Source organism: Dorea ammoniilytica, assembly GCF_025567415.1.
In the GTDB taxonomy this organism is placed as follows: Bacteria; Bacillota; Clostridia; order Lachnospirales; family Lachnospiraceae; genus Claveliimonas; species Claveliimonas ammoniilytica.
Window position 1 is genome coordinate 1 of sequence record NZ_JAOQJV010000014.1, and the last position, 57,671, is coordinate 57,671.

Sequence of the window (57,671 nt, forward strand, 5' to 3'; positions counted from 1 at the left end):
GGATATCCTGATGACGAATATTTCTTTCTGAAGCTATTCGATATGAGCCGACAGAGCTACGAGAGGAATCGGAAATCCCACAAAATTTGTGATTGAGCCAAGAATTTTTTCGCATTTTCCAAATCTTTTACATAAAGTGCAAAGGTTGAGAAAGTAGTTAAGAAACCCGTTGAGAAATAGTTAAGATTCTATTTTACTATTCCACAAGCTGAAATTTATCTTTTCTTATACGTGATTGCGATTCCAATGACAGAAGCAATGAAAACAAGTGGTGCTAATCTCACAAAGACAAATTCAAATCCATGTAATATTGTTCCTGCAACTGCCAACTCTGGATTATTATAATTCCACCTAAGATAAGAACTTTGCATAATCGTAAGAGCAATAAAAACAAGCACTATAAACGCACATAACGCAATAAGTATCAAACGAATAGTTTTTATTTTGACCATGTTTCTCTTTGCCAACTGTAAATTAATTACCTCTAACTTTTTGGAGATTACTTTTAGGTCATCTGTCATCGACTCCGTTACAGTTTCTCCAAGCAATACATTTACAGAAGTATCCAACTCATCTGCCAATGTAATTAGCATATCTGAATCCGGAACGGATAAACCATTCTCCCACTTTGATACGGTCTGTCTTACTACGTTCAGTTTAATTGCAAGTTCTTCTTGTGATAGCCCTTTTGACTTTCTAATTCTTTTGATATTATCACTTAGCATAATCTCTGCCTCCTTGTTTTTGATAGCTCAATTCTATATTCAAAAAAGCCATTGCCACAAGCAACGCATATTAACATCCGCTTATTTACGGGCTTTTCACAGGCAAATCTCGATTTTCTTAATTCTACAAACTTGAATTGAGATTTCATATATTCAAAGGGATTTAATAACTGTTATATTTTATTATCAAATATCTCTCAAGCCCTTGAAAACACTAAGTTTGTCGCAGGTGAGCTTTCCCTTATTGTTTCCCTTGTATTATATTGTCCCATGAGTGTTTACGAACTCTGATAAGGGAAAAAACAAGGGAAAGAAAATCTTATAAAACAGTATAACACAAAATAAAAGTGACATGGTGAACTGATTGAAATGCTTCTGATTTTTGCAACAAATGATTGATTGAACGATAAGGAGATTTGATACGATGAGAACGATATTTGCAGAATACAATCCACAACGCAACAGCATTGATGTTTATACTTCTGCTGGCTATATGCTCCGCATTGACTGCTGGGAAGCGGAGAAGAATTTAACAACTACTCCCGGATCTGACTGTGCATTAAACGCACTTGCCATTGATGAACCACTTGAGTATGCAAGATTGTATCTTGATGGAACGATGCAAATGTGGATAGATGCGGAAGATTCCTTTTAGGTATACGCAAGAAACGGCGGCTCTGATTTCTCAAAACCGCCGTTAGGATAATAACTTAAAATAGGCGCGCAAAATCACCTGCCCCAGCCAGCGTTTTTTTCTTTCCCCGTAGTCGGGGCAGGTTCATGCGCTATGCAATTATTCTTCTTTAGCTTCTATCAAGCCGATATTTTTTGCTCTGCGTTCCACATAGCAGCATATTTTCCGCCTTTCGCAAGCAATTCCTCATGGGTTCCAGATTCAGCAATCCTGCCATCACCCATTACAAGGATTTGATCTGCATTTTTGACGATGGAAAGGGTATGAGCAATCATTACCACAGTCTTTTTCTCTTTTAATAGATTAGCGATGGCCTGCTTTACGGCAAGCTCATTTTCAATGTCAAGAGATGCTGTTGCTTCATCCAAGAGCAGGATGGGGCTATTTTTCAGTATAGCGCGGGCTATTGAAATTCGCTGACGCTCACCGCCAGAGAGAAGATTTCCATTCTCGCCAGTCGGCGTATCGTATCCCTTTTCCATCTTACGGATGAAGCTGTCACAGTTAGCCTCCCGGCAGGCAGCCTCGATTTCCGTGTCCGTAGCATTAGGGCGAGCGTGTCGGATATTATCCCGGATGGTATCGTCAAAAAGAAATATGTCCTGGTCTACCATAGAAACTTGCTCCAGTACACGCTCTGCGGCAACATGGTTAATGGGTTTACCGCCAATAGAAATCGTCCCGCCCGTTGCTTCATAATATTTTGCAATCAGGTTCAAAATAGTAGATTTGCCGGAGCCAGAGTCTCCGATAATGGCCGTGAGCTTTTGATCTGGCACCGTAAAGGTGGCGTGTTTTAGTACCGGTTCACCGGGAACATATGCAAAATCTACATTGTCAAATGTGATTTCATGGGTAGCTGTGTGAAGCGGCTCCATGCTGCCAGTTTCCTCCGGCTCATTCATTACACTCAAGATTTTGTTTTTCGAGATCATCAGGTTCTTATAACTGGTGAGGTCTACAAAAATCGAGTTAGCCAGCTTTGCACAGAACAGGGGCAGCATACAAATCAAAAGGTAGTCCACCGTGTTCAGTGTCCCTGCGACCCAGGGTGCATAGGCCAGCAAGATAACCAGCGGGCAGGACAGCCAACTCAAAATACCAAAGACCGCACCAATAGGAAGCACTTTTGATTCGTACACAAAGCTGATCCGACAGAACTCCCGCATAGCGTTGATAACGGTTTTATTCTTCAAACCACCTACGCCATAGGCCCGGAAAGTTTGAATACCAGACACATACTCCACAATGCTGCTGACATTCTCTGCACAAATATCATTCTTTTCTTTACCATACTTCCGAACCATACGGAAGGAAAGCCACAGTCCAGGGATCAAAAGCAAGTCGGCAATCAGCAGGATAATTCCGGCAGGCACATAAATGGTCATCACAAAAATAATCAGCATGAGCGAAAGTGCAAAACTCTTTGCCATATCACCGATCTTATGGGTCAGGATTTTTTCATAGTTGTTTACATCGCTTGTGATGGTATTGATATAATCGCCGGTCTGTCCCTGGGTAAACCGGGAAAGCGGGATACGCTTCAAATGGTCGCCCATAAAGAGGCGGGTATTCTTGCTGACCTCTGCACCGCCGATCTGCGCTTTGGTATAGCCATAGCTGTAAATCAGGATACGAAGAAGAAAAACCACCGCGATCACACAGGTCAGAACCAGGACACGGTTCATGTCAAATTGTCCCGACCACAAAAACTGCATGACAGAGTAAAGCAGCATAAACAGGCTGCCGGAGAGAAGCCCTTCCAGAACAGTCCCGCCAACGCCAATATAAAAATTACGGTTCTTTTTCAATACATCATGCTCACTCATGCTGCTCGCCTCCCTCCAACTGATAAGTAATATTCCGGGCTGTTTCGTAGTCCTCCCACGCCTTCCGATAGTAAGCATTGTTCTTTCGGACTTCCTCATGGGTTCCGACACAGGTAATTGTGTGATTTTCAACCACTGCTACACGCTCGCACATCTTCAACGCGCTCAAACGATGGGCTACCACAATGACAGTCTTTCCCTTACAGAGATTTTGAATGGCTTTGTCAATCTCCATCTGATTTTCCGGGTCAGAGGCGCTTGTGGCCTCGTCTAAGATCAAAATGGGGGCATTCTTCAGGATAGCGCGGGCAATGGCAATCCGCTGTTTTTCACCGCCGGAGAAGCGAGAGCCGAAGCTGCCCACCTTCGTGTCATATCCATCCGGCAAAGACATGATGAAATCATCAATCTGCGCCTCTTTTGCGGCGGTCCGTACTTTTTCCAGAGTGGCGTTACTGCCCATGCGGATATTTTCTAAAACGCTGTCACGGGTCAGGAAGGTCTTTTGGAACACAATGGCGACATTTTTTAGGATAGTATCATAATTGAGTTCCTTTACATTTTTCCCGCCAATCAGCACTTCGCCCTCCTGCACATCATAGAACCGGGAGATCAGCTCAATCACGGTACTTTTACCGGCACCAGACTGTCCCACAAGGGCCATGCGTTCACCATCTTTAATTTTGAGATTAACGCCTTGCAGTACATCGGTCTTGCCATCATAGGAAAACCGAACATTCCGAAGTTCAATATCGTGATTTTGGGGAAAGTCCGCTCCACCCTCATAAATTGGAATATCCAGTATCTCTTTGGTCTTAGTAACAGCGTTCAGCACATTGGCAAAATTAGTCCCCAGTTCCTGTAGGGGGCGTATTTCCGTCAGATACATGGAACCTACATAGACGAACAGCAAAAATGCGCTGGCAGCCAGTGAGCCTTTCAGGAAAAACATTCCGCCGATTGGAACCATCATCAACATCCCACATTCGATGATAACAACAAAGGCCGCATAAGGTGGCCCCATGCGCCGGGAAGTTTCATTCCACATGGCGTTTTCTTCCTGGATAGCGTCTGAAAACTTTTGAAACGATTTGCTCCCCATGTTATAGGCTTTAATCAATTTCATGCCGCTGATGTACTCAATCATAACCGAGTTCAGTGTGGTAATGGAGTGATTGGCCCGTTCCATCAGGTCATCCGTATTGCGGAACATCATCCCCATTACAACAACAGCAAGGATCAGCGGAACCAGGGAAATCAATGCCAGAGGAATATTGACGGTCATCAGATAAATAAAGATGACTACCGGCCCCACCAGATAGCACACAAGGTCAGGAAGGTTATGGGCCAGAAACAGCTCCAACTTTTCAATATCTTCATTCAGAACCGTTTTTATGTCCCCGGTGCGCCGTTCATTCAAGGCCCCTAAAGGCGCTCTGGCCATGTGTTCTGCAACCATGCAGCGCACTTTGAAAAGAGCGCCATAGGCCCCTTTGTGGGCTGCTACGCCGGAACAGCCAAACAGGGCAAACCGCAAAGTTACCGCCACTGCAATCATTACCACGGTATGTACAACAAGTTCCTGCGTGCAGGTATGATTGAAGGTGGCGTCCATCAGCCGGTAAATTCCAATGTAAGGGACGATAATGCAAAGACCGCTGACCGCCGATAGAAAAATTGCCAGGAACAGCCAGATTTTTTGCTCACCGGCCCAGTGGAGCAGCAAAGCTACTCTGTTTTCTTTTTTCTGTTTCATAGATCACCTCTCCTTTCCATCTGAAACAGAGAACAGCTCTCTCAATTTCGGGAGGGCATCCATTGTAACTGGTACATCATCGGGCATTTCGCCCTCGTCAAAATGCAGGACACGGGAGCAGGTACGGCAGACAAATTCAAAATCGTGGGTGACAATGAAAATAACCTTTCCCATATTGGACAACCGGCGGATCATTCCCGCCACCTGCGTCATACTGTCAAAATCAAGGCCGCTGGTCGGTTCATCGAATACCAGCAGATCTTTCCCACAAATCATGCTAACAGCTACAGCTACTCGTTGCTTTTGACCGCCAGAAAGCGTGTTTGGATGGCGCTCCCGATATTGGGTAAGGCCTAATTCCTCCAAAGTTGCATTTACCAGTGTTTGATCTGAATTGCGTATACCAAAGGAGCACTCTGCCTCCACGCTGTCAGCGAAAAGTTCATAATTCACATCCTGCATAACCATGTAAGAGCGTTTCAGCCTTTCCTTACGCTCAATCGGCTCGCTTTCCCACAAAAATTGTCCATCGCAGTCTTTGTGAAGCCCACAGAGAGCGCGGGAAAATGTAGTCTTTCCAGCTCCGTTGTGGCCGACAACACCAATCACTTCGCCCTTTCCGGCGGATAGCTCAATGTCATGCAAAATTGTTTGCTTCTTGTAACGGAGCGTCACATTCCGCAGCTCCAATACAGGGGTAGGCGCAGGCAAGTGGGCTTTTTGCGGGAATACCGCCTGTAGATCAACAGCTCGCAGCCCCATGTGTTCACGATCAGGTTCAGATAGCTGCCAAAATTCTTCCGGGGTGTATATTCCTTTGATTTCTCCTTTTTCCAGATAAACAATTCGGTCAGCCAACTCCATCAGGTAGTACAGACGATGTTCCGCTATCAAAACTGTTTTGCCCTGTTTTTTTATCAGCCGCAAATGTTCCTTTAGTTCCTGGATCGAAGTCATATCCAGATTAGAGGATGGTTCATCCAATAGATAAATCTGTGGGTTCATGGCATAAACAGAAGCAAAGGCGATTTTCTGCTTTTCTCCGCCGGACAACTCAAAAATATTTCTGTTTCGCAGCTTTTGAATATGCAAATCTTCAGTTGTCTGCTCTACTCGCTCAGCCAATTTCTCAGGAGGGCGAGCTTCATTTTCAATTCCAAAGGCAATCTCACTGTCTGTATCAACATTGAAAAACTGCGTCCGTGGATTTTGGAAAACGGAGCCAACCTTAGCGGCAATCTGATACATGGGGATATTGCTGATTTCCTGACCATCTACCAGCACACGGCCATGAAGCTCCCCCTGATAAAACTGAGGGATCAGTCCATTCACCAGCCTTGTAATCGTTGTTTTTCCGCACCCGCTGCGGCCACAGAACAGGACGAATTCTCCGTCCGAAATTTTCAAATTGATGTCGCGCAGCCCACCATGTTCCTGCCCCGTATAGGAAAACGATACATTTTCAAACTCAATCAACCGATCACACCTCCTCGCACACATAATTCAAAAATCAGATAAGCTACAGCAACGGCCATGACGCCCCAATCGAAAATTCCGCATTTTATCTGGACAAGACAGGTGCGTGGATTGGGATTTTCAATTCCACGAGTGACAGAAGCAACAGAAAGATCATCCGCCGCTTTTGAAGCTGCCATCAATAAAGGCACATAAATACACTCAACCGTCATGCCCGGATGTGTTAAAAAGCCCGCCAGAGATGGTGAAACATCTCTCATTCGCATAGCGTCTGTGATATAGCGCCAGTCCTCTTGAATAGTTGGAATGTACCGCAGCATAACTGCCATAGGAATTACTAACTTTTTGGGTGCGCGGACACGGTTCATAGCAGACAGGAACTCATTGACTTTTGTAGTAGTCAGAACAATCCCAGCCAAGGTTCCGCACGCATAGACCTTATGAAACAAGCCTAAAAAGGCAATAAACATTGTCCGCAGCGTGCCTGTCATTTCTGCCATGATCCAAACTGTCAGGGCACAGATGACCGCATAAAAGCATACAGCCTTAATGACATATTTCCACTTTCCAAAGAAAGCCCCCAATATTGCAATCAGCATAACAAGGATAAATTGATATGCAAGTGAGGGCGCAAACATGGACGATAAAACACACATAAGAATAAGAAAGAGCTTGGCCCGTGGGTCGAGCCAAAGCTCTTTCTTGTGGCGTTTACCGCTCATGCTGTAATACCTGCTTTTTCAAACTGCTTTTTCAGCATTTTGCAGCCTACAAAAGCGCTGATTGCAGATGTAATGATAACAGCAACAAACATGGCAATCAGGATGCCGGTATTTGCAGTTGCCTGCATGGTGTCGATGTAACTCTGTTCAGTTCCATTCCCCAGCATGGTCTGCGCCCAGCCGTTGGGATCAACAAAGAACACGATATATGAACCAGTGCCACCGAGAGAGAACAGGATATAAGACAGGCTGTTGAGTTTTTTGCTTTTGTACTGCCCTGCACCAGCAACAAAGTCCGCGACAATCGCCATGATCAGGTAGCCCAATGCAAAAGCCCAGTGCATACCAGTCACGAACCAAATAATACCCATGATAACGCCCATTATAGAAAGGCTCCAACGCTTATGTACTTTTGCAATCAGCAAAAGATAAATGGGGCCAGCAAGCAGCCCACCTCCTGCTGGCATGAAAAAAGTAAGTACAGGATTCGTTGCAAAAAAGACACCGCCCACCAATACAAAAACAAATAACAGTGCAGTAAAAATACCTGTTGTTACAAGGTCTTTCACTGTCAGACCTTTGTTCATAGAATTTACTTGATTACTCATTTTGACCTCCTACCTTTCATTGTCTTGACTCGACAAGTGGTTTGTGATATTCTTCGGTTAGATACCTCTAATCTTCGTCTAATACAATACGCATTTATCGAACAACATTCAATAGGTTCCGGCAATGTTCGTCTGTTCCTTTCAAAAGTTCGTCTAATCGTTGCAAAAAGGAGGCGGTCTGTTTTCATGTCTGAAATTATTGACCAGTTTTATACACCGCTACTAATTGAACACGGTTTTATCCGTGACCCAGACAACCAGCAATATGGGGCATTAGGTGACTGCTGGAAACTTTCTCCCGAAGTTGGAGAAGGCACCTACTGGACTTATGGACAGAAAGACTTATATGATATTAAAATCCATAACTTTTCCTTCCACGAAGATTTCATGTTGGAATGCTCCATGCCGGAATGTCTGAGTATCACTCGGTATGACTCTATTTCCGGGGAGGAATTATCTCCATACCGTAGACTGTCTGCCGGTTGTATCAAAACATTTATTGGAGGCTACACTCCATACAAGGCTTTGATACATAAAAATATTCCAATCCGTTCGGTTGGGATTGAGATTGCACCGGCATATTATGAGGACTACCTGAAAAAACTGTACCCGGAGGCACAGATCAATCCTGTGGATGCATTTCGGAAGATCGACCAAACATCCGACTTTCCAGAAATGTCACGGTTACTCACTGAAATCAAAGACTATCGCGGGGAAGGGATTGCAGCAAAACTTTTTTATGAGGGTAAAGTCGCAGAATCTGTTTCAATGGTGGTGGAATATCAGAAGAAACATCCTGATAAACCAGCCCATAAGCTCTCTCAACAGGATATTGAAAATCTCCAAATAGTTGCCGCTTATCTTAGCGATCACTATGCTTTTGATATTCCTCTGGAACGGCTAACACAGATTGCCTGCATGGGAACAACAAAGCTCAAAAGCTGTTTTAAGAAATACTACGACTGCACCATCACGGAATATGTTCAACAGCGGCGCATGAGTCAAGCAGAATATCTGCTGGCATATACAGAGCTGACAGTCGGGCAAGTTGCCCAAACAGTAGGCTATTCCACTTCAAGCCGATTTGCAGAATTATTCCGTAAAAGCACTGGATTGTTGCCACTGGAGTACAGAAAAAACGCACAGCGAAAATAAAATGAGTGCCAGAGGAAACTCTGGCACTCGTGAAATTTTTCACCCACATTCTAGTCGGGCTTAGCCATGTGTGGAATATATACGGAATGCATCGTCAATATTCCACTGCTGCTTGCGGTTGTTACCAAGATAGTGAGAGCTCATCTGAACACAAAGTTTCCATTGCCCTTTTTCGTACCTAAACGAAGTAAGATTTCATGTGCATGCTCATCACTGAATTTTTAGAATAATCTGTCCTAGCACGAAAGTAAATATGAATAGTTTCTAATAGTTTTTTAATAATATCCTCTGGCTTCTTGCCATCCTTTTACATACCACCTAATTCCAACATATACCAGTTGCACCAATAATAAGAGAAATAGCATATTGATCGGCAAGACTGTCTTTATCCAATCTCCAAAGTAGATTGCTATTTCCAGGCTTATAAGTGTTACCAGTATGGTAATCATATCCCAACAGTATTTCTTATATAGCCCTGCAATCTTTATCCCTATAAACGCTACAAGTATTCCCGCACCCACCAGACATCCACCGCAAATCAATATTCTTATCAGCCAGTATATAATTCTGTCAATGACAGGATTGGATATTCCATTACTAATCTGTGCCACATTCTTTCCTATCAGTGCAATCCAGCCAGCAATAGTCTGTGTGAAAGTTCCGATTGCACCAAAGAATATTCTGCAATCAGAAATAAATACCTTTGACTGTATCATCTGAAAAAGAGTAGTTGATGCGGAATACCATATCAGCAGAAACATCAATGCTTCATACATAGCTGTTTTTGCTTTATATCTGCCTGCCATTTTTTCTCTCTGCGTATCATACCTTTCCTTCGCTTTCAGATAAGCTGTCTGGTTACAATTCCTGCACTTTTGATAGAGCACCGACTTTTCAACCGGTATCTCTACTTTTTTCTGATGGGAGAGTGCATAATCCCGTTCCTGTTCTGCCTGTCTTAGCTTATCGCGACATTCCTCTATCATGTCCTTTGCGGTGAGCGTTTTCTCTTTCTCGCTCTGCAATAATTCTTTTGTTTTCCTCAAGTCGTTCTTTAAGGCTTGAATGTTCCCTGCTCTGTTCTCGCTGTTTAACCTCTCGTTCAAGGTCAGCGATTCGTCGAGCTGCACTTTCAGTTTCCTGATAGTCCGGTCTTTCTGGTCGAGTTCTTCCTGCATCTGCTCCGTCAGCATTAGCAGTTCTTCCAGTTGATCGTCGTTCTTTGAGTTTCTTAATTCGTTCATCAATCAACCTTCCTTTCTCTAATTGCTGTTCAAGTTCAGTAATTCGCTGTTCTGTTTCTGCAATAGCCGGTTCTCGCTGTTCAATTTCTGTGCCAATTCCTGCCATTGCTGATTTTCGTCTGTGAGTTTCTGTATCTGGTCTGTCTTTTCTTCCAGAAGCATCAACAGTTCTTCTGTATCCGGTAAGATTTGTAGCAGCTCTGACAATTCTTTCTCTAATTGCTGCAATCGTTCTTCCTGCTCCTGAAAGCACATCAGCTTCTCGTCCTTTTCCTGTATCTCCTGAAGCATCTCTGCCATGATATTCTGCTGTTCCTCTATCTGTGTAATCATTGCTTCCATCATGGGAATTACTTCTTTGCTTTCTTCTAATGTCATTCAACCACTCCTTCCATATTGACAATGCACCGGATACCTTACCAAAGGTTGTGATTACCTTTTGCAGTAGTGCATTTTGTTTTTTAATCATCTGGTTTTCCTCTACCTTCCATGAACCATTCCATATCTGTCCGGTGAGATATTTTTCCTCAATCTTTCTTGCATCCGCACCCTCATGAATCGTAGGGATTTTTAATTTGCCCTGTCTTTCATAAGAGCGGTGGTCAATCTGATTGTCTATGGATAAATGCCGGTTACACATCCCAGCCCATTCGCTTCGCCATAACTCACAATTCTTTGGATTATTCCAGCCGGTAGCATCGGTCAGAACCCGTTTCCATTGTTTTCGGTTTCTTGCCCCGACTTTCTGTACTCCGTTTTCATCAAGTACCGGAATGCGGATTCCATGCCGATCAGGATTTTTCTTATCCTGCCACCAGTCCGGGTGGGATTCATCAACCACGATATTTCCGTCAGTATCTCTGACAAAATCCCAGTCCTTGACTTCTTTGCTGCCCCATGAATGATCCAGATTGAATGGTCGCATGGTTACAAGTAAATGCACATGTGGGTTTCCATCGCCCTTATCGTGTATGCTCCAATCGGCACACATTCCCTTATCCACGAAAGTCTTTTGAATATATTCGGTTGTATAATCAATCTGTTCCTGTCTGCTCCATTCTTTCGGCAGGGAAAATTCAAATGAGCGTCCAAGCTGTGCATCTGCATTTTTTTCTATCTTCAATACCTCATTCCATAGACGCTGTTTCTGAAATGTGATTTTAAACTTTTCCAGTGCGGCATCTTTATCATCCGCTCTTTTATAACGGATAGACTGTTGAAACCTTTTTATATTTTCTTCCGGTACATGCAGCCATTCAGGAGGTGCATTTTCGCACATCATCAGACTGGTGTAGACGACTTCCTTTTTGGAAGTATAGTAACTGATTCTGCCTGTTTCCTCATTCTTCATCACATCTCCATTAAGATATGCCGATGCGGATATGACAGATTTTCCTTTACTGCGCCCGACAATCTTTACTGTAAAGTGAAATATCGCCATGATACGATTCCCCCTTTCTGCCGTATCCGGCATTGATTTCCGACAGCATCTTCTTCTGGTTTGGCAGAAGTGAAGCTGTCGGAACGCCCTCTGCGCAAGAGTGCCCCCTGCGGCATGAGCAGGTCTGGCTGAAAGCCCCGCCGACGGAACGAGCCCGGCAAGCGTAAGCGCAGACCGGTTGCCACTTGTGGCAAACTTATAAGGACGACCTCTGGTTGTCCATAAGTGCGCCCTTCATTCAAAGGCAATGAAGGGAATGGAAAAACCACTCCCTCCGCCATTACACTTCCTCCATATCTGTAAGTGGCTCTTTCTGCATCGCCTTTGAGAAAAACTTTCCGTTTGTTTCCTGCCTTTTTAAGAAGCCTATCAACTTTGGTAAATCTTCCTCCTCAATCGGACAGCCAAGAACCGATTCCACTGCGCCACCAATCTGACAGAGCCTGTGGGTTCGTTTTTTACTTTCCTCTGCTTTCTTTCGCTTTTCCAGTTCCTTCCGCTGTGCAATGAGCTTTTTTGTAGCTTCAATGCTTTCCTGTTCCTTTTTCTCTAATGCACGTATTCTTTCTTCATAAGTCTTTGTTGATTTCGCCATATCGTCTTCATCCTTTCTTTTTCCGATAAACAACAGTTCCCGGTTGCATATCAGGAGAAGCACATGGTATAATCCTCTTGCGTGTAGGTATATCATGGCTTCGGTCTGATAGAACCTTTGGCGGTTTCTTAGGAAGCCGCCTTTTTAAGTTGCCACATTTCTTGTGACAGCTTTTACATTTCCTTTATCCCTCAGATCACGCCCCTCGTTGGCTTCCATGAACTTTTCCAGAATGTCAGTTTTAATAAGGACTTTTCTTCCGACCTTTAATACCGGAAGCTTCTTCCATTCAACCAGCTTTCTCAAAGTGTTTCTGCCAATTCCTGTATAGTCGGCTGCTTCCTCGATGGATAATGCAATCTTTCTTTCCGTCATCTTGTCACCTCCTTATAAATTGCATTATGCAATTTTTGTTGTGCTGTTAGTATAGCGGTTTTATATTGCGTTGTCAAGCGTTATGAAATTTTAAAAATAATCATTAAATTGCATATTGCAATCATGTGAGGTACATGCTATAATTCATACATACCGAAAAAGGAGGCAATCAGCATGAAAGATAAAGAACTACGCAAGCTGATAGGCAGCAGGGCAAAACAGCGTCGTCTGGAATTAAATCTGACACAGCCTTATATTGCAGAGAAGATGGGAGTTACCGCTTCCACAATCCTGCGTTATGAGAATGGTTCGATTGACAATACCAAAAAGATGGTGCTGGAAGGTCTTTCGGAAGCACTTCATGTATCTATTGAATGGCTCAAGGGGGAAACCGATGAATACGAAACCGATATTACGGATAAGAAAGAATTACAGATTCGTGATGCAATGGGCGATATTCTCAAACAGTTACCTCTCGACCTTAGTAAAAAGGAAGATGCTTTTTCCAAAGATTTACTGCTGTTGATGTTAAAGCAATATAACCTGTTTCTGGAATCATTCCAGTTTGCCTGCAAGAATTACAAGGGCAACACGAATGAAGCGGATATTGCAAAGGCAATGGGATTTGAATCGAATGATGAATATAACGAGATTATGTTTCTCCGGGAGATCACCCATACCGTTAATGCCTTTAATGATATGGCAGATATTGTAAGGCTCTATTCCAAGAAACCGGAAATGGCAGAACAAAGGCTTGAAAATCTTTTATCAGAAGTTTTGTATGAGAATTCCGATTCGGTATAGAACGACAACCGGAGTTATGATACAATGAGCACGAGCAAGTCAGGCTGTTTACAGATTTGACGAGCGGCGAATTGGCTTATGGACTTGTCCATAAGATGCCTACACGCAAGAAGCATTTCATCAGTTCCGATTGTCTGATATCGAAAGGAGACACACGATTATGGCAAAAGGATCTGTAAGAAAAAAAGGAAAGAAATGGTACTACCGCTTCTATGTAGAAGATGCAAGCGGCAATCTGGTTCAGAAAGAATACGCTGGAACAGAAAGCAAAAGTGAAACGGAAAAACTGCTCCGTCAGGCAATGGACGATTACGAAAGCAAGAAATTCATTGCAAAGTCGGAAAATATTACAGTTGGAGAATTACTTGATATATGGGCAGAGGAAGAATTAAAGACCGGTACGCTCAGTAATGGGACAGTCCAGAATTACCTCGGTGCCATTACCAACATCAAGAAGCATCCAATTTCAGAGAGAAAGTTGAAAAATGTAACATCTGAGCATTTACAAGCCTTCTTCGATCTGCTTTCCTTTGGTGGCACTTATCCCGATGGTTCAGAAAGAAAAGGTTACAGCAAAGATTACATCCGTTCTTTCTCGGCAGTATTACAGCAGTCATTCCGATTTGCAGTATCACCAAAGCAATATATCACTTTCAATCCGATGCAGTATATTAAGCTGAAATACCAGACGGATGAGGTTGACCTGTTTTCCGATGATGACATGGATGGCGATATACAGCCAATTCCACGAGAGGATTATGAAAGACTGATTGAATTTCTACAGGATTACAATCCACCGGCAATTCTTCCAATCCAGATAGCTTATTATACAGGACTTCGTATCGGTGAAGCGTGTGGTCTGGCATGGCAGGATGTGAATCTTGAAGAACAGTGCCTTACAATCAGACGCAGTATCCGATATGATGGTTCAAGGCACAAGAATATCATCGGACCAACCAAGCGAAAGAAAGTAAGGATTGTTGATTTTGGAGATACGCTGACTGAGATTCTTCGCAATGCCCGAAAGGAACAGCTTAAAAACCGAATGCAGTACGGAGAACTTTACCACAAAAACTACTACAGAGAAGTAAAAGACAAAAACAGAGTTTACTATGAGTTCTATCATCTGGACGGAACAGAGAACGTTCCAGAGGATTATAAGGAAATATCCTTTGTCTGCTTAAGACCGGATGGAAGTCTGGAACTGCCAAGCACGTTAGGAACTATTTGCAGGAAGATTGCTCAGAAACTGGATGGATTTGAAGGATTTCATTTTCACCAGCTGCGACACACCTACACAAGCAACCTTCTGGCAAATGGAGCAGCACCAAAGGATGTGCAGGAACTTTTAGGACACTCAGATGTCAGTACCACCATGAATGTCTATGCACACTCTACAAGAAAAGCCAAGCGGGAATCCGCAAAGTTACTTGATAAAGTGGCAGGCAACGACTAAATGAAACTTTCCCTTATTTCCCTTACGATTATCTCATAAGGGCAAAAATAAGGGAAAATACATATCATTTCACTAATGAATGGACTGGAAAGCCTGTAAAATAGGGAAAGTTAGAAAGATATTTCTGCAAACTGGAAGTTATCGTTGCGTTTTTAATGTTCTCCATTCATCTTCTAAAATTGACATCAATATATCATCTGCATAGTTAGCGCCATCCATAATAGCATCTCTTAAAACACCTTCCCGCTTAAATCCAGCTTTTAAATATACTGTTTCGGCTCTGGGATTGAATGAATACACATCTAATTCTAAACGATGTAATTTTAGTTTCTCAAAAGCAAAATCACGAGTAATTTCCGTTGCCCATGTGCCAATACCTTTTCCTCTTTCTGCTTGACGATAAAGACCTATTCGGAAATTAGCACACCTCAAATCCCAATCAATTTCATTAATTACACTTTCACCTATAATATCTCCGTCAGGTGCTATAATCAAAAAGAAATACCTATCATTTTCCTCAAGCGATTTCAGAAAAAAGGATACTACTTCTTCTTTTGAAAATTCTTCTTTACAGCCAGTCAAACGTGCCACTTCCTTATCTAAAGGACAATAATTCTGTTCATAATAATTAACTGCGTCATCTGCTTGGGCTAAACGTATTACAAAACCATCTTTTTCACCAATAACATCTGTGTTCATATAGTATTTCTCCTCCACAAATCCCAATTTCCACCGAAATCCAATTTCCCACACTGACTCCACATATTCCTTGCCTGATATTTCCCGCAACTTTCCTCGCAAATGACTATTGTGTGTCTTCAATGAATTTTCTGTGCAATCCGGAGTATCTAAACTAATACGGTCTAATAAAACAGATTTAGCGATTACCTGTCCCGGATTTTGTATCAATAATTTTAAAATTGCGAATTCCGTTCTTGTCAGGTTCACTGTTTTGTCTTCTAATGAAATTTTTCTTGATGTCTCATCTATATTTAACTCTCCATAGTTGTATATAGGAAATTGGGTTGTTCTCATGCTTTCACGTAACCTGATATTAATACGAGCCAGTAATTCTTTCGTATCAAAAGGCTTAGTTAAATAATCTACCGCCCCTCCAAGCAATAAATTCACTTTACTATCTGCATCAGTTTTTGCACTTACTACGATTATTGGAATCCCTTGTATCTGTGACGGCACCTTCTCGCCAGACATTCCAGGCAGCATCAGATCCAGCAAGATCAGATCTGGTCTTTTTTGCTTCAAAAGTAATAATGCCTCTGTACCAGAAAATGCACGTTGTACCTGATATCCTTCTCTTTCAAGTATCTATTTTTCACTTTCTAAAACTTCATCCGATACAGTTCTATTCCAAGCACTGCATTATATCCTGTCGCAGCAAACACACTGAATCTTTCAACAATCCCGAAATAATCCTTCGGTACAATATTCATTCCCATTGCGCCTACCATCATCATACCAAGAGCAATTGCTGCAAAAATGCCATAAGAACGAGAGCTTTTATCCTTTGCTCCGGCAATAATAATCAAATCCAGAGATACTATGGACAATAAAACAACGATCACTGTTGAAAAAATGTGCATCTTATCCTGAAATGTACCTGCATAACCACTGTCACTTAAAGGAAACATGCCAAATCCCACTGCTGACACCCACTCCATAATCGTGAACAGATAGATACCTACTCGCAGGAGTCTGGTTTTTTTACCCTGAATGCCTACGCATACCATCATTGCACACACCAAAGTACATACATTGTACAGACTGCTTAGTTGGTTCCATAACCGAAGCGATGGTGCATTCGATGCACTAAGGTCGCTTACCGCCTGCGCCATCCAGTCATAGCCCGGATATGCGAGCGGTGAAAATACAACCGCTGCTGTATATGACAAAAAAGCTGCTACTCCAAGTAAACCGCAATAATTCAATAAACTCTTTTTCTTTATCATACAGCATTCTCCTCACAAAACCACTTCAGATAATCGTCCAAAAGATTATTATCTGTTTCATAGCTACACTTACCATTGCTCTGATCCAGTTCGTAATCCATCAGTCCATGTATGGTCATAGCAAAACTCACTGCACTCATATCCGGATTGGTAAAATGAAGTAATTTATGTACTTCCATCGCATAGAACAGCTGCTTCGTTGCTATCATCATCTTATCCGTTTCTTCTGCTACAATTTTTGCTGCCATAGGATTCAGGCTTCTTTCGGAATAGATAACCTTATAGAAATTCATCATATGTTCCTGATGGTTTATATTGAAATATCCTCCGACCATCATCTTCAATATTTCCAAAGCACTCTTGCCGGCAAAAATGGTCGTATAATCAATTGCGCCTATATTGGCAGTATTCTTAGCCTCTTCCCGGAGAAATTGATACATTACTTCCACAAGTTCCTCTTTCGATGCAAAATGATTGTATAATGATGGCTTTTTTATCCCAACTTTATCCGCAATCATATTCATGGATACGTTACCAAGTCCTTTATTCGCCGCCAGTTCCAATGTAGCCATGATAATCTCTTTTTTTCTTGTATCACTCATTGTTAGTTTTAATCACCCCTTACATATTACCTATCGGTTTTGTTTTAACTACCATTCGGTAGCTTTAATATATCACACTGTTCTGCATAATTCAAGTACAGGTTAGAATAACTGTCCCGGCAGTTTCTTTTTCTCTTTATATGGAAACTGCTTATCAAACTCTTCTGCTTCCCGCTCATCTACAAGATAGCCTTCCGGTGTTACATACTCTCCAGTAATCCCATCAAGATAACCAGGTACAAGTTCTTTACACAAAAAGAATGATGCATCTTCCCCCTCCGGCAATCCATGATAACGGATATTAAATTCACTTGCCGGCCTGAATCCGCTTTTTCCATAAAAGTCAATGTTTCCCTCAAAGCAGACTGCACCACAGCCAAGTTTCGCAGCCTTGTCTAATGAATAATCCAATAGGATTTTTCCGTACCCTTGTCTTTTCAGTTCTGGTGTAATACAAATCGGTCCCATAGTCATAATTGGAATTTTTCTTCCATCATCTGCTCTAATACTCGTTCTCATAAACATGTTCTGACCGATCAGCTTACCCTCTTCATCATTTTCATTAAGTAACATCACAAAATCCAGTTCCGGAACAAATGCCGGATCATTTCGGAGCTGATGCAATACATAATGTTCAAGGCATCCTGGACGATACACATTCCAAAAACTTTCTCTTACCAGATTTTCTACTTTCTGATACTCTTCCTTTTTCTCTAAACGGATCATAATATTACCTCTTCAAATTATTTTTATTATACTTTGCAATTTCTTTAAACTTCTTTTTCTTTGCAAGCATATAGCTCTCAGCCTCTTCCATATATAAATTCTCTGCCTTTAACTTTTTATAGGATTTCAGACGTTCCTCATCAATTATCCCTTCTTCCATTGCAGCTCGTACTGCACATCCCGGTTCAGATGTATGTGTACAATTATGGAAACGACATTTTTCTGCCAATTTCTCAATATCAGAAAAAGTATGTTCGATTCCTTCTCCTGCATTCCACATTCCAAGTTCCCGCATCCCCGGTGTATCAATAACCATCCCTTTATTCGGAAGCAAGAACAGTTCTCTATGAGTAGTTGTATGCCTTCCCTTGTCATCTTTTCTAAGTGTATTGGTTTTCAAACATTCTTCACCCAGTAATCTATTGATCAATGTTGATTTTCCTACACCCGAAGAACCGATGAATGCAACTGTTTTTGTTTCCTGCAGATATGGTTTTATTTGCTGTAGACCATCCCCTGTTAATCCGGAAGTTTCCATCACCGGAACACCAACCGCTACTTTTTCAATCTCAAACCTCTTCGCCTCTAAATCATCACACAAATCTACTTTTGTAAGAATTATGACCGGAACAGCTCCACTGTCCCATGCTATAGACAGATAACGTTCTAACCTTCTTATATTGAAGTCCCTGTTTAATGCCATACACAAAAATACAGTATCTATATTAGCGGCTACTACCTGCTCCATACAATTTTTCCCAGCAGCTTTCCGAATAAAAACGCTTTTTCTCGGCAACACTTTGTGAATAACCGCCACATCACCTTTAAAAGAATATTCTACAAGAACAAAATCTCCTACGGATGGAAATTCTGAAATTGCAGAAACATTATATCTGAATTTTCCCGAAACTCTTGCTAGGCACTCTTCCTTATCCATGACCACACGAAATAAATCCTTTTCCTGTGATATCACTCTTCCAAGTTCATATTCCGGATGCACTGAAGCAATTTCATAATATTGCTCACTTGCTCCCCATTGTTCTAATCCCATTTCATATTCCTTTACCCAAAATACAATTACTGTTTCATCTCTTCTACAATTTTGTCCAACATACTTTCAAACTGACTTTTCGCTTTCGCCTTATCTGCTGCTCCATCATACATGCTATAAAAGAAAAACATATTTGCATAAAATTTAACTGCATTCTCTTCTGGATTATTTATTTTCATATTTTCGAACAGATCCTTCACGTATTCTGTCGGTCCGGATACCAGATATTGCTGATATAAATTCTGCATCTCTTCACTGCGAAACTGCTCTATTGTCAGCATTTTCCGAAACGACGATGCAAAATCATCCTCTGTCCAGTATTCAAACATAGACTTGCTGTATTCTACAAAATCATCCAGTGATACTGTCTCATACTTTTCAGGCATACTCTCTTTTTCATCTTCCGGCATATCATATTCTGCTGCCTGTTCGCCATCCTGTTGCTCCATACGCTGCACAATACAGTCAAAAATATCTCTTTTGCTTTTGTAATGACGGTACAATGCCCCTTTTGTCATATCAAGTTCTCCTGCTATCTGGCTGACTGAGACAGCCTCATAACCATCTCTGGCAAACAGATGCAATGCCACAATCAATATCTCTTCTTTTCTATTACTCACGCTGATAACCTCCAACCAAAAAATAAACGACCGTTTACATCTTCATAATAGTAAACGGTCGTTTATTTGTCAAGACTTTTCTTTTTGCCATATTATCTCTTTTTATAAATCAACAGCTCTGGATTTTCACCATCCTTTTCATATGTACATACCAGAATAAAATCCATACTTGCCAGAATACCGAAGCATCTGTCTCCTCCAAATTCAGACTCCAGTTGATTCCCCAGATAGGTTTTCTGATCATCAAGAAATTTCACTTTTCGTCCATTCGGCAGAGTATATTCCAGATTCACATATTTCCCCACAAGTGCATTTAGCTTGTCTACCCTTGGAAGTCCGTCTATATGCAGATCATTTATTTCGTTTATCAATTGCTTTTTAAACTCTTCAAACTGCCCATTGTCACTAAGTTCATCATATCTTTTCCAGTAATCTAATTTTGGAAGCATTTCTTTCAAATAAGATTGTGCCTGTTCTTCGGTAAAGTTTTCATTTACCATATTCTTTACACACACATCAATCAATTCATCCATATCGTTATATGTGTATGTTCCATCTGCATAGCACCATTTACAATACTCCTCATTTAATGTGCCATCCTTATCACGTCCCAATATAGAATCATCAATTGGCATTCCACAGCACTGGCAGATCAGCTTTCTGGGTTCTCCCAAAAGCGTATTGATGGATACATCAAATTCTTTCGATAAGAGCTTGAGAGTATCAGTGTTTGGAACTGTATCTCCATTTTCCCAACGTGATACTGCCTGCCTTGTTACCATGATTTTATCTGCCAGCTCGTCTTGTGACATTCCTCTTTCAGTACGAAGTTTCAAAATAATATTTTTTGTTTCCATAGTTATCACCTCCGTTATCTTTATCATATCGATTAATCCGCAGTCTGAAAAGCAACCTGCTGTTGCCATAAGCTATCTATATGATTTAGTTATCTCTCTTTGGTCATGACTCTTTTGTTTCCGCTTAAGTCATTACACAAATAAGATCTGCCGTGCTGCTTGCCCCGGCAACATCACTTACAAGATGGAAGAAAGGCCTAATTCACAGTAGCATTTCGCTCGAGATACTCCATAAACGCTTTCAACACCTTAAGCAACGGCTCCGGCAAACGCTTATAGCACTCTTCTTTCAGTTCGACAGGAACACCATAGAAGCCTTCTGCAATGCCACCTGCAATAGCCGTCAGTGTATCACAATCACCGCCAAGAGATACCGCAGTACGGATAACATCCTCAAAACTACCTCCCTCCAGGAAAGCCGTGATGGCCTCCGGCACAGTTTCCATGCAGGTTTCTGTATGAAAATATCCGGGTCTGATTTCATCGCAAGTACGATTCAATTCATAACCAAATTCATATTCCATATATTCCTTAATTTCTGTCTTGCTATGTCCTGTCCTTGCCAGAAAAACAGCACTGGCAGTTGCTTCAGCACCCTTGATTCCTTCCGGATGATTGTGGGTAACTTCTGCCGAAAGCCTTGCTGCGTGTCTGACAGAATCGATATCGTTATATAACCACGCAACTGAAGAAACACGCATTGCAGAGCCATTACCAAAACTATTGTAAGCCTTGCACTCTGGATTACGAAGCCATTGTCGGAACATTCCTCCATACCCGGCATTCGGATACATCTTTCCAAATTGACGCATACGATTAGCCAAATTTCGCAAAATCCAATCATCTGAAGCACTCGGCTGTGCATCAAGAAAAGTCAGACCGACAGCCAAAGTCATTACGGTATCATCCGTATAGGCGGATTTGCGAGAGAATAAAGGGAACTCTTTACTCTTGTTACCACGGTCAAATTCATAAGGACTACCAATGATATCACCTAAGATTGCTCCAATCATCTCTTTCCACCTCTCTTCTTGTAATCCGCATCAATCTTCTTTTTCCAGTCAGCCGACAATGGTGCTGCGCTCGTTCTTACGCTGGTAATTGCCTCGCTGATGACTTCATAGTTGAGTACTGTTCCAACCTCATCACAATGATAGTTTGCGGCCATAGATTCATCAATACCAAATCTTTTGGCTTCAGCTGCCGCATCAATGTTTGCACCGAGGAAAAGAAACTCCCAACCATAACGTTCCTTCTGACGTTCAATCATATTGCGCACCTTATCGTAGGTGTAATGATGGCTGGCATTTTCCATACCATCAGTTGTGATGATAAAGAGGGTCTTTTCCGGCACATCTTCTTTGCGGGCATACTTATGAACATTCCCGATATGCTGGATTGCACCTCCAACCGCATCGAGAAGTGCAGTGCAGCCACGCACGAAATATTCCTTGTCCGTAAGATTCGGTACATCTGCAATAACAACACGGTCATGAATAACCTCTGTTTCGTTGTCAAACAGCACGGTGGATACCACGGCATCACCAGGCTCCTTACGCTGCTTTTCCAACATAGAATTAAAACCTCCGATAGTATCCTTTTCCAGTCCCGACATGGAACCACTTCTGTCTAAGATAAATACAAGTTCTGTCATTTTGAACTCCTCCTTTTTTTATTGTGATTTCATTATAAGAAAAGCAGAAGAATGAATGGTCGCATTGTATGCGACATTTTTCAGAAGCCTGTATAACAGAACAATACATCTGCAGTTATTCAAAAAAAGAAGCGCTCATACAAGCACTTCTCCTATATCACCATCTGAAATACAAGTACCATCAATGGCATTGTAATAATTGCAAATATTGTAGTAATTACATTAATCGCACTCGCATACTGCGAATCATTTCCGTATACCTGACACATCTGTGTAACAGTTGAAGCAGACGGTGTAATAACAGAAAGAAATACAATCAGAAGAATCTTTGTACTATCCTGTCCCCATATCGCCAGTCCGCTTATTTTCAGTATCAGAAGCGCAATCAGCGGAATTATGATCAGTCTCATACATGCAATCCCATAGACTCTTCCACGTGAAAATATCTCTTTCAGATTCATTCCTGCGATCAGCATGCCTGTAACAATCATGCTGGCTGGTCCGATCATGGAACCTACAGAACTAAGCGTATGATTGACCAGTTCCGGAAGACGTATTCTGGTAACAAAAAGCACTACTCCCAGAAATACTGAGATCATGTTGATATTAAACACAATCTTTTTCCAGTCTGTTTTTTCTTCTTTCCCAAGCACGCTTTTACAGTGAGTCCAGATAAATACAAGCTGAACGCACATAGCCACACATCCATATAACACCCATTTTTCGCCCAACACATAAGTAACGATCGGCACGATCAGATTTCCCGTATTCGAATAGTAAATGGATGTTGTCTCTACTTCATTCATATGGAATACTCTTCCAATCCCCCAGACAATCAAAAGCAGCAATACCTGTAACAACACGGATGCCACAAGTGCCAGAAACAGCCCTTTTACTTTATCATCTGTATACTCCACCTGAAATGCATTGATAATCACACATGGGATGATCAGATACAATACAATCTTAGAGATTACCTTACTGTCTTCATCTTTCAAGAGTCCTGTCTTCACAATAATATATCCCATAAGGATCATCAGAAAAAGTTCCAGGATCTGCTTCACCAATAATATACTTATCTGCATGTTTGCCTCTTTTCTTGACTTTCTTTTACTCTTTTGTATTTAACCCGATTCATTATAGATGCTTTTCTGGGCGAATACAATTGACGAAAAATACAAAAAAATACATCAGATGCCGATTAATGTGCAACATCTGATGTACAACCTACTCATCCGTTATTTTTCTTACGGGAAGATTCCCTTGATTTCTTCTGCATATACTAATTTTCGCAGAGCCACAATATATGCTGCCATTCGGAACGTACAGTCACATTCTTTCTTCACGCTGAGAATATCCATGAATGCTTTACTCATCAGATCTGCCAACATCTCATTAACTCGTTCTCTGCTCCAGGTCAGTTCCTGAATATTCTGAACCCACTCAAAATACGATACGATCACGCCACCGCAGTTTGCAAAAATATCAGGAATTACCGGAATGCCTCTATTCTCCAACACAACATCTCCTGCCTCACTGGTTGGTCCGTTGGCTGCTTCTATAATATAAGAACATTTCACTTTTTCGGCCACTTCTGCTGTAATCTGATTCTCCAATGCCGCCGGAATCAGCACATCACATTCACAAGTAAGAAGCTCTTCATTGGTGATATGTTCCACACCCGGTGCATTATAATCTTTCAAAAGATTTCCTTTCGTTTCCAAATAGTCTGAAATATCGGTAATATCGAGACCGCTTTTCTTATACAGACCTCCTGACACATCACTGACTGCTACGACTTTAATGTCTCTATGGTAAAAAATTCTGGCTGCATTGCTTCCTACATTACCCATTCCCTGAATTGCAACAGATGCGTCTTTGATATCTTTTCCCTCTTCCTGAAGCAGGAATTTCGTACTGAAATATACGCCTCGCCCGGTTGCCGAATTACGTCCTCTGGATCCACCAAGCTCTACCGGCTTACCAGTTACCACCCCCGGCGACGGTTTTCCTGCCAGCTGACTATAGGTATCAAGTACCCATGCCATGGTCTGTGCATTAGTATTAACATCCGGTGCCGGAATATCTGTGTCCGCTCCGATGATCGGTGCAATCGCAAATGTATAACGTCTTGTCAATCTCCGGAGTTCTCCTTTTGACAGCTTCGAAGGATCTACCTTGATGCCACCTTTCGCTCCGCCATACGGAATATTAGCTACTGCACATTTCAGTGACATCCATACAGACAGTGCTTTTACCTCGTTCAGATTACAATCCGGATGAAAACGGATACCACCTTTAAAAGGTCCGCGGATATTTGAATGCTGGACTCTGTATCCCTCAAATACTTCTACATGCCCGTCATCCATTTCGATCGGAAGATATACTTTTGTTTCTCGTTGTGGATTCTTAATAATCTCAAACATGGATTTGTTGATATGCCCAATCTCTACTGCTTTCTCCATAACATCAACAACATTTTCATATGGATCGTAATTCTTAGCTGGTGACTTCATTGGTTGTGCTCCTTTCAAATTCCTGTCGTTTCCGTGTTGTTCAAAACACAATAGCGACTATAAACCTGTCGAAAAACGAAGTCAATAATTTCGAGTCAGGAGCTTGTATATTTATATTATTTTGCAGAATACTTGATATTTGTAAGTATTGGAGTTAGAATACTTAATAAAATTAAGTGTAGAGGTGTCCATCATGAAAGAATACGAAATTGATGAAATAGATCGAAAAATTATGAATTTACTTCGTGAAAATGCGAGAATGCCGATTAAAGAAATCGCTGAACATGTCTTTCTGTCATCGCCGGCTGTATCAGCACGTATCACAAATCTGGAAAAGCATGGATATATCGCCGGATACCATGCCGTCCTGAATCCCATGGCACTCGGCTACTATATCAAAGCCTTTATCTGCCTGGAACTGGATCCGCAGGACAAAAAAGAATTCTATCCATTTATCCAGAACCAGGAGCATGTCATTGAATGTAACTGCGTTACCGGTGATTATTCCATGCTTATTGAAGGACTGTTCCACACCACTGATGAGCTGGATCAGTTTGTCAATGCACTTCAGCAATTTGGCAAAACCCGAACGCTGATCGTATTCTCCACTTCCGTAGAGCACAGAGAAATCACCTGCTATACCTGATGAATAAATCGCAGAAAAGCTTCTTTTCCCTCTTTATCTCTGCTGTATACGCCAGCCTGTTCAAGCACTTTTGCAAATATCAGTCCAGTCTCTTCCTGAACAATCGTCCATGCATTATCTTCTGTAATATCATAGCGGGCAGCAATATCATTCGCCCATTCCGCATGTACAGCTGTCAGCGGGTCTTTCGTCATATCTTCACCTGATACAAGCTTATCAGCTACCGCTGCCAATTCTGTCTTCAGCCTGCCAGGAAGAATTGCCAGCCCCATCACCTCAATCAGACCAATATTCTCTTTTTTGATATGATGAAGCTCTGCATGTGGATGATACACTCCCAATGGATGCTCTGGTGTAGTCAGATTGTTCCTCAATACCAGGTCAAGTTCAAAGTCTTCACCACGACGTCTTGCGATCGGAGTAATCGTATTGTGTGGCTCACCGTCTGTCTCTGCCAGGATCATAGCCTTCTCATCTGTATATCCGCGCCAGCTGAGAAGGATTCTGTCTGCCAGTTCTACCAGGCGCTCCGGAACTTTCGCCGTAAGTCTTATAACGGACATTGGCCATTTCACAATTCCTGCCTTGACATCCTTATACCCATCAAAAATTACATCTGTCTCAATCGGCGCCCTCTCCATGGCAAATGTATAATGTCCCCCCTGGAAGTGATCATGTGCCAGAATAGAACCACCTACAATAGGGAGATCCGCATTGGATCCCACAAAATAATGTGGAAACTGTCTTACGAAATCTAAAAGCTTCGCAAAACAGGCGCGGTCAATCTTCATCGGCGTATGTTTCTCATTAAAGCAAATGCAATGTTCGTTGTAATATACATATGGAGAATACTGCAGATACCAGGCTGTCCCATTAATCTCTATCGGAACGATACGATGATTCTGTCGCGCCGGAAAATTCAACCTTCCCGGATATCCTACATTCTCAACGCAAAGCATACATTTCGGATAATCTGATGCAGGCTGCATCCTCGCAGCTGCTATAGCTTTCGGATCTTTCTCCGGCTTAGACAGATTAATCGATATATCCAGATCACCATACTCTGTAGCTGTCTTCCACCGGATGTCTTTTGCCACACGGTCTTTTCGAATATAGTTTGTGTCCTGACTGAACTGATAATACCAGTCTGTCGCTTTCTGTGAAGATTCTTTCCGAAGCATCGCAAATCGGTCCATCACCTGCGACGGACGTGGGGTCAGGCACCCCATCAGCTTCGTATCCAGCAGATCCCGATATACAACCGAATTCTCTGTCAGTACTCCTCGCTCATATGCATCATCTAACAATACATCCAGAAGCTCTGTCAGATTTATTGTCTCATTTTTCTGCAGTTCTTCTAGTGAATAGGTATCTATTTCCAATACATCCAACAGGCTGTTCACTGCCCATATTTTTTCTTCCGGTCGAATCAATTCCTTATCCAACGCATACTCTGCCAGACCGGTAATTGCCTCATTTCTATTCATGACGCGCCTCCTCTGTTTTCATCACATATTTTAAAGTACAATTCCGCCGGTCGGTCGTATATTCAACACGTGGCAGCAACCTTTTCTCAACATCAATTCCATTTTTTCACAGAATTCAGATACACTCTCAGTCGGAACAAATGCCTGGATTGTACCGGCAAATCCGCCTCCATGTACACGGCAGGCTCCCTTTCCATTCAATGCAATTTCTGCCGCTTCCAGTGCAATCGCCATATCCTGGGCTTCTACAGCTCCGGCAGGTGTAATATTCTGCAGCAATTCCCAGGATGAACGTCCGGATTCTTTTACCAGCTGCAGGAATGCATCCCTGTCTCTTCGCTCCAGCGCATCTGCCTCTTCCACCGCTCTTCTGTCATCTGCATAAAAATGTAAAGCTCTGAGAACCGCCCTGTCTCCAACCGCTCTTCGAAGTTGCGGCATTGCTTTTAATACCTCTTCTTCCTGCACTTCACGAAGCACTTTCTTTCCAAAGAATGCAGCCACTTTTTCCATTTCCCGAGGAATAGATGCATACTCTCCGGTCAATGCCGCATGGTCTGCGCCACAGTCAACAATGCACAACGCAAGACCCAGTTCTTCCAGATTCGCTGTAACTGAACGCACAATCGGTGCAGACGGATCTGCAAAATCAATAGCCACTGCATCTCCCACAGAAGAAGCTGTCTGATCCATCAGCCCACTCGGTTTTCCAAAATACTGGTTTTCTGCCTTCTGTCCAATCTTCGCAAGAGTTACTGCATCCAGTTCATCCTGGCAAAACAGATGATTGCCAGCCACTCCCAACAATATCTCACAAGCTGCTGAGGAAGACAGTCCCGAACCTGGCAGGACATTAGAAACGGCATACATATCAAATCCGCCTATTGTATATCCTGCTTTCGCAAGTTCTGCCATTACTCCCCGCACCAGAGATGCTGTCGTCTCTTTTTCTGCTTCCTGCTGTTCCAGGTCTGACAGATCTACTGTCGTCATCGGCCAGCCCTCTGACTGGAAGTGAACGGTCTGAGTCCCATTCGGTGACACACATGCAAGAAAATCCAGATTTACTGCTGCCGCCAGAACATGTCCATGCTGATGATCCGTATGATTCCCACAGATTTCTGTACGTCCCGGAGCAGAACACAATGCTGCCAAAGTATCCTCTTTTACACCAAATGTTTTTTCAAATCCATTCATGACTTCTGTCGCACGTGTCCTGTATGCGTTTATATCTTCACATCCAGTCTGTATCAATGACTGATCCATCTCCCCATTCTTCAACATTTTATATAGATCATTCCAAGTTCTCATAGCTTTCGTTCTCCTCTTTCTTTTATTTTTTCAGAAAATGCTCACGGTTCGGATATTCCTCCCGGAACGCTGAAAGTGCTGCTCGTTGTAAAATGTAAAATTCCCTGTCCATATGAAACATGTGCGGAGTCTGAAATGCGATCGTGCTGATCTGCTCTGCAATTTTTTTAATCACTCCTTCATCCGACAACTGTCCCATACCAAAAACCAGTGAAGTAAAACCTCTTCCTTGACTGCTTACTTCCATGAATTTTAAAAACACATGTTTCAGTTCTTCCTGTAAGATTTCCCGGTATCTGTCCTCCTGTACTTCCGGACTATTCAGATACATATCTGCTGCGATCCTGGCAGCCTGTCGTTTCTTTTTCCCGCCAATATCAAGCGTACCGCCCTCAGCCAGATATTTTAACTCCATAAGACATCCAACATATGCGTCTTTCTTCGGTTTTTTTCTGCCATATCTGGCAATCCACAGCTTTTTTCGAAATGCATCCTCTTCTGTTGGATTACTCTCAATATTCTCTTTCAGTAATACCAGACGTTTATCTGCATCCATCTCCCGGTAAAATTCATCTGTCCATGTTTTATCCATTCGCTTTACTCCGATCATCTGTCTAAAAATTCCTCCACATTGCTGCTGTCTACCTGCTGATACTGCGATACATAATATCTGCCTTCCTTCAGTTCCTTTCTCACCTGCTGTTCACCCTTGAACACTTCAAATGCAAGCTTCGCAATCTGCAACGCCTGATCCTCTTTATCGTTATACACGGTTCCCTGCATTTCCCCAGCTTCAATTGCTTCCAGTGCATCATCCAACCCATCAATACCAAAAATAACCGGTCTCTGGGAAGGTTCATATCCTGCCTTTCGGTAAGCTTCTACGGCTCCCAAAGCCATTTCATCATTATTAGAAAGGATCAGTTCAATCCCTTCTCCATATTGACTGATCAGACGGTTCATTCTGTTTTCTGCCTGTCCTCTGTTCCAGTCAGCAAACTGATAACTGAGCTTTTCAAGAGATATGCCCGCTTCCAGCACTGTTCTGACAGAATAGTCCGTTCTGCTGATCGTATCCTGATGCCCTGCCTCTCCTTCCAGAAGCACGTATTGTATCTTTCCATCCTGATTCTTATCCACTTCCGGATGATTCTTAATATACTCTGCTGCTGTCTCGCCCTGCATGACACCTGACTGTTCAGCTTTGCATCCCACATAATACAGATATTCCCACTGCATCAGGTCTTCTTTAACCGGTTCCCGATTAAAGAAAACAATCGGGATATCATCCTGCCTTGCCAGTCGAATAATCTTTGCCGGAGCCGTTCTGTCTACCAGATTCACACACAGCACATCGCATCCGGCATCAATCATTTCTTCTATCGTTTCATCCTGATTTTTCTGATCATTGTCTCCATTCTTAACAGAAGCTATAACTTTCACATCTTTGGTACTCATAGCTTTCAGATCTTCTTTTAACTTATCCGTCAGTGCATTAATAAACGGATCATCCTGTGTATATGTCACCACACCAACCCGAAGCACATCCCTGTCTGTCTGTATCCTCTGGTTCTGCTGACACCCTGTAACAGCAAATGACATTGTGCTCACAAGAACCAGTATACTCTGTGCCATCCTGCCTTTTTTACTCATAAGAATACAACAACCTTTCCATGTCATCATTCGAAAACAACTCTTCCCCATCAAGCTCTCTGACTCCTGTGTTACAGCTTTCCAACTGGTAGAATCTGTGATTTAATTTTTCAGCAATTTCCTCTATGCTCTTATAACCAATCTCATATCCATCAAGAAGTACAATATCTGTAATATATCCATAATCCAACAATGCGATAGATTTAACACTGCTGCCGATACCATATATTTTTGCTCCGTAATAAGTGCCGTTTTCCGCCTGTTCCCCCAGTTCAACCAATGCATCGGGATCCAGTACGACCAGCGCATCTACCTTCTCCTTCACGCTCACCATTTCAGATGCTTTCTTTTCCTTTTGATTGTAATAGTACCAGACAACTTCACAATCTGTGCCTTCCAGTGCATCATTCAGTCCTCTGACACCATTGTCACTTATATCACTTTTTCTCCATCCTCCCACTACGCCAATTCGCCGTTGTCCATCTTCCTGCAAACGCGCCGCCAATGTCTGACCAATTTCATAATAATCCGGCTTAATCACCGGCAGACCAGATGCCTTCTGTTCTTCATCATAGATATCTTCTGTGATCAGCAATATCGGTATGTCTGCACACTCGTTCTCCAGCATTTCCTTTGTCTCACTTCCAGGCGACGGACATATGATAAATGCATCTACCTGATTATCCAACTGTTCTCTGATTGCCTCCCGCTCAGCATCAGCATCCTCAATCTCATCTGTATTACAAATAATAAGATGAATCTTATTCAGACTTGCTGACTGTTTCATTCCTTCGAGCAATGCATCCCAGCGTTGATCTCCTGACTCCGGAAGAATAATTGCCACCCTTGGTTCTTCGATATTCTGATTAAATATCTTATATACAAAAAACAACGTTAAAACAAGAAGAAGCACCTCTGTTGCCATAAATCTGAATTTACTCTTCTTCATCCGGCATCCTCCTCTGTCCATAGTTTTGCTTTTCTAATTGTTCCGCATTTTCTTTTGTATAAGGAATAGCCGGAATATGAATCACGACTTTCGTCCCTTCATCCAACTCACTGTATACTTCCAGTCCATATTCCGGACCAAACATTAGCCTGATTCTGGAATGAACATTGATCACCCCTACCCCGGAACCATGTTTTGGAACTTTACTGTTATCTGTCAGAATATTATCCCTTATATCTTCCGGCATACCCATTCCATTATCCTCTATGCTGATATAGATATCTTCGCCCTTCTTCTCCCCACGTACAAGAATCTGACCATCATCATCCTCATCCATATTACCTACTCCGTAATATATCGCATTTTCCAGAAGCGGTTGAATCACCAGTTTTACAATACAGTAGTCTTTAATCTCTTCATCTATCAGAAATTCTACCTTAAATCGTTCTTTATAGCGTACACGCTGAATATTCATATAGCTCCTGCCGTGCTGCAATTCGTCTTCAATAGAAATAATTGTCTTTCCCCTGGATAAACTTACACGAAGAAGTTTTGCAAGCTCTGAGATCATCACGACCGCCTCGTTATTTCTCTGCGCCTCGATCATCCAGGTGATGGATTCCAATGTATTATAGAGAAAATGTGGGTTAATCTGACTCTGAAGTGCATCCAGCTCACTTTTTCGTCTTTCTGTTTGCTGTTGAATAATCTCTTTCATCAGCGTTTCAATTTGTTCATATGATTTCTGTACGGAATATCCCAGATGACGAATTTCTGCCGATCCACCGATATAAATATCTGGCATTGCTCCGGCTTCATATGCCTTAACAGATTCATCTAACTCTCTGATCGGTCTGGATATCTTTCTGGAAATAAAACGGTTGACCTGAAGCAGCATCATCACCAGAATAAGGATTGTTGTAATAATATAATATCGAAATTTATTAATACTGGTTTCCTGCACACTCTCCGGCACCACGCCGATCAGCTTCCAGCCCGTATATGCAACGCTTCCCACCACTATATTCTCTTTCTGTCCGTCCGTCTTCATCTCATAGATTCCATCCTCATAAGATGCCGCTTTGTTATTCTCTTCCTTAAAAAGTCCCCTGTTAATCTCCGTCCACCGGGGATGATAAATAATCTCTCCATCTCTGCTGCACAGATAATAATAGATTCCACTCGATGTCTCATTGATCCGATCCAGCATATCTTCAAGTACTGAATATTTCATATCCACAAGCAGCACACCGCTGCCTGATGTACTGCCATCATTAATATCCACCGAACGACTCAGCGACACCACCTGATGATAGCGAAATGTTCCGTCATTAAACAGATTCTGAACATGCGGTGTCGAAAAGTGAATATTTTCTATCTCAGATCTGGCGTCCTGGTACCATTTCTGATCGTCAACTTTAACATTATCCTTAACTGTCGCCACTGGTTCTGACTCAATCAGCTTCCCATCATATCCATACAGAGCAAGGCTCTGAATCTTATCTACATTAGTTTCATACAGCATACTGAACTGTCTGGTAAATTCCTGACTGGAAATATCATATTCCTGCACAATATTATAATTTGCCGCATCCGAAATCTGCCGAAGATCCAGAAGCGATGAATTCAATCTGTCTATTGTACTTTCTACCGTCATCTCTGTATTCGCCACTGCGCTCTTATCCGATGCCAGTTTAAAACGATGATACAGCAGAAAGCCCATAACCGTAACTGTTACAAGCGACAATGTCATCAGTACAGACAGAATAATCGACTGTATATTAAATTGGGCAAAGGTTTTCCTTATTCCGGAATCATTCTTCATATCTTTCATTCTGTTCAGCCCTCATAGCCAGATTATTTTTGCAGATACTTTGTTCTGTACTTGGACGGTGATACTCCGAATCTCTTTTTAAACACATAACTGAAGTAATTAGCATCCGGATATCCGACCTTCTCCGCAATCGTATAACTCTTATCATTCGTATTCACCATCAGATCTGCCGCAATGTCCATTCTGTAATCTGTCAGATATGTAATAAATGGCTTGCCTGTCTCCTTTTTAAACACCGAGGAAAAATAGGAATTAGATACCCCAAGTACCGAACACACTTCATCCAGCGATATTTCTGCTTCCATATAGCGATTCTTAACCAGATTCTGCGCCTCTGTCACAAGCCTTCTGGATGTACTGTTCCTTGCATTCTTTAACATATCACTAATTGTCATGGATACTTCTATCAGCCATGCTGCAAGTGTACTTTCATCCATCTCCGGTACTTTTTCATAGTTGCTCTGCATATCTTTGGATATTCCATTAAAATCTATTGAATTATTTACACAGAATCTGTAAAAGCCACTCACAATCTCCATTGTTGCCAAACGATACTGTTCGATCGTATCTGCGTTTTTATGCAATATCTCAATTTCTTTTTTAACTGCCTTTTCAATCTTTTCCTGATTACCTACATGCACTGCCCGAAATAATTCCTGCATCCGGGTCTCTTCTGCCTGTATGGTCAGATTCTGTTCCTTCGGCACAATCTCTCCGATACTGATCGCACGTTTCGTTCCATACAGTACTCTGTAAGACACCGCTTCCCGTGCACCTTCATAAGAAAGATGGATATGAAACAGACTATCACTTGTTCTTCCTATTCCTGCAGTTACAACTGCTCCCATAATCCGATATGCCCATCTGCAGAACCGGTCACACGCATCTGTTAATTCCGCAATTTTCTCTTCCATCTCCAGTTCCACGATCAGGAGTGTATTCCCCAGATATATAAATTCCTGACATTTCCATTCTGTCGCCAGACGCTCCTTGATTTCCCGTTCAACTGACATTGACAAAAGCACAGGATCTACCCCATCCGGCACATGAGTGCTGGATGTGTGGAAAATGACACAGCAATACAGCGGACCCTGCATTTCCACTCGGTATGCCGAAAGAAATCTCTGATATTCCTGTTCGCTGATCCGACCTTCTATTAATGACACGAATAAATTTGAACGCAATGCAGGCAGTACTTCCTTAAAATAATCTTCCAGCTTACGCACATTTAATTTTTCTTCACGCTCACGATCCAGGGTATCTTTCAATTTTGTCAGACCAGCGGATAATTCCGATGCATTGATCGGTTTCAGCATATATTCCTTAATCTCAAGGCGTACTGCTTCCTGCGCATATTCAAATTCATCAAACCCTGTACACAGCAGAATATAGATATTCGGATAGTCCTTATTCAATCTTCTTGCTAACTCTAGCCCATCCATATATGGCATCTTAATATCCGTCAACACCACATCAGGCTGAAGTTTTTCCACAAGTTCCAGTGCCTTCACCCCGTTTGTCGCACTGCCTACCACTTCAAATCCCAGTTCATCCCAATGGATTAATGCCTGCATCGCATCAATCACTTCCACTTCATCATCTACCAGGATCACTTTGTATTGTTCCATTCTAATACCCCTCTGTTACCCTCCAGGCTTCTGTTATCATTATATCAGAAAATAATATGATACTAAACCATCATATCGCAAAAGCCGCCTTTTTCATCTCTATCCGACGAACAAAGGCGGCTTGCTTATTACTGTTTTTCTAATTATTTCTTCTGTACATATTTCAGACAGTCAAGCGTAACCGCTGCAAGAATAATAATTCCTTCAAAAATGAACTGAAGGTTGGTATCAATTCCAAGAATTGTCAAAGAGTATGTAAGTGATGTAAAGATCAGCACACCAGTTACTACACCTGAGATCTTACCGATACCACCGGTAAATGACACACCACCAACTACACAGGCTGCAATGGCATCCATATCCCATCCTTGTCCATAAGCTGCACTTCCTGAACCGATCATTCGGTTACATTCCAGCCATGATCCACATCCATACAGAATACCAGCCAGAATGAATGCTCCCATTGTCACCTTGAATACAGAAATACCAGATACTGCTGCTGCCTCCGGATTTCCTCCTACTGCATACAGGTTCTTACCAAATGTTGTCTTATTCCAGATAAACCATACGACAAATACTGCTGCTGCAGCCCAAAGAATAATTGTCGGGAACTTACCAATCTGTGGAATAAAAATATTTGGAATAGCAGCATCAATTGCACCAAACGAAACTCCCTTGGTAGCATAAGTTACGAGTCCGAAGATGATCAGCATATTGGCCATCGTCGAAATGAACGGATGCATCTTAAACCTTGCCATGAAAAATCCGGCGATCATTGCAAACATAGTTGTAAGGAAAATACATGTAGCTAATGCCAGTAATGCTTTCTGCACAGGTGCCATAGCAGAAAAGTCAAAAACGTGACCAAACACACTACCTGTATTAATACCGTTATGCATAATGATCGTAGCTGTAACCATACCCATACCAACCATACGTCCTACTGAAAGGTCCGTACCTGTCAGAAGAATCAGTCCTGCAACACCAAGAGCCAGGAACATACGCGGTGATGCCTGCTGTAAAATGTTCAGAATATTGGTTACTGTAAGCAGCTGAGCATTTTTCACCATCGGTGTAATGATACACAATGCAATAAAAATCATAATGATAACAATGTACAGACCGTTTTTGTACAGGAACTGCGCTACATTAAACGAATATTTATAGTTTTCCCAACTCTGGATACGTTTCTGTGCAAACGTGAATTTAGACATTCTCAGAAGATCGATCAGATGGAACTTATGCATAAATGCATCATGTCTTCTGTCTTTGATCTCCTGGATTCTGGATTCATGTGCCATTTGAGCATCAAACAGTTTATTCTTATAATTATATTTTTCTGCTTTGATGTCTTCTGCATCCTTCAAACTATTCAGTCTCTGCTTATGTTCAGTCTGAAGTTCCTGTTTCAGCTTATCATAATTACTGTTTTCTGCTTTCTTTTCTGCCTCACAGCTCTTTGCGACAATATCATAATATTCACTGTTGTAATGCTTCGCAAGATAACTTTCGGCTTCTGCAATCAACCTGGTGACTTCCTGCTTATTAGCATTTTCTACTGATTTTGCTTTTTCCAGTTCTTGTTTATACTCAGCAATAAGTTTTGCCTGTTCTTCTTTTGATAAATTCTTGTTTTCTTTCGCAATTGCAATACAATTGCTGATATTATTAACCTGATCGGTTCCGTCAACGCGCAGTGCGTCAATCTGATCCTGTATTTTACCAACGTATTCATCAATCGGCTGCAAAAGCTTTGCTTCTTCTTCAACCGAAAGAATTACACTGTTCTCTGCCATATCCACTGCTCCTCTCTATTATAAGTACATTGCACTGAGTCTCAATAATTCTTCCTGATCTGTCTCTTTGGTGTTAACGATTCCGGCCAGACGACCATTAGACATTACTCCAATACGGTTCGTAATTCCCAGAATCTCCGGCATCTCAGAAGAAACTACAATAATTGTTTTTCCCTGTTTTGCCATATTAATGATCAGTTCATAAATCTCATATTTTGCTCCTACATCGATTCCTCTGGTAGGATCATCCATCATAAATATACTCGGCGAACGTTCCAACCACTTTCCAAAGATAACCTTCTGCTGGTTTCCTCCGGAAAGACTTGAAATCATATCATCCGGTCCCATGCATTTTGTGCGCATGATTCGGATCTTTTCTGCAGTCGCACGTACCATACGATCATGTGACAATGCAATTCCATTCTTATAATGATTCATATTTGAAATAGTCGTATTAAAGGTAAGGTCACCTTTCAGGAACAGACCATTTGCCTTTCTTTCCTCCGTAATCAATGCAAATCCATGATCCATTGCCTCCCTTGGAGAATTGAAATTCATGATTTTACCATTGTATATTACATTACCCTCCGCTCTGGTACGCATTCCAAATATAGTTTCCAGAAGTTCGGTTCTTCCGGCACCAACCAGACCATAAAAACCAAAAATCTCACCTTTTCTAATATCAAACGAAATGTTCTGAAGCTTTGGTGCATATTTCGTCGAGAGATTCTGTACTGAAAAAACTGTCTCTCCCGGTTCATTATCCACAGGTGGAAAACGGTTATCAAGAGAACGCCCAACCATAGCTGCAATCAGCTCATTCATATCTGTGTCCTTGCTATCTTTCGTCATAACCAGATTACCATCTCGCAATACTGATATCTCATCACAAATTTCAAGGATCTCGTCCATTTTGTGAGAAATATAGATCAACGAAATTCCCTGTGCTTTCAATTGCCGCATCATCTTAAACAGCTTTTCTACTTCCGGTGCTGTCAGTGAAGATGTTGGCTCGTCCAGTACAATCACCTTTGAATTATAGGAAATCGCTTTTGCGATCTCACACATCTGACGCTGCGATACAGACATTTTCTTCATCGGCTGCGTCAGACTCACTGTAATTCCAAGCTTTCGGAACAACTTCGACGTTTCCTTTTTCATTCTTGCCTCGTCAACGATTCCGAATGAATTTTTCGGATATCGTCCAAGGAACATATTATCCACTACGCTTCTTTCCAGACACTGATTCAACTCCTGATGAACCATTGCCACCCCATTTTCAAGCGCATCCTTCGGACCCGAGAAATTAACTTCCCGTCCATCTAATATAATTGTCCCCTCATCTTTCTGATAGGTTCCAAATAGACATTTCATCATTGTCGATTTTCCGGCACCATTCTCACCCATAAGTCCCATGATAGATCCGGGTTTGACATTCAGGTCAATATGTTTCAGAACCTTATTCCTGCCGAATGATTTGCTCATGCCATTAATCGATAAGATGTACTTATTCTTATCCTCTGCCATAGCTCTGCTTCCTTTTCTTAGAGAAAGAAGGGCATCCAGCCCGACGCCCTTCTTTATTTCATTCATTTACTGTTTTACTTACTTCTTAGTTAGAAAGGATTGATGTATATGCTGCTGCGTTATCTGTCTTAACCATGTTAATTGCAAATGCATCATACTCTCCAGGATTACCAAGACGATTTGTGATGTTAGACTCTGTCTGTCCATCTCCACCGATGTAATCTACAGTTAAGTTGAGAAGATCATCGTAGTTCTCAAGCAGTGGCTGATATGTAGAACTCAGGAAATTATCAGATGAGTTATAAATGTTCAGCCATACTTTCTTAGATGGGCTCTTCTCTGAATCCAGCTGCTTAGAAACCTTGTCATAAATCTTGGTAGAATCTGTAAAGTCTTTGTAGTTATCAGCTGTTACTGCAACATTCAATGCGTAGTAAGATCTGTCTTCTTCGCTGTATCTGTAATCTTCACCTTCTGTCAGGCAGTTGCCAGCTTCATCAGCTGTACCGATACCTGTGTCAATATCTACTCCGTCAAGTGAGTTACGAAGAACTCTCAGTGTCAGATAAGCCTGAACATCTGCATGCTGTGAAATTGTTCCGCCGTATCCTTCGCCGATAGCTGCTACTGCATCACTGTTTGCATCATATCCAAATGTTGGAACTTTGCTGTCTTTTGCCCATGCATTGAACATTGACATTCCCATACCATCATTGTTAGAAACAACAACATCAATCTCATCACCAAATGATGCTGTCCATGTTCCGATTGCATTACCGGCTGTAGCTGCATCCCATGTTGCTCCTGCTGCGTTCTTCATTTCCTGAGAAGCCAACTCACGAATCGTAAATGTCTTTCCATCGATTTCAAGAGTTGCATCCTGAACAACTTTAGATGAGCCGTCTACATTTGTTCCTGCCGGAGTAGAATCAACATCGCCATCAGCTTCTACGCCTGTACCAAGAGCTGAACGAACACCACGTGTACGTGCAATTGAATCATTATGTCCGATATCTCCGATCGCAAGTACGTAACCGATCACTCCGTCACCATTTCTGTCGATCTTGTCCGCATTAGCTTTGATATAATCTACAACCATCTGACCCTGAAGTTCAGCACCCTGGTTAGCATCAAATCCTACATAATAAGTATCTTTGTTAAAGTTCAGTGCCTCCTGATCCAGCTCTCCGGTTGAGCTGTTAGATGGCTGACGGTTGAACCAGCACAGTGGTTTGTCTTTGTTGGCTGTGCTGCTCTCTGAAGAACTTGATGACTTAGATGAATCAGATGAACCTGAAGATCCGCCACAGCCTGCCAGAGATAATGCAAGCGTTGCTGCCAGCATTGTTGCAATTACTTTTCTTTTCATTTTTCTTTCCTCCCATTTGGTTGTTTTGTTCTATAAGCCCTTCGCTTAATTGATTAATTTAATTATAATAACGAACCAAGCCGGAAAGAATAGAATATTTTTGGATTAATTATTAAAATTCTATTGTTTTTCTTAATATTTTTATGTATTTCCACTAATTCCCTGTTCAGCGCATAATAAAAGACTATGCATTTGGAACCACTTTACTATCTTGTCCATCTGCATAGTCTTTTTACTTTTGTTATTTACCAATCTCTCGTCTCCATCAGTATCACGGTACCTCCGGAATAATCAATCACCGCTTCATCTTCGCCTTCCGCGATCTCATTGCTTACGCAGAGACTGTCATACGGTGTCAACGTATGATCCCTGAGCGGATACTTTGCCCCGATAATATTAAATCCATAGACAATCTCACCTAGCGGAAATACACTGAAATACGGACCGTACATATCTTCTCTACGGATATGTGTCTCGCCGCCGATCAGACGAATCCGATTCTGTGTATCCAGAATCTCAGCATAGATACCTGCCTTATGTGAAATCATCAGAGTCTGTACATTTGCCCAGAAATGATCCAGTCTTCCACCTGTCGCACCCAGAATGATCAGCTTACTACATCCCAGCGTCATACCAAGACGCACTGCAATCTCTGTATCCGTTGCATCCTTCACCGGATTAAACTCCCGGATCGGTACATCGTTCCGCTCCTTGTAATAGGTAACGATCTCCTCTGGCAGACTGTCAAAATCTCCTACGATATAGTTCGGACGGATCTTGTGGCGATAGAGAAATTCTACGCCCCGATCTACACCGATCACACATGGTTCTTCATACTCCCTAAGCGTTTCAAATGTCAATGCCTCATCAAGAGTTCCCCCACTGACAATGATCGCACACTTACTCATAGTCTCTGAATATCTCCACAAATTTTCTTGTATTTTCAACAATGTTATCACCGAATACAGCAGAACCGGCTACCAGAATATTAGCTCCTGCATCCAGGATCTTACGGGCATTCTCAAGCTTCACACCGCCATCAACCTGAATATCGATCTCTTTTCCGCTTTCTTCAATCATTTTTCTGGTCTCACGGATACGATCCAGTGATTCTTCCATGAACTTCTGTCCACCCGCACCCGGATGTACAGACATGATCAGTATCATATCTACATATTCCAGATATTCACGGATCTCTTCTACCGGTGTCTCAGGACAGATAGAAAGTCCTGCCATAATTCCAAGATCTTTAATCTCCGTCAACGTCTTGCGTACATCCGGACATGCCTCAAGATGTACCGTGATCAGGTCTGCACCTGCCTCTTTAAACGCTTTCACATAACGGATTGGATCCTGCACCATAAGATGTGCATCCATCACCTGGTGTGTTGCCTTACGGATCGACTTCATAACCGGAATTCCGAAAGATATATTTGGCACAAACATACCATCCATAACGTCAAAGTGCAGGTAAGCTGCACCGCCTTCTTCTGTTTCTTTGATATCCTTACCAAGCTGTGTAAAATCTGCTGACAGAATGGAAGGAGCAATTACGTACTTCAATTCTAGTACCTCCTCTTTTCCTTTAGTTCTTTATATAATTCCAGATAATTCTGATATCTTACCTGGCTGATCTTACCTTCTTCCAGTGCACGCTTCACCGCACAGTCCGGTTCATGCACATGATCGCATCCATTGAATCTGCACTGTCCTTCATATGGTTCAAATTCTGGAAAATACTGTTTGAGTTCTTCTTTTTCAAAATCATTGGTATACAGCGAGCTGAATCCCGGAGTATCCATGATATATGTATTCTCATCTACTGTAATCAGCTCGGAATGTCTTGTAGTGTGCTTGCCGCGGTCAATCTTCTGGCTGATTGCCCCCGTCTCCATCTGTATCTCCTGCTGTAGACAATTGATCAGCGAAGACTTACCCACACCGGATGGTCCCGCCACCGTCGTTGTCTTTCCTTCCAGCAGTTCTCTGATCTCGTCAATATTCTCTTCCATCCGTGCGCTGATAAATGCCACACGATATCCAGATGGCTCGTAAATCTCTCTGATCTCCTGCATCTCTTCCAATGAAGCCACATCTTGTTTATTAAAGCACAATACAACAGGTATGTCCTTGCTTTCCATCATAACCAGAAAACGATCCAACAGATTAAAATGTGGGGCCGGCTTCTTTATCGCAAATACCACAAGTGCCTGATCCACATTGGCAACCGCCGGACGGATCAATTCATTCTTTCTGGGCAGTATCTCACGAATATTACCCAGTTTCGTCTCTTCATCCAGAATATCAATCTCTACATTATCACCAACCAATGGTTTGGTGCCTTTTTTTCGAAAAATACCTTTTGCCTTACATTCGTAAATACCGAATTCTACTACGTGAACATAGTAGAATCCGGCAATACCTTTCACTATCTTACCCTGCATAATTACTGCTCATTTCCCATATTACCACCAGAAGCGGATGAACCGGTACTGATCACAAGACTTACTCCTGTGCCCTTAGATGCTTCCGATCCAACACCAGGACTACAACTGATAACGCACCCTGCTGCCACCGTATCACTGGAAATATATGTTGTATCTGATACAGTCAGTCCTGCATTGCTGATCATCTGTCGTGCACTCGCCTCTGATACATTGACCACATTCGGTACCGTCAGCTTCGTCTCCGGTTTCTTGCCAAGACTTACTACCAGACTGACACTGGTTCCTTTTTCCACCTTGCCACTTGCCGGATCCTGACGAATAACCTGACCTTCTGAATAATTCTCATTATACTCTGTCTCAACAGTAGACACTGTCAGGCCTGCTCCTGTGATCGCGCTCTTGGCTTCTGACTCTGTCTTACCGACCACATTCGGTACCGTAATTTTCTCAGAACCTTTGCTGACCTGCATGGTAATCTCTGTATCTTTGCTAACCTTAGTTCCAGCTGTCGGATTCGTGCCGATAACAGTCCCCTGCTCTTCTTCACTGTACACAGCTTCCGATTTGATATTGGTAAATCCTGCATTTTCCAGCGCTTTCTGAGCTGATGCTTCATCCTGTCCGGATACATCCGGGATTGTACCTTCTTCTGACTTCTTTCCAGAGCTTACCACAATCTCTACGTCATAGCCTTTCTTTACGCGTTTGCCCTCTTCCGGATTCTGTTCGATAACATATCCTTCGTCATATTTTTTAGACTCACGTCTGGCTGTAACCTTACATTTCAATCCGGATTCTTCCAGGATCTGCTTAGCTTCGCCTTCTGTCTTGCCTACAAGATTCGGCACTTTAATCTTATTCTCTGTATCAAGTGCCAGGATACCTTTATTAAACTTCAAGACACCTGTAGCCTTACCAACTACAACTCCCAATACCACAAGGATCAATACAGCTACCACGATCGTAAGAATCTTCATGATCTTATTCATACGCGGGTTCACTTCATCACTGTCATGCTCCTCGCCTTCGTCATCGTAATCATCGTCATACTCATCATCATAATCGTCATCATAGCTATCATCATCGTAATCATCCGCATCATCATAAGAATCACGGATATCATTCAACTCATCTTCTGTAATGATCACAGTATCTGCATTATTCTGTGGGATGATCTGTACAAAGTCGCCATCCGGATCTACTAATGAATGTTTTAGATCTTTGATAAGATCTTCCATATTATCATAACGTCTCTCCGAATTCTTCTGTGTACATTTTAAAATAATCTGTTCCAGACTGTACGGAATATCCGGCACTTCTTCCGATGGCGGCGTAATCTCTTCCTGCAGATGCTTCACAGCAACTTCTACAGCTGTCTCACCATCAAACGGTACATGACCTGTCACCATCTCATACAAGGTAATACCTACGGAATAGATATCACTCTTGGTATCTACATACCCGCCTCTTGCCTGCTCCGGCGAAGTATAATGTACGGATCCCATCGCAGAAGTGCTGACCGTCGCTGACGATGCAGCCTTGGCAATACCAAAATCTGTCACCTTCACCTTTCCATCCTTGGAGATCATCACATTATGCGGCTTGATATCCCGATGTACGATCTGTCGTTCATGTGCCGCTTCAATACCATTACACATCTGAATGGCGATGCTGATAACTTCCTTTGCAGACAGTCTGCCTTTTTTATCAATATATTCTTTTAACGTGATACCGTCTACCAGTTCCATGACCATGTAGTACAGACCACGATCTTCACCTACATCATATACATTAACAATATTCGGGTTCAGAAGCCCGGCTGCTGCCTGAGCCTCGGAGCGAAACTTCTTAACAAATGTCTCGTCCTCTCTGAATTCCTTCTTCAATACTTTGATCGCCACATAACGATTCAGCATATGGTCTTTGCCTTTGTAGACATCTGCCATACCGCCTGCACCGATCTTCGTTAACACTTCATATCGCTTACCTAAATAAATGCTCACCACGTACTCTCCTCACTTGCAATCGGTTCGGCAAGTACCACTCCGATGTTATCTCTTCCTCCGTTGCTGTTCGCTCTGTCTATCAGCATCTGAACAGCTTCGACAACATCCCGTGACCCCTTCACCAGTCCAAACATATCTTCGTCTTCTACCATGTTACTAAGTCCATCGGTACACATCAGAATCTTATCTCCCCTTTTGATCCTGAATTCATAGAAATCAGCTTCTGCTTCATCCTTCACCCCCATGGCTCTGGTAATAATATTCTTATCCGGATGATTCCTTGCATCTTCCGCCTTGATACCACCCAGACGTACCATCTCTTCTACCAGGGAATGATCCTTGGACAACTGCTTTATATTATCATCTATCAAATAGAGACGGCTGTCACCGATATTGGCAAAATACAGCGTATCACCGATCACCGTTGCAACTACAAGTGTCGTACCCATGCCTTCCAGCTTCACGTCCCTCGATGCCACACGGATCAGCTCCCGGTTGGCAACCTGTATCGCGTCATGCATTACTTTTTCCGGCTTTCTGCTCCTGCTTCCTGCAATCTCACGCTTTACAACCTCTACTGTGAATTTGGATGCAAAATCACCCGCCTTGTGTCCTCCCATTCCATCGGCTACCACAAGCAGGTTTGGGAACGGACCGATCGGCTGCCCCGTTGCATATACATAATCCTGATTCATTTCACGCCGTCTTCCGACATCAGTCATTGCATAATATTTCATCTAGTTCTCCTTTTTAGAAGTAATATGACGTCGTCTCAATTGACCGCAGGCTCCATCTATATCAGAGCCGCGTTCTCTTCTTATTGTAACATTTATTCCATTATGTTCAAGTTTATTTTTGAATTCCTCCGCATTTTTGCGACTGGGTTTCTGGAATGCGCGCTCTTTGATCGGATTCACCGGAATCAGATTCATATGACAATTCATATGTCCCAGCATCTTAATCAGTCTTGCCGCATCCTCTGCTGTGTCATTGACTCCCTGCACCAGACTGTATTCAAATGTGATGCGCCGTCCTGTCTTCTCAAAATACTCCTCACATGCCGCAAGTACCTCTGACAGATCATACTGATAAGCGATTGGCATCAGTTCCTGTCGTTTTTCCTGACTGGAACCATGCAGTGACAAAGCCAGTGTGATCTGTAGCTTTTCTTCTGCAAGCCGTTTAATATTAGGCACAATCCCACAGGTCGATGCTGTGATATTACGCTGGCTGATATGCAGTCCATGTTCATCACTGACCATATGGATAAACTTCAGAAAATTATCGTAGTTATCTAATGGCTCTCCGGTTCCCATGACTACGATATTGGATACCCGCTCTCCGCTGATTTTCTGAATTCGGTACACCTGTCCCAGCATCTCTGATGTAGTCAGATTTCGTACCTTTCCACCAATCGTCGAGGCACAGAACTTGCATCCCATCCGACATCCGACCTGTGATGAAATGCAAACTGAATTGCCATAATTATATTTCATCAGTACACTCTCTACCACATTGCCGTCTTCCAGCTCAAAGAGGAATTTTTCCGTAGGATCCTTCTTCGATATCTGATGCTCCAGCATATCCACCTTGCGGATCACATACTGTGCTTCCAGCCTTTCCCGCAGGCTCCTGGAAAGATTGGTCATTTCCTGAAAGCTGTCTGCCAGCTTCACATGCAGCCATTCATAGATCTGTTTCCCCCGAAAGGCCTTTTCTCCAATTCTCGTCATTTCTTCCTGCAGTTCTTTATAATCCAAGGAACGTATATCTATTTTTTCGATTGTCTTTTCCATCGTTATTCTCTCATTTCTTCAGACTATGCTGTATTTACTTTCTGACAAACTCAGCAATATAGAATCCATCACTGTCATCCACTCCTGGAAGGAACTGTCGTTCTCTTACCAGTTCAAACTCCGGATACTGCTCTGCAAACCACGCTGCGTTCTCCTGATTCTCTGCCCTGTGGATCGTACAGGTGCTGTATAACAGCTTACCGCCGGACTTGACATAGCGGTGTACCACAGACAGGATCTCTCTCTGCAAATGAACCAGTTCTTCCTGTGTATCCGGATTCATTTTATACTTCAGATCCGTCTTTTTACCAAGTACACCAAGTCCCGAACACGGCAGATCCGCGATCAGAATGTCTGCCTTCTTCTCAGATGCTTCGTCGTATACCGTTGCATCCTGACACACAGCTTCTATATTATCTATGCCTATACGCGCAATATTATCACGGATCAGGTCTACCTTGTACGGCGTCAGATCCCTCGCTTCTACATGTCCCTTTCCTGCAAGCTTATCTGCCAGATGCAACGACTTGCCACCCGGTGCTGCACACACATCGATAATATACTCGTCCTCTTTCGGATCTGCCCATTCCGCCACTTCCATAGAACTGATATCCTGTACCTGGAAATGTCCCGTTCTGAAGCTTTCCAATGCTCCCAGATAATCATATCCACTGATAAATAATGCACTGTCTACGGTATCACACAGGCGTACCTTCACGCCTTCTTTCTTCAGTTCCTCCGCAAGCTTCTCTCTGCTGATCTGACTCAGATTACACCGGATTGTTGTTGGACGTTCAGCCAGAAATGCCTGCAGCATCTTCTCTACCATCTCACGATCATAATTCTTCAGCCATTCGGTAATGATCCATTCCGGCATTGAATATATTACGGACAGCCACTTTACCGTATCTGACTTATCCGGATACTTCACATTGTCCAGGTTACGGCTGATATTGCGCAGCACGCCATTGACAAATCCTTTTAATCCGGAGAATCCTCTCTTACCGGCCAGCTTCACTGCCTCATTGCAGACAGCCGAATCAGGAACGCTGTCCATATACTTCAGCTGATAGACTGCGCTCCTGATAATTGTCCGGATCACCGGTTTCATTTTATTGACTTTTGTCTTGGAGAACTGGTTAATAATATAATCCAGTTCTATCATACGTTCTAATGTACCCTCGGTTACTCTCGTAATAAATGCCCGCTCCGATTTGTCCAGATACTGGTAATTCTCCAGCACATTCCGAAGGGCAATATGACTGTACTCTCCATCTCTGGTTACCGCCAGAAGAATCTCAAGTATCAGTTCCCGGTCATTTACTGTATTTCCCATATATTCTCCTTTTGTAACTGTTCAGACTCTTAATCATTGCGTCTTCCGCCAGTCAGAATCAGAATTCTGAGCAACTGTAAGATTGCAGATGCTGTTCCTGCCACATAAGTCAGTGCTGCCGCCGTCAGTACCTTACGCACATCAGATACCTCTGGTTCATAGAGCATTCCCGTACTGCCAAGCAGATTCAGGGCTCTTCTGGACGCATTAAATTCTACCGGAAGAGTCACGATCTGAAACAATACCGCCAGTGAAAATGCAAGAATACCAAGATTCAATAATGTCACTGACATATTATTGTTAAAGATCAGTCCCAGAATGATCAATGGCCATGCAATACCGCTTCCAAAACTTGCTACCGGTGCCAGTGTGCTTCGGATAGAAAGCGGTACATATCCCCTTGCATGCTGTAATGCGTGACCGCACTCATGTGCTGCAACTCCAATAGCCGCAACAGATGTAGACTGCCATGTAGCATCTGACAGACGCAGTACTTTATTTCTCGGATCATAATGATCTGTCAGATTGCCGGATACATGCTCTACACGCACATCATAGATTCCCTGGCTGTGCAGAATACGCTCCGCAGCTTCTCTTCCGGTCATTCCGTTGTGGCTGCGCACTCTGGAATACTTCTGAAATGTACGGTTCATCTTAGACGATGCTGCCATGCAGATTACCACACCGATCAGCACCAGTATATACGTAGGATCCATATAATAATAAAACATTGTTCTTCCCCCCTGTAATGCGTTTTCCTTATTATAGTCGAAAAACAGGCCAATAACCTGTTTTTCACACTTTTTTTACAATGTTTCTCCTATTTTTATCTGATTACCCCGCAGAAATGCATCGGTATCCATTCTTTTCTTGCCTGGAAGCTGCAGACTCAGGATCTTCAGCATCCCTTTTCCGGTCTGCACTGCAAATGTCTTCTTATCTACTTCTGCAACTGTACCCGGTGCCTGTCCCGACTCTTTATCCAGAACCTCAGCCTCCCAGATCTTCATAGTCTTATCACTCCATGAAGTATATGCGCTTGGCCATGGATTTAAGCCCCGGATCAGCCGCTCGATCTCTACCGCAGGCTTTGTCCAGTCGATATCTCCCATCTTCTTATTCAGCTGCTTCGCATAATCCGTACCGGTCTCGCCCTGTTTCGTGCGAACTGCAGTACCGTCTTCCACCGCCTTTAACGTCTCTACGCACAGCTTTGCTCCGGCCTCTGCCAGCTTGTCATGTAAGGATCCACCAGTTTCTTTTTCATCCAGCACGATTTCCGTCTTCATGATCATATCACCGGTGTCCAGTCCTTCATCCATCTGCATAGTTGTCACACCACTGACCGGTTCACCATTGATCACCGCCCACTGGATCGGTGCTGCACCGCGATAATCCGGAAGCAGTGAAGCATGTACATTAATACAGCCATACTTTGTCATATCCAGGATCTCTTTTGGTAAAATCTGTCCAAATGCGATAACTACCATCACATCTGCCGGATATTTCTTTAATTCTTCCACACACTCTGCATCGCGAATCCGCTGTGGCTGATATACTGGAATATCGTGTGCGAGTGCCGCCTCTTTTACCGGAGAGTACTGCATCTCCTTACCACGTCCTCTCGGCTTGTCCGGCTGTGTTACTGCCAGCACAATCTCATGCCCTGCCTCTATAAGCGCTTCCAGTGTTCCCACCGAAAAATCCGGCGTTCCCATGAAAATAACTTTCATTCTTAGTCCTCCTCGTACTCTACATCATGGATGCCATCTTTTGCGAGTTCCACATAGAGATGTCCATCCAGATGATCGATCTCATGACAGAATGCTCTTGCAAGCAATTCTTCTCCTTCCAGTTCGATCGGCTCCATATCTTCATTAAATGCTTTGACTTTTACATGATTCGGACGTGTTACAATGCCGGATTTGCCAGGAACGCTTAAGCATCCCTCTTCTCCTGTCTGTTCTCCGGACTCCTCAACGATCTCCGGATTCACCAGAACGATCGGTCCTTCACCTATATCAATTACAACAATACGTTTAAGAATGCCCACCTGTGGTGCTGCCAGTCCAACTCCTCCTGCATCGTACATTGTATCCAGCATGTCGTGGATCAATAACTTGGTACGAAGTGTCATCTTAGTCACTTCCTTGCAGGTCTTATTCAGAACCTCGTCTCCCATCACGCGTATTTCTCTCAGTGCCATTTATTGTTCTCCTTTCACAGATCCGGTCACCAGAACCGAACCACTTAAAATATATTCATCGGATTAAAATCAAACTGAATTCTCAGTGTCTGAAACCCGGAATTAACCTTAATATAACGTTCCAGCTGATTTTTCACTCTTATCAGCATACCATATTTCGGACATTTTAGATAGAGAATCTTTCGGTAAATGTCACTGACCTTACCGACATACGGTACTGCCGGGCCGATTACTTCCAGATAATCGCCACCGATCCGCTCAGCATAAGCCTTCAGATATTCTGCTGCTGTATTCAGATGGTTCTCATCTTCTCCCATCATAAGCACTGCCAGCATATTCTCCACCGGTGGATATCCCATCCGGTCACGAAATTCCAGTTCTTCCCGATAAAACGCCTGATAATCCTGCTTTGCCGCTGTTTTAATGCTATAGTGCTCCGGATCATAAGTCTGGATCACCACTTCACCCGGTGCACTTCCTCTTCCCGCACGACCAGCTGCCTGCACCAGCAGCTGGAATGTACGCTCCCCGGATCTGTAATCCGAAGAATATAACGACATATCTGCTGCCAGCACTCCCACCAGCGTCACTGCCGGAAAATCATGTCCCTTCACGATCATCTGCGTACCAACCAGAATATCTGCTTCGCCATCCGCAAATGCAGATAATATTCTTTCATGACCGTCTTTATTCTTCGTCGTATCCATATCCATTCGCAGGACTCTGGCTTCCGGAAATTCCCGTTTCACCAGATCCTCGATCTGCTGAGTTCCTGCCTTGAATCCGCCCACATGACGAGATCCACAGGATGGGCATACTTTTATCATCGGTTCTTCATAACCGCAGTAATGGCAGATCAGCTTGCCATTCCGATGTGCTGACAATGACACATCACAATGTGGACATTTCACCACATATCCACAGGAACGACAGGATACAAATCCTGCATAGCCTCTCCGGTTGATGAACAACATCGTCTGCTGCCCCTTTTCCAGCCGGTCTCTGATCTTCTCCCGGAGCAGATCACTGAAGATTGACCGGTTGCCATGTGCCAGTTCTTCCCGCATATCTGTCGTATGTACTGTCGGGAGTGGTCTGTTTCCCACTCGCTCCTTCAGTTCTATCAGACGATATTCCCGCATCTGGCACCGGTAATAACTTTCCATAGACGGTGTGGCCGAACCCAGTACTACACTTGCATGTTCCATCTCCGCTCTTGCGATCGCCGTCTCTCTGGCATGGTATCTCGGTACCTGTTCACTCTTATAACTGTTCTCATGTTCCTCGTCAATAACGATCAATCCCAGATTCGGAAATGGTGTAAAGAGCGCAGATCTCGGTCCGATCATCACATCCAGCTCACCATTTGCTGCCCGCTGCATCTGATCGTACCGCTCCCCCGCCGACATCCGGGAATGCATCACCGACACACGGGCACCAAATATCTGATAAAAACGCATCACCGTCTGCCAGGTCAGTGCAATCTCCGGTATGAGTACAATCGCCTGTCTCCCCTCTGCCGCCACCGTCCGGATCATTTCCATATATACTTCCGTCTTGCCGCTTCCGGTCACGCCATGTATCAAGTAAGCGCCATAGTCTCCGGCCAGATAATCCCTCTGAAATTGTTCAATTGCCTGCTGCTGTTCCTGCGTATACCGGATCGGCACGTTCTGTTCCCGCTTCTGGATCTTTGGATTCCGGTACTCCCGCTCAGACGCCACCTTCAACACACCTTGATCTTCCAGTGCACGTACTACCGATGCGGTCACATGAAGTTTCTTCACTGCCAGACTGTAATCCATTTCCGGGCTGTCTAAAAGCGCCGCAAGTACCCTGGCTCTTGCCTTCTGATTCTTCTCCAGATACCGTTCAAGTCTCTCTTTTCCTTCCTGCTCTGTAAGACACAGACGCAGGGTACGTTTCGTTCGCTCCTGTTCCTTTTTCTTGATTGGAAGTACCGTCTTTAATGCCTGGATCATAGTACCGCCATAAGCTTCCTTCATCCATGCTGCCAGACGTACCAGTCTGGATTCGATTGCCATGCCCTTTTCATCAATCTCAAGAATCGGCTTAATCTTCTCCGGCGCATAGTCCGGTTTCTCTGAAAATCCAACTACATATCCACGAATCTTTCGATCACTTTTTCCAAATGACACGATCACTTCCGATCCAATACACAGACGATCCTTCAGCGTATCCGGTATCCGATACTGAAATACTTTATCCAGTTTTTCATGTGTAATATCTACAATAACATCTGCATACATTCTCTCACCAGCTCTTTATCATCCATCGGATAACGGATGCCCCGTATCTCCTGATAATTCTCATGTCCTTTCCCCGCGATCAGGATCATATCTCCTGTCTGCGCATGTTCGATTGCATAATAAACGGCTTCTTTCCTGTCTGCAATCATTGTATAATAAACGTCTGTTTTTAACAAACCAATTTCTATCTCTTTCATAATAGCTTCCGGATCTTCGTATCTTGGATTATCCGTCGTCACGATCACCTGATCCGCATATTTCCCTGCCGTCTGCCCCATCGCCATCCTTCTGGATTTTGACCGGTTGCCGCCACATCCAAAGATGACAACAATTCTCTTCGGCTGATAACTTCGTAATGTCTTCAGACTATTCTTCAGACTCATAACATTGTGAGCATAATCCACCAGAATTCTATATCCTGTCAATATCGGAAGTTTTATCTGCTCCATCCGTCCCGGAACCTGCACTGTCCGCAAGGTCTCAAAGATCACTGCATCCAGTACTCCCATTTCTTTCAACACCGCCATTGCAGCAAGCCCATTGGATATATTATACTGTCCCGGCATGGATAATGTAAGTCTTCCCGACGCATTTCCACTCACATTACAGCTTATTCCAAGTTCTCCCTGCAAATTGATATGTTCAATCTGCTCTGCAACGTAATCTGCCATCTGCGTATTCTGTCCATCACATTCCCCATCTCTTACCATATAACGGACCTTTCTGCAAATGGTCTGCGCCCACACTTCCTCCAGAAGCGCATCATTCTGGTTGCCGGCTGCGAACTCTGTCTGTAAAAACAATTTACGCTTACATTCCAGATACTCCTGCATATCCGCATGTTCTTCCGGTCCAATATGATCCTCTCCCAGATTGGTAAATACCGTTGCCGTAAACTGAATTCCTTCTACCCGATGCATCTTTAATGCCTGAGAAGACACTTCCATCACCACTGAATCACATCCAGCATCCGCCATAATCCGGAGATACTGCTGAAGCTCAAGTGATTCCGGTGTGGTATGGATCTCTGTCTGAAAGCTCCCTGTCTCTGCGCCATCAGCATTTACTTCGATTGTTCCTATTAATCCTGTTTTATGTCCTGCCTGTCTGAGACCTTCCCGTATCATATAGGTAGTGGTCGTCTTCCCTTTCGTCCCGGTCACACCTATGATCTGCATTTCTTTTGCAGGATAACAATAAAATGCCGCTGCTATCTCTGCCAGTGCAATACGCGTATCCAGAACTGATATCACTGTAATCTGCTCTGGCAGCCGGTCTTTTTTCCAATCATTTGATTGCTGTACAACTATCGCAACCGCTCCCCGCCTTACAGCCTCTTCGATATAATCATGCCCATCTGTCTGATATCCTTTGATACATACAAACATACTGCCTGACCTTGTTTTTCTGGAATCATATGCAATCTCCATCACAACCGTCTCTATTGTTCCCTGTATAACTCGATATTCAACTCCTGAAATCAATTCCTTTATGCGAATACTCATTTCCACACATCCCGTAACTTCCTTGCTATCATTTTATGCCGAAAGCCTTGTATGGTAACAAAAGAGGCAGATTACTCTGCCTCTTTTATCCGTATTCACATCTACATTAGTTCATATGTGTTGCAATAGAGTCTAACTTCTCCATATCACTCTCATTGATAGAGTATACATGATCACCATCAGAATTCTCTTCATAAGTAACATTGAGTGTCACTGTCTGTGGATCATACGTCTGTGCCTGATTGATACTTTCCTGTACAGACTCATTAAAGACTGCCATATAACCACTTTCATCTACGCCATTTGCCACTGCTTCCTGAAGCTTGTTCGTGAAGATTGTCTGCAGATTATCCAGAAGACCTACCGGAGTAATCTCTACATCTACAGTAAAATTATCATTGTCATCTTTAACTGCGTCTTTTACTGTCCAGGTAATCTTCTTATATCCCTCTTCAATCATAGCAACATATGCCTCAATCTCATCATCTGTTGCAGTCAGTCCAGATTGAGCCAGAGCATCTTTGGCAACCTGAATATTATTATCTTCCAGCTCTTTCTTAATATCTTCTTCGCTCTCACCCACATCCTCTGCGTGCGCCTTGTAATCTCCGTGATAAGTTGCGTCCAGCACACCCTCCACGTAACCTTTTGCGTCAAAATCCTCTTCTTTTTCTCCGCAGGCTGCAAGTGAAAATACCATCACTCCAGCTAATAACGCTGCTACCAGTTTCTTCATGATACATGTTCTCCTTTCGCTCATTCCGCATTTATGATTTACGCCATCGGCATTAAATCCTTAATCTTTTGTAACTTTCTAATGTCTGCTGTCATACTCGGCCAGATAACGCTGTACATACTCTACATCTGAAGGACAGTCCAGATATTCACAACCATACTTCTGTCTGGTCTCAGCTCCTTTACCTGTAACCAGAAGAAGTGTCTTACCTTCTGCCGTCTCGATTGCATCCTTGATCGCCTCTCCACGATCCTCAATCATCTTATACGGACACTTCTGTGCTTCTACATACTGCGCGATCTCTTTGGAAATATCTTCCACCGGTTCGTATCCCGGATCCTCTGCCACTAAGTATACCATCTTAGAATACTGACCGGCAATCGTTCCCAGATATTTTCTTCGGAGAAGTGATTTCTTACCCGGGCATCCAAAGATGGCTACCAGACCATAATCCGGGAATTCCTCTTTCATAGCCGAGAATAACTTTTCAAAGCTTAGCTTGTTATGTGCATAATCTACAATTGCCATGACCTCATGATCCTTGCTGTGATAAAACTCCATACGTCCACTGGATCTTGCGCGTCGAAGTCCAGAATGAATATATTCTGTCGGAATGCCAAGTTTCACAGATGCTGCAACTACACCAAGCGCATTCTCTACATTAAAGAAGCCCGGCATGGTAAGTACAAATTCCTCATCAAATGCTTCACATTTTACCGAAAAATGAATATCTTTTCCCTCCTTATGAATATTATAAGCATAATAATCTGCTTCCGGATTCTTTGTGCTGAATGTCACAACCTCTCCGGCTGCTTTTGATGCTTCCAGAATCTGATCAATATAATCTGCATCCAGATTCACAACTGCAGTCTTGGACTTCTCAAACATCTTCATCTTAGACTGGAAATAATCTTCAAAATCTGGATGTTCAATCGGACTAATATGATCTTCCGAAATATTCAAAAATACAGATACATCAAACTGCATTTCATCTACACGACCATACTTCAATGCCTGTGAAGAGATCTCCATCTCTGCATATTCAATGTTACAGTCCAGCGCATTGCGCAGATGCATCTGTAACTCTACTGCCTCCGGTGTAGTAATGTGTGATTCTACTTTTGATTTACCATCGTAAATGTCGATTGTTGAGATCACGGCGCTTTCCGGCTTGTCCTGTGCCGCCAGATAATCGTCCACAACCGCTTTCATATAATATGTTGAAGTAGATTTGCCCTTTGTTCCGCCAAATCCGATTACCGCAAGATCTTCCCACGGCTTATTATAGAAGAAATTAGCAAGTACCGCCATTGCATCTCTGATACCTTTCACCAGAATATACGGTACTTCTTTTTCTAATTCATATTTCTTTTCACTGACGTAACATACCGCTCCCTGATTCATTGAATTCTTCAGGTATTCTGCCTTAAATGCAGCACCCTTGCAGATAAAGAGCGTTCCCTGTGTAACTTCTCTGGAATCATAAGTAAGAAGTTTAATTTCTTCTCCGTCTTTTCCCTGCAGATCATATTCTGCAAGCATGCCTTTCTCCTCCAGCAGCTTCACATATTCCCCAAGTGTATAATGCTTCATTTCTGCCATTATTTTTCCTCCTGTTAAAACAGATCATTCTGCTTTATTACGTTATTCTACATACTCTGCTCCGGATCTGCGAATGGATTCTTCCACCAGTACATCCATTGCATCCAGACAAATAGATGCCACTTCATGCTTACCCTTAAACACGGATAATTCTGTACATGCCAGGATGATCACATCGCATCCTTTGCGCATAAATTCACTGACCACACGATCAAATTTTGCACGGTCTCCACTCTTACCTGCCTTGATATCATCGTAGATCAGTGACATTACATCCGCCTGCCGTTCTTCTGACGGCTGCACAGGCGTCACCCCTGCTTTTCTACAGGCTTTGTGATAAATCTTAGAGCCGATCGTTCCATCTGTCGCCATGATTCCCACACGCTTCACATTGTCATACTTATGTACCGCATAGTTCACACTCTCCTGGATCATATTGATCACCGGAATCTTAACTGCATTCTGTATATGTTTGTAAAAATAATGCGATGTATTGCAGGTGATTGCAATATTCGATGCTCCCAACGTCTCCAGTGTTCTGGCATCATTACACAACAGATTGATCAAATGTGTGTCATCCCCTGTACGGATTGCTTTTGTACGATCCGGCATGGATGCATGGCTCAACAGAACCATGTCAATATGCTCCTGATCCTTTTCCGCTTTCGTATGTGCAATTACATTCTCGTAGAAATAACAGCTGGCCTCCGGTCCCATACCGCCTATGATCCCCAGCATCTTTCTGTTTTTTAATTCTTCCATTTTATTCTTTCGATACCTCTAGTTATAATACGTGTCAAAGTACTTATACTGTTTCAGATGTGTTTTTACCATTCTAAGGAAACGGTTCAGTCCAAGATCTCCCTTCTTAAATACAGGATTCACCATCTTGCCTTCTGATACCAGCTTCTTCATCTTCGCTACATACTCCGGATTCTTCACATGCTTATAAGCGACTCCCTTAGGAACAGTCATCCAGAGGTGTTCCTCTGTTGCTTCTTCATATGGAAGCTCGTTGTGATAAATATAATCTTCTACAAAATACTTCGCTACATTAAATCCAGATCCTGTTACATAGTAATTACTTCTTCCCTGTCTGGTATTAATTTCAAAGAAACGATATGTGTTATCTCTCTGATCATATTTGATATCAAAATTAGAAAATCCCACATAATGAAGATCTTCCAATAGATTTTTCACACGTCCCATCAGTTCCTTATTCGGCTCTGTAATGATAACCGCATGATTGCCCAGACCATGTGGTGTATGTTCTTCCAGCAGTACATGACCCAGACACATCATCTTCACCTTGCCATCACGGTCTGAATAAGAAGTCAGCACACGCATATATTCATCATTACCTGGAATCATATCCTGAATAATAAGATCATCATCATAACCTGCGCCGTAAATCTCTTCAATTACTTTTTCAAGCTCTGCACGATCTTTGATCTTATATATCTTCTTCTGTGTCTCAAACGGGTGCTCCCAATATGCGATACTGTTCGATGGCTTCAAAATTACCGGATATGGATAATCACATGCAAAATCCAGTCCCATTTCACGCTTGTATACAATCGTCTTAGGATATGCTACGCCATGTTTCTCACATAATTCATAGAAACGTTCCTTCTGCTGTAAACTATCCATCAGGTCAAAATCAATATACGGTGCGATTACATTAGCCGGAAGCTCATTCTTATGGCGGCTTGCAAGTGCCACATAGCTATCACCACAGCCAATCAGAAGAATCTTCTTATCCTTATGTTCATTCGCGAAACGATTAATCCGCTTCATAAAATAATCGTCCGTATCAATTGCCTGATTCCCTTCATAAATCGTGATCTTACTTCGGAAACTCGGTCCGGTCTGATACTTACCGAATACGTATGATTTCACCTGATATTGTTCATAAAATGCCCGTGCAACACTGTAAGTGTTAATATCTCCACCCAGCAACACCGGGATAAATTCTCTTTCTTTAAATTCCATAATTTATATATTCCCCTTTGTCGAAATACTGTCTGTTTATTATACTCCGTACCCTATCTGGTGTCAATCGAATGAACCTTCCTGGAATCCTTCTCCCACAACCTCATTAGACTCTACAATCATCGTAAATGCATCCGGATCGATTTCATGCACACGACGTTTGATCTGATACATTTCTTTATTATTACATGCACATAAAACGATATCCTTTTCTTTCAGTGAATATCCACCTACTCCTTTGACGATTGTCGCACCTCTGCCACTGATCTTATCAATCGCATCTACAACTGCCTTGCCATGTTCCGTCACTACAAAAGTAAGTTTTCCTTTATAAATACCATACATGAAATGGTCCATTACCGTCGATATCAGAAACGTTACGATAATACCATATAATAAACCATCAATCTCATGGAATACAATCAATGTACCCAACAAAATCGTCGTACTGTCAAAGATCATCGTAAGTACGCCAAGTGTCAGATGCGGACGGATCTTACGAATGGACACTGTGATGAAATCCTGACCTCCTGTTGAAGAATCCCGCATAAATATCAATGCATATCCGAGACCACAAAGCACACCCATACACAATGCAGCAAGCAGTCTTTCTCCATCGTATACCGGAAACAATGGTGCCACATAGTCCATCAGCAATGATGAAATCACCATAGACTTTACCGAGCGGAAGAAAAAACCTTT

The 57,671-nt window shown here is 42.7% G+C and carries 54 protein-coding genes and 1 pseudogene (1 of these 55 running past the window's edge); 5 read left to right on the forward strand and 50 right to left on the reverse strand.

What is annotated here, in order from left to right:
* Window positions 1-215 precede the first annotated feature (215 nt).
* Complete coding sequence (locus OCV65_RS09965; RefSeq protein WP_262581901.1) at window positions 216-725, reverse strand: helix-turn-helix domain-containing protein; 510 nt, start codon at window positions 723-725, stop codon at window positions 216-218.
* Window positions 726-1,149: 424 nt separating this feature from the next.
* Between OCV65_RS09965 and OCV65_RS09970 the strand changes: the two genes are divergently transcribed.
* Complete coding sequence (locus tag OCV65_RS09970; protein ID WP_009203541.1) at window positions 1,150-1,380, forward strand: DUF6061 family protein; 231 nt, start codon at window positions 1,150-1,152, stop codon at window positions 1,378-1,380.
* Between the two features lie 158 nt (window positions 1,381-1,538).
* Here OCV65_RS09970 and OCV65_RS09975 read toward each other — a convergent pair whose 3' ends face one another.
* The 5 genes from OCV65_RS09975 to OCV65_RS09995 are packed head-to-tail and all read right to left on the reverse strand — an operon-like array spanning window position 1,539 to window position 7,810.
* Window positions 1,539-3,248, reverse strand: a complete 1,710-nt coding sequence (locus OCV65_RS09975; RefSeq protein WP_055262242.1) for an ABC transporter ATP-binding protein — start codon at window positions 3,246-3,248, stop codon at window positions 1,539-1,541.
* Window positions 3,241-5,004 carry an ABC transporter ATP-binding protein gene (locus OCV65_RS09980; RefSeq protein WP_014078545.1) on the reverse strand — a complete coding sequence of 588 codons (1,764 nt, stop codon included), beginning with the start codon at window positions 5,002-5,004 and terminating at the stop codon, window positions 3,241-3,243. Before OCV65_RS09980 ends, OCV65_RS09975 begins: the two co-directional genes overlap by 8 nt.
* Window positions 5,005-5,007: 3 nt before the next feature.
* A complete protein-coding gene (locus tag OCV65_RS09985) occupies window positions 5,008-6,480 on the reverse strand; it encodes an ABC transporter ATP-binding protein (protein WP_055262240.1) in 1,473 nt (490 codons plus the stop codon).
* Window positions 6,477-7,202: an energy-coupling factor transporter transmembrane component T gene (locus tag OCV65_RS09990; protein ID WP_055262238.1), complete on the reverse strand. Its 726-nt coding sequence runs from the start codon at window positions 7,200-7,202 to the stop codon at window positions 6,477-6,479. The genes OCV65_RS09985 and OCV65_RS09990 overlap by 4 nt, the downstream gene beginning before the upstream one ends.
* Entirely contained in the window at window positions 7,199-7,810 is a 612-nt protein-coding gene (locus OCV65_RS09995; protein ID WP_055262236.1) for an MptD family putative ECF transporter S component, read from the reverse strand. Before OCV65_RS09995 ends, OCV65_RS09990 begins: the two co-directional genes overlap by 4 nt.
* A 186-nt stretch (window positions 7,811-7,996) precedes the next feature.
* Here OCV65_RS09995 and OCV65_RS10000 point away from each other — a divergent pair, with 186 nt between their 5' ends.
* A complete protein-coding gene (locus OCV65_RS10000) occupies window positions 7,997-8,965 on the forward strand; it encodes an AraC family transcriptional regulator (protein ID WP_055262234.1) in 969 nt (322 codons plus the stop codon).
* A gap of 275 nt (window positions 8,966-9,240) precedes the next feature.
* Here OCV65_RS10000 and OCV65_RS10005 read toward each other — a convergent pair whose 3' ends face one another.
* The 5 genes from OCV65_RS10005 to OCV65_RS10025 form a co-directional block, all read right to left on the reverse strand.
* Window positions 9,241-9,951, reverse strand: coding sequence for a DUF6040 family protein (locus OCV65_RS10005; protein ID WP_055262254.1), 711 nt, complete (start codon window positions 9,949-9,951; stop codon window positions 9,241-9,243).
* Window positions 9,929-11,650, reverse strand: a complete 1,722-nt coding sequence (locus OCV65_RS10010) for a MobA/MobL family protein (RefSeq protein ID WP_156346737.1) — start codon at window positions 11,648-11,650, stop codon at window positions 9,929-9,931. Before OCV65_RS10010 ends, OCV65_RS10005 begins: the two co-directional genes overlap by 23 nt.
* A complete protein-coding gene (locus OCV65_RS10015; protein WP_005345966.1) occupies window positions 11,626-11,931 on the reverse strand; it encodes a hypothetical protein in 306 nt (101 codons plus the stop codon). The genes OCV65_RS10010 and OCV65_RS10015 overlap by 25 nt, the downstream gene beginning before the upstream one ends.
* Entirely contained in the window at window positions 11,931-12,245 is a 315-nt protein-coding gene (locus OCV65_RS10020; RefSeq protein ID WP_014080633.1) for a hypothetical protein, read from the reverse strand. Before OCV65_RS10020 ends, OCV65_RS10015 begins: the two co-directional genes overlap by 1 nt.
* Before the next feature lie 144 nt (window positions 12,246-12,389).
* Window positions 12,390-12,620, reverse strand: coding sequence for a helix-turn-helix domain-containing protein (locus OCV65_RS10025; RefSeq protein ID WP_003505382.1), 231 nt, complete (start codon window positions 12,618-12,620; stop codon window positions 12,390-12,392).
* 174 nt (window positions 12,621-12,794) lie between these two features.
* On the opposite strand from OCV65_RS10025, the gene OCV65_RS10030 reads away from it, so the two are divergent.
* Together OCV65_RS10030 and OCV65_RS10035 are read left to right on the forward strand one after the other, a co-directional pair.
* A complete protein-coding gene (locus OCV65_RS10030; protein ID WP_262581902.1) occupies window positions 12,795-13,424 on the forward strand; it encodes a helix-turn-helix domain-containing protein in 630 nt (209 codons plus the stop codon).
* 160 nt (window positions 13,425-13,584) lie between these two features.
* Complete coding sequence (locus OCV65_RS10035; protein ID WP_262581903.1) at window positions 13,585-14,880, forward strand: tyrosine-type recombinase/integrase; 1,296 nt, start codon at window positions 13,585-13,587, stop codon at window positions 14,878-14,880.
* 138 nt (window positions 14,881-15,018) lie between these two features.
* Here the strand turns inward: OCV65_RS10035 and OCV65_RS13520 are convergent, their stop codons facing one another.
* The 12 genes and pseudogenes from OCV65_RS13520 to OCV65_RS10095 all read right to left on the reverse strand — a co-directional run bounded on the left by OCV65_RS13520 (window position 15,019) and on the right by OCV65_RS10095 (window position 24,873).
* A complete protein-coding gene (locus OCV65_RS13520; RefSeq protein WP_262581951.1) occupies window positions 15,019-15,579 on the reverse strand; it encodes a GNAT family N-acetyltransferase in 561 nt (186 codons plus the stop codon).
* Window positions 15,580-15,606: 27 nt separating this feature from the next.
* A pseudogene (locus OCV65_RS13525) lies at window positions 15,607-16,206 on the reverse strand (response regulator transcription factor); the annotation flags it as partial.
* 14 nt (window positions 16,207-16,220) lie between these two features.
* Window positions 16,221-16,847, reverse strand: coding sequence for a DUF998 domain-containing protein (locus OCV65_RS10050; RefSeq protein WP_262581904.1), 627 nt, complete (start codon window positions 16,845-16,847; stop codon window positions 16,221-16,223).
* On the reverse strand, window positions 16,844-17,449 hold the full coding sequence (locus tag OCV65_RS10055) for a TetR/AcrR family transcriptional regulator (RefSeq protein WP_262581906.1): 606 nt from the start codon (window positions 17,447-17,449) through the stop codon (window positions 16,844-16,846). Before OCV65_RS10055 ends, OCV65_RS10050 begins: the two co-directional genes overlap by 4 nt.
* A gap of 102 nt (window positions 17,450-17,551) precedes the next feature.
* Window positions 17,552-18,175 (reverse strand): GNAT family N-acetyltransferase, encoded by a 624-nt coding sequence (locus tag OCV65_RS10060; protein WP_262581907.1) that lies wholly within the window; start codon window positions 18,173-18,175, stop codon window positions 17,552-17,554.
* 4 nt (window positions 18,176-18,179) lie between these two features.
* Entirely contained in the window at window positions 18,180-19,226 is a 1,047-nt protein-coding gene (gene rsgA, locus OCV65_RS10065) for a ribosome small subunit-dependent GTPase A (RefSeq protein WP_262581908.1), read from the reverse strand.
* Window positions 19,227-19,252: 26 nt separating this feature from the next.
* Window positions 19,253-19,846 (reverse strand): TetR/AcrR family transcriptional regulator, encoded by a 594-nt coding sequence (locus OCV65_RS10070; RefSeq protein WP_262581909.1) that lies wholly within the window; start codon window positions 19,844-19,846, stop codon window positions 19,253-19,255.
* Window positions 19,847-19,938: 92 nt separating this feature from the next.
* Complete coding sequence (locus OCV65_RS10075; protein ID WP_262581910.1) at window positions 19,939-20,703, reverse strand: zinc ribbon domain-containing protein; 765 nt, start codon at window positions 20,701-20,703, stop codon at window positions 19,939-19,941.
* 197 nt (window positions 20,704-20,900) lie between these two features.
* Window positions 20,901-21,716 (reverse strand): ADP-ribosylglycohydrolase family protein, encoded by an 816-nt coding sequence (locus OCV65_RS10080; protein ID WP_262581911.1) that lies wholly within the window; start codon window positions 21,714-21,716, stop codon window positions 20,901-20,903.
* Window positions 21,713-22,357 carry a vWA domain-containing protein gene (locus OCV65_RS10085; protein WP_262581912.1) on the reverse strand — a complete coding sequence of 215 codons (645 nt, stop codon included), beginning with the start codon at window positions 22,355-22,357 and terminating at the stop codon, window positions 21,713-21,715. The genes OCV65_RS10080 and OCV65_RS10085 overlap by 4 nt, the downstream gene beginning before the upstream one ends.
* A 152-nt stretch (window positions 22,358-22,509) precedes the next feature.
* The gene (locus OCV65_RS10090) at window positions 22,510-23,442 is read right to left on the reverse strand and encodes an AEC family transporter (RefSeq protein WP_262581913.1); all 933 of its coding nucleotides are present in this window, start codon (window positions 23,440-23,442) and stop codon (window positions 22,510-22,512) included.
* Between the two features lie 162 nt (window positions 23,443-23,604).
* A complete protein-coding gene (locus OCV65_RS10095; RefSeq protein ID WP_262581914.1) occupies window positions 23,605-24,873 on the reverse strand; it encodes a Glu/Leu/Phe/Val family dehydrogenase in 1,269 nt (422 codons plus the stop codon).
* Window positions 24,874-25,081: 208 nt separating this feature from the next.
* Here OCV65_RS10095 and OCV65_RS10100 point away from each other — a divergent pair, with 208 nt between their 5' ends.
* A complete protein-coding gene (locus OCV65_RS10100) occupies window positions 25,082-25,519 on the forward strand; it encodes an Lrp/AsnC family transcriptional regulator (RefSeq protein ID WP_262581952.1) in 438 nt (145 codons plus the stop codon).
* Here the strand turns inward: OCV65_RS10100 and galT are convergent.
* The 27 genes from galT to OCV65_RS10235 all read right to left on the reverse strand — a co-directional run.
* On the reverse strand, window positions 25,510-27,006 hold the full coding sequence (gene galT / locus OCV65_RS10105; RefSeq protein WP_262581916.1) for a UDP-glucose--hexose-1-phosphate uridylyltransferase: 1,497 nt from the start codon (window positions 27,004-27,006) through the stop codon (window positions 25,510-25,512). The two genes, OCV65_RS10100 and galT, sit on opposite strands and share 10 nt — an antisense overlap.
* A 30-nt stretch (window positions 27,007-27,036) precedes the next feature.
* On the reverse strand, window positions 27,037-28,317 hold the full coding sequence (locus OCV65_RS10110) for a galactokinase (RefSeq protein ID WP_262581917.1): 1,281 nt from the start codon (window positions 28,315-28,317) through the stop codon (window positions 27,037-27,039).
* A 22-nt stretch (window positions 28,318-28,339) separates the two neighbouring features.
* Complete coding sequence (locus OCV65_RS10115) at window positions 28,340-28,909, reverse strand: DUF6553 family protein (protein WP_118382838.1); 570 nt, start codon at window positions 28,907-28,909, stop codon at window positions 28,340-28,342.
* Between the two features lie 14 nt (window positions 28,910-28,923).
* On the reverse strand, window positions 28,924-29,970 hold the full coding sequence (locus tag OCV65_RS10120) for a galactose ABC transporter substrate-binding protein (protein ID WP_416810581.1): 1,047 nt from the start codon (window positions 29,968-29,970) through the stop codon (window positions 28,924-28,926).
* Window positions 29,963-30,919, reverse strand: a complete 957-nt coding sequence (locus tag OCV65_RS10125) for a substrate-binding domain-containing protein (RefSeq protein ID WP_262581918.1) — start codon at window positions 30,917-30,919, stop codon at window positions 29,963-29,965. The genes OCV65_RS10120 and OCV65_RS10125 overlap by 8 nt, the downstream gene beginning before the upstream one ends.
* A complete protein-coding gene (locus OCV65_RS10130; protein ID WP_330666931.1) occupies window positions 30,906-32,753 on the reverse strand; it encodes a cache domain-containing sensor histidine kinase in 1,848 nt (615 codons plus the stop codon). The genes OCV65_RS10125 and OCV65_RS10130 overlap by 14 nt, the downstream gene beginning before the upstream one ends.
* Before the next feature lie 23 nt (window positions 32,754-32,776).
* Window positions 32,777-34,381, reverse strand: coding sequence for a response regulator (locus OCV65_RS10135; protein WP_262581919.1), 1,605 nt, complete (start codon window positions 34,379-34,381; stop codon window positions 32,777-32,779).
* Between the two features lie 143 nt (window positions 34,382-34,524).
* The gene (locus OCV65_RS10140; RefSeq protein WP_262581920.1) at window positions 34,525-36,177 is read right to left on the reverse strand and encodes an ABC transporter permease subunit; all 1,653 of its coding nucleotides are present in this window, start codon (window positions 36,175-36,177) and stop codon (window positions 34,525-34,527) included.
* A gap of 18 nt (window positions 36,178-36,195) precedes the next feature.
* Complete coding sequence (locus tag OCV65_RS10145; RefSeq protein WP_262581921.1) at window positions 36,196-37,704, reverse strand: sugar ABC transporter ATP-binding protein; 1,509 nt, start codon at window positions 37,702-37,704, stop codon at window positions 36,196-36,198.
* 85 nt (window positions 37,705-37,789) lie between these two features.
* On the reverse strand, window positions 37,790-39,073 hold the full coding sequence (locus OCV65_RS10150; protein ID WP_262581922.1) for a substrate-binding domain-containing protein: 1,284 nt from the start codon (window positions 39,071-39,073) through the stop codon (window positions 37,790-37,792).
* Window positions 39,074-39,318: 245 nt separating this feature from the next.
* Window positions 39,319-39,981, reverse strand: coding sequence for a thiamine diphosphokinase (locus OCV65_RS10155; protein WP_262581923.1), 663 nt, complete (start codon window positions 39,979-39,981; stop codon window positions 39,319-39,321).
* On the reverse strand, window positions 39,974-40,636 hold the full coding sequence (gene rpe / locus OCV65_RS10160; RefSeq protein WP_262581925.1) for a ribulose-phosphate 3-epimerase: 663 nt from the start codon (window positions 40,634-40,636) through the stop codon (window positions 39,974-39,976). The genes OCV65_RS10155 and rpe overlap by 8 nt, the downstream gene beginning before the upstream one ends.
* Window positions 40,637-40,638: 2 nt before the next feature.
* The gene (gene rsgA, locus OCV65_RS10165) at window positions 40,639-41,517 is read right to left on the reverse strand and encodes a ribosome small subunit-dependent GTPase A (RefSeq protein ID WP_262581927.1); all 879 of its coding nucleotides are present in this window, start codon (window positions 41,515-41,517) and stop codon (window positions 40,639-40,641) included.
* Window positions 41,518-41,519: 2 nt separating this feature from the next.
* A complete protein-coding gene (gene pknB / locus OCV65_RS10170) occupies window positions 41,520-43,523 on the reverse strand; it encodes a Stk1 family PASTA domain-containing Ser/Thr kinase (protein ID WP_262581928.1) in 2,004 nt (667 codons plus the stop codon).
* Window positions 43,520-44,263 (reverse strand): Stp1/IreP family PP2C-type Ser/Thr phosphatase, encoded by a 744-nt coding sequence (locus OCV65_RS10175; RefSeq protein WP_262581929.1) that lies wholly within the window; start codon window positions 44,261-44,263, stop codon window positions 43,520-43,522. The genes pknB and OCV65_RS10175 overlap by 4 nt, the downstream gene beginning before the upstream one ends.
* Window positions 44,264-45,322 carry a dual-specificity RNA methyltransferase RlmN gene (gene rlmN / locus OCV65_RS10180; protein WP_262581931.1) on the reverse strand — a complete coding sequence of 353 codons (1,059 nt, stop codon included), beginning with the start codon at window positions 45,320-45,322 and terminating at the stop codon, window positions 44,264-44,266.
* A gap of 34 nt (window positions 45,323-45,356) precedes the next feature.
* Window positions 45,357-46,658, reverse strand: a complete 1,302-nt coding sequence (gene rsmB / locus OCV65_RS10185; RefSeq protein ID WP_262581933.1) for a 16S rRNA (cytosine(967)-C(5))-methyltransferase RsmB — start codon at window positions 46,656-46,658, stop codon at window positions 45,357-45,359.
* Between the two features lie 29 nt (window positions 46,659-46,687).
* The gene (locus OCV65_RS10190) at window positions 46,688-47,389 is read right to left on the reverse strand and encodes a zinc metallopeptidase (RefSeq protein ID WP_262581935.1); all 702 of its coding nucleotides are present in this window, start codon (window positions 47,387-47,389) and stop codon (window positions 46,688-46,690) included.
* Between the two features lie 75 nt (window positions 47,390-47,464).
* A complete protein-coding gene (fmt, locus tag OCV65_RS10195; RefSeq protein WP_262581937.1) occupies window positions 47,465-48,391 on the reverse strand; it encodes a methionyl-tRNA formyltransferase in 927 nt (308 codons plus the stop codon).
* Window positions 48,392-48,393: 2 nt separating this feature from the next.
* Window positions 48,394-48,864 (reverse strand): peptide deformylase, encoded by a 471-nt coding sequence (gene def / locus OCV65_RS10200; protein WP_262581939.1) that lies wholly within the window; start codon window positions 48,862-48,864, stop codon window positions 48,394-48,396.
* A 44-nt stretch (window positions 48,865-48,908) separates the two neighbouring features.
* The gene (priA, locus tag OCV65_RS10205; RefSeq protein ID WP_262581940.1) at window positions 48,909-51,134 is read right to left on the reverse strand and encodes a replication restart helicase PriA; all 2,226 of its coding nucleotides are present in this window, start codon (window positions 51,132-51,134) and stop codon (window positions 48,909-48,911) included.
* The gene (locus OCV65_RS10210) at window positions 51,113-52,639 is read right to left on the reverse strand and encodes a UDP-N-acetylmuramoyl-L-alanyl-D-glutamate--2,6-diaminopimelate ligase (protein ID WP_262581942.1); all 1,527 of its coding nucleotides are present in this window, start codon (window positions 52,637-52,639) and stop codon (window positions 51,113-51,115) included. Before OCV65_RS10210 ends, priA begins: the two co-directional genes overlap by 22 nt.
* A gap of 106 nt (window positions 52,640-52,745) precedes the next feature.
* Window positions 52,746-53,375 (reverse strand): hypothetical protein, encoded by a 630-nt coding sequence (locus OCV65_RS10215; RefSeq protein WP_262581944.1) that lies wholly within the window; start codon window positions 53,373-53,375, stop codon window positions 52,746-52,748.
* Between the two features lie 78 nt (window positions 53,376-53,453).
* Entirely contained in the window at window positions 53,454-54,977 is a 1,524-nt protein-coding gene (locus OCV65_RS10220; RefSeq protein ID WP_262581945.1) for a Mur ligase family protein, read from the reverse strand.
* Between the two features lie 42 nt (window positions 54,978-55,019).
* Window positions 55,020-55,739 (reverse strand): cysteate racemase, encoded by a 720-nt coding sequence (gene cuyB / locus OCV65_RS10225; protein WP_262581946.1) that lies wholly within the window; start codon window positions 55,737-55,739, stop codon window positions 55,020-55,022.
* An 18-nt stretch (window positions 55,740-55,757) separates the two neighbouring features.
* Window positions 55,758-56,969 carry a carboxylate--amine ligase gene (locus tag OCV65_RS10230; protein WP_262581948.1) on the reverse strand — a complete coding sequence of 404 codons (1,212 nt, stop codon included), beginning with the start codon at window positions 56,967-56,969 and terminating at the stop codon, window positions 55,758-55,760.
* A gap of 63 nt (window positions 56,970-57,032) precedes the next feature.
* A protein-coding gene (locus OCV65_RS10235; RefSeq protein ID WP_330666932.1) for a YitT family protein crosses the window boundary here: on the reverse strand, window positions 57,033-57,671 show its 3' portion. Its footprint extends 228 nt past the window's final position; the window shows 639 of its 867 coding nt (coding positions 229-867); its start codon lies beyond the right edge, outside the window — the gene reads right to left on this strand; the stop codon is at window positions 57,033-57,035.

What these genes read in the sequence shown, in the direction of transcription:
- OCV65_RS09965 (WP_262581901.1), bottom strand. Translation starts at nt 725, where the DNA reads ATGCTAAGTGATAATATCAAAAGAATTAGAAAGTCAAAAGGGCTATCA.
- OCV65_RS09970 (WP_009203541.1), top strand. Translation starts at nt 1,150, where the DNA reads ATGAGAACGATATTTGCAGAATACAATCCACAACGCAACAGCATTGAT.
- OCV65_RS09975 (WP_055262242.1), bottom strand. Translation starts at nt 3,248, where the DNA reads ATGAGTGAGCATGATGTATTGAAAAAGAACCGTAATTTTTATATTGGC.
- OCV65_RS09980 (WP_014078545.1), bottom strand. Translation starts at nt 5,004, where the DNA reads ATGAAACAGAAAAAAGAAAACAGAGTAGCTTTGCTGCTCCACTGGGCC.
- OCV65_RS09990 (WP_055262238.1), bottom strand. Translation starts at nt 7,202, where the DNA reads ATGAGCGGTAAACGCCACAAGAAAGAGCTTTGGCTCGACCCACGGGCC.
- OCV65_RS09995 (WP_055262236.1), bottom strand. Translation starts at nt 7,810, where the DNA reads ATGAGTAATCAAGTAAATTCTATGAACAAAGGTCTGACAGTGAAAGAC.
- OCV65_RS10000 (WP_055262234.1), top strand. Translation starts at nt 7,997, where the DNA reads ATGTCTGAAATTATTGACCAGTTTTATACACCGCTACTAATTGAACAC.
- OCV65_RS10005 (WP_055262254.1), bottom strand. Translation starts at nt 9,951, where the DNA reads ATGATAGAGGAATGTCGCGATAAGCTAAGACAGGCAGAACAGGAACGG.
- OCV65_RS10010 (WP_156346737.1), bottom strand. Translation starts at nt 11,650, where the DNA reads ATGGCGATATTTCACTTTACAGTAAAGATTGTCGGGCGCAGTAAAGGA.
- OCV65_RS10015 (WP_005345966.1), bottom strand. Translation starts at nt 11,931, where the DNA reads ATGGCGGAGGGAGTGGTTTTTCCATTCCCTTCATTGCCTTTGAATGAA.
- OCV65_RS10020 (WP_014080633.1), bottom strand. Translation starts at nt 12,245, where the DNA reads ATGGCGAAATCAACAAAGACTTATGAAGAAAGAATACGTGCATTAGAG.
- OCV65_RS10025 (WP_003505382.1), bottom strand. Translation starts at nt 12,620, where the DNA reads ATGACGGAAAGAAAGATTGCATTATCCATCGAGGAAGCAGCCGACTAT.
- OCV65_RS10030 (WP_262581902.1), top strand. Translation starts at nt 12,795, where the DNA reads ATGAAAGATAAAGAACTACGCAAGCTGATAGGCAGCAGGGCAAAACAG.
- OCV65_RS10035 (WP_262581903.1), top strand. Translation starts at nt 13,585, where the DNA reads ATGGCAAAAGGATCTGTAAGAAAAAAAGGAAAGAAATGGTACTACCGC.
- OCV65_RS13520 (WP_262581951.1), bottom strand. Translation starts at nt 15,579, where the DNA reads ATGAACACAGATGTTATTGGTGAAAAAGATGGTTTTGTAATACGTTTA.
- OCV65_RS10050 (WP_262581904.1), bottom strand. Translation starts at nt 16,847, where the DNA reads ATGATAAAGAAAAAGAGTTTATTGAATTATTGCGGTTTACTTGGAGTA.
- OCV65_RS10055 (WP_262581906.1), bottom strand. Translation starts at nt 17,449, where the DNA reads ATGAGTGATACAAGAAAAAAAGAGATTATCATGGCTACATTGGAACTG.
- OCV65_RS10060 (WP_262581907.1), bottom strand. Translation starts at nt 18,175, where the DNA reads ATGATCCGTTTAGAGAAAAAGGAAGAGTATCAGAAAGTAGAAAATCTG.
- rsgA (WP_262581908.1), bottom strand. Translation starts at nt 19,226, where the DNA reads ATGGGATTAGAACAATGGGGAGCAAGTGAGCAATATTATGAAATTGCT.
- OCV65_RS10075 (WP_262581910.1), bottom strand. Translation starts at nt 20,703, where the DNA reads ATGGAAACAAAAAATATTATTTTGAAACTTCGTACTGAAAGAGGAATG.
- OCV65_RS10080 (WP_262581911.1), bottom strand. Translation starts at nt 21,716, where the DNA reads ATGATTGGAGCAATCTTAGGTGATATCATTGGTAGTCCTTATGAATTT.
- OCV65_RS10085 (WP_262581912.1), bottom strand. Translation starts at nt 22,357, where the DNA reads ATGACAGAACTTGTATTTATCTTAGACAGAAGTGGTTCCATGTCGGGA.
- OCV65_RS10090 (WP_262581913.1), bottom strand. Translation starts at nt 23,442, where the DNA reads ATGCAGATAAGTATATTATTGGTGAAGCAGATCCTGGAACTTTTTCTG.
- OCV65_RS10095 (WP_262581914.1), bottom strand. Translation starts at nt 24,873, where the DNA reads ATGAAGTCACCAGCTAAGAATTACGATCCATATGAAAATGTTGTTGAT.
- galT (WP_262581916.1), bottom strand. Translation starts at nt 27,006, where the DNA reads ATGAATAGAAATGAGGCAATTACCGGTCTGGCAGAGTATGCGTTGGAT.
- OCV65_RS10110 (WP_262581917.1), bottom strand. Translation starts at nt 28,317, where the DNA reads ATGAGAACTTGGAATGATCTATATAAAATGTTGAAGAATGGGGAGATG.
- OCV65_RS10115 (WP_118382838.1), bottom strand. Translation starts at nt 28,909, where the DNA reads ATGGATAAAACATGGACAGATGAATTTTACCGGGAGATGGATGCAGAT.
- OCV65_RS10120 (WP_416810581.1), bottom strand. Translation starts at nt 29,970, where the DNA reads ATGAGTAAAAAAGGCAGGATGGCACAGAGTATACTGGTTCTTGTGAGC.
- OCV65_RS10125 (WP_262581918.1), bottom strand. Translation starts at nt 30,919, where the DNA reads ATGAAGAAGAGTAAATTCAGATTTATGGCAACAGAGGTGCTTCTTCTT.
- OCV65_RS10130 (WP_330666931.1), bottom strand. Translation starts at nt 32,753, where the DNA reads ATGAAAGATATGAAGAATGATTCCGGAATAAGGAAAACCTTTGCCCAA.
- OCV65_RS10135 (WP_262581919.1), bottom strand. Translation starts at nt 34,381, where the DNA reads ATGGAACAATACAAAGTGATCCTGGTAGATGATGAAGTGGAAGTGATT.
- OCV65_RS10140 (WP_262581920.1), bottom strand. Translation starts at nt 36,177, where the DNA reads ATGGCAGAGAACAGTGTAATTCTTTCGGTTGAAGAAGAAGCAAAGCTT.
- OCV65_RS10145 (WP_262581921.1), bottom strand. Translation starts at nt 37,704, where the DNA reads ATGGCAGAGGATAAGAATAAGTACATCTTATCGATTAATGGCATGAGC.
- OCV65_RS10150 (WP_262581922.1), bottom strand. Translation starts at nt 39,073, where the DNA reads ATGAAAAGAAAAGTAATTGCAACAATGCTGGCAGCAACGCTTGCATTA.
- OCV65_RS10155 (WP_262581923.1), bottom strand. Translation starts at nt 39,981, where the DNA reads ATGAGTAAGTGTGCGATCATTGTCAGTGGGGGAACTCTTGATGAGGCA.
- rsgA (WP_262581927.1), bottom strand. Translation starts at nt 41,517, where the DNA reads ATGCAGGGTAAGATAGTGAAAGGTATTGCCGGATTCTACTATGTTCAC.
- OCV65_RS10175 (WP_262581929.1), bottom strand. Translation starts at nt 44,263, where the DNA reads ATGAAATATTATGCAATGACTGATGTCGGAAGACGGCGTGAAATGAAT.
- rlmN (WP_262581931.1), bottom strand. Translation starts at nt 45,322, where the DNA reads ATGGAAAAGACAATCGAAAAAATAGATATACGTTCCTTGGATTATAAA.
- rsmB (WP_262581933.1), bottom strand. Translation starts at nt 46,658, where the DNA reads ATGGGAAATACAGTAAATGACCGGGAACTGATACTTGAGATTCTTCTG.
- OCV65_RS10190 (WP_262581935.1), bottom strand. Translation starts at nt 47,389, where the DNA reads ATGTTTTATTATTATATGGATCCTACGTATATACTGGTGCTGATCGGT.
- fmt (WP_262581937.1), bottom strand. Translation starts at nt 48,391, where the DNA reads ATGAAAGTTATTTTCATGGGAACGCCGGATTTTTCGGTGGGAACACTG.
- def (WP_262581939.1), bottom strand. Translation starts at nt 48,864, where the DNA reads ATGGCACTGAGAGAAATACGCGTGATGGGAGACGAGGTTCTGAATAAG.
- priA (WP_262581940.1), bottom strand. Translation starts at nt 51,134, where the DNA reads ATGTATGCAGATGTTATTGTAGATATTACACATGAAAAACTGGATAAA.
- OCV65_RS10210 (WP_262581942.1), bottom strand. Translation starts at nt 52,639, where the DNA reads ATGAGTATTCGCATAAAGGAATTGATTTCAGGAGTTGAATATCGAGTT.
- OCV65_RS10215 (WP_262581944.1), bottom strand. Translation starts at nt 53,375, where the DNA reads ATGAAGAAACTGGTAGCAGCGTTATTAGCTGGAGTGATGGTATTTTCA.
- OCV65_RS10220 (WP_262581945.1), bottom strand. Translation starts at nt 54,977, where the DNA reads ATGGCAGAAATGAAGCATTATACACTTGGGGAATATGTGAAGCTGCTG.
- cuyB (WP_262581946.1), bottom strand. Translation starts at nt 55,739, where the DNA reads ATGGAAGAATTAAAAAACAGAAAGATGCTGGGGATCATAGGCGGTATG.
- OCV65_RS10230 (WP_262581948.1), bottom strand. Translation starts at nt 56,969, where the DNA reads ATGGAATTTAAAGAAAGAGAATTTATCCCGGTGTTGCTGGGTGGAGAT.